Here is a 53304-nt window from a genome sequence, read left to right as displayed (position 1 = left end):
GCTTGCGAGAAGAAGGCGAACGCCGTGACCCCGCCGCTCCGTGCCGGCGAGCGCGAAGCTACATCACCAACTGCATCGCCGATGCGGCGCCGACGCCGGGCAAGACCAAGAAGAAGAGTAAGTACTAGACGCCGTTCAGCGGGCTTCGAGCGTCACAGGGATCGGGGCCGCCGGCATGAGCGTGATCTGCGGCTTGAATCGGAGATCCGCGTCGGCGTCGACGCGGAACCGGAAGCGCTGGCCCGCGGCCGCAAGGATGATTGCCGCTTCCAGGAGTGAGAAGGCGTTGCCGACGCAGATGCGCTGACCGCCGCCGAACGGGTAGTAGGCGAATTTCGGAATGCGCTTGGCGAGGCCGTCCTCCCAGCGCTCGGGATGGAACCGCTCGGGTTCGGGGAAGTAGCGCGGGTCCCGATGGTTGACCCATTGGCTCATGAGGACAGTGTATCCTCGCTTCACGCGGTAGCCCCCGAGTTCGAGATCGGTCGTCGCCTCGCGGCCGATCACGTAGACCGGCGGATAGAGCCGCATGGATTCGGTCAGCACGGCGTGGGTGTAGGGGAGGCGCTCCATGTCCTCCAGCCGCGGGGTGCGGCCGCCCAGCACACGGGCCCACTCGGCGGCGAGCTTGTCTTCCACGTGCGGATGCTGGGAGAGAAGAACCCAGGTCCAGGTGAGCGCGAGCGCCGTGGTTTCGTGGCCGGCGAGGTAGAGGGTCATGGTTTCGTCACGCAATTCGCGGTTGCTCATCCGCGATCCGTCCTCGCGTGTCGCCGCCAGCAGGCGCGAGAGCAGATCATCGCCGGAGCGTTCGCGCGCGCGGCCCGCCGCGATGAAGCCGAGCACGGTGCGGTCGAGCTCCGCGATAGCCCGGTTGAGGCGTAGCGTTTCAGGGGTCGGAAACCAAAGCGGCACCTTCAGCACGCGGCTTAGACGGGCCATCATGATGTCGAAGGCAAGGTTGAGAGTATCGGTGAAGTGCTGCCTGTCGCCCGCATCGTCGAGGTCGAACAGGGTCTTCAGGGCGATCTGGCTCGTCAGATTGCTAAATTCAAAATTGATTTTGAGCTGATCGCCGGGCGACCAGGCGTCCAGCATCTGCTCGGTGATCGCAGCCATGACGGGCGCATAGCGGCGGACGCGCGCGCGCATGAAGGCGGGCTGCACGAGTTTGCGCTGGCCGCGCCAATACGCGCCCTCGCTTGTCACCAGCCCGTTGCCGAGCGCGGGGATGAACGCGCGGACGCCAAAGTGCTTCTTGTAGTGTCTGGCGTCGCGGACGAGGACCTGCTCGATGAGCGCCGGATCAGAGGCCAAGAAGAAGCGATTTGGCCCAACGCGCCCGCTGGCGACCGGGCCGTAGGTTTGGGCGGTCTCGAGAAAGAAATCGAGCAGCCCGTCGCCGAATTTCTCCGCAACGCCCCCGATCAACGTCCCTTTTGGACCCGGCGGGAGTCCTGAACGGAGCGCTTTCGTGGGCTTCAGCATGGCGCGCGGTACGGTTCCGGGCGAAGTGAGCGGTGTCGGGCCCACCTATTGTGGCGGGGGAATATGTCCGTTTGCGGCACGGGCGCGATTCGGGGCCAGCGGCCAAGGGAAACGCCAGGATTGGTTGCAAAAATGTCCCGGTGCGCTGTTGCGCCACGTCCACAAACCCGCCGCTTTCTTGAAATTGACGTCATGTTTTGGAAACCGGGGTTGCGCGATGACGGTCGTTTGGTAGGTTGCGCTGCCGGGAACAAAGGGACTTTGAAATATGAAGACTGTATTTTCTGGACTATTGATCGCGGGCCTGACGGCTGTCTCTTTCGCCGGCGCGGCCCAGGCCGATGCGTATACCAAGGCCATTCGCGCGAGCTGCAAGGCTGACTACAAGCGGCATTGCAGCGACAAGACGATCGGCTCGAAGCAGCTGGAAGTCTGCATGCGGCAGAAGCAAGGCAGCCTTTCCCAGACCTGCAAGTCTGCTTTGAAGGCCGCGGGCTACCGCTAGTCAGCCCTCTTTCAAGAACGTCCAATGGCTAAAGGTTGCCGCGACGCCGTGGAGCGTGCCGCTGGCGTCGCGCAGCTGCCATAGGACGCCGTCCTCAATGCGGAAGCGGCGTCCGGATTTCGAGATCCGCACGCCGCGATATCCAGTCGCGAAACCGTCCCGTGTCACGGCATCGAGGAGGCGCTGCCGTTCCGCCCGGTCGGGCGCCTCGGCGGACAGGCGTGAGGGCAGGCCCACGATCTCATCCCAACCGTATTCGAAAAGGCTCTGTGCCGCCTTGTTGGCATAGATGAAAAGCGGATCGACTGCGGTACTATGGGCGAGGACACAGGATTGCGCGCGGGCATAAAGCCAGTGCGGGCCGTCCCGCCCGGGGGCCCCGAGAAAGGGCGGATCATGGGCAAGCAACCGCTTGTAACTCTCGGCAAGAAGTCGGAAAAAGGCGGGGTCTGTGGCGATTGTCATGGTCAATGGGGTGTAAACGGGCGATAGGGGCATGAGCCACGGTCCGTTCTTCGCGGGTTGCCAGCGATGCTGATTGTCGCCTTCAGTATGATGTTCGCCGCCTTGCTGGCCTTCCTTCTCTGGAACCTTTTTATCAAATGCCGGGCGCTTTGGCGTGCGCGCAAGTCCCGCGGCGGACGTCGCCGTGGCGCGGCATAGGTTCTCGTACCGCGGGAACCCGCCGCCGGTACGTCTTGTTTACCCTTCGCCGCTAATCTTTCCTTATGGTCGGACATCGGGACGCATTGCGCGAGGTTTTGCGCGAATGCCATCCCGCCGGCTCCTGGTGAACCAGATTGGCCCGTGCAACAGGCGTGACGCCATGCTGTCGGGAACGCGCCGCCGCGAAATCGCCCTGGCCGCATAGTCTGATAGACTGGGATTCTCCATGCCGATCGTTGCCCGGCGAAATGTGGGGTGTGTGTTCCGTACCGACAGCGGGGATCGAGTGATGTCAAAGGATACGATGAAGGTGGCACCGGAAGGCCAGCCGCCAGCAAAGCCAAAAGTCTCCAAGCCGGCTACGGCCAAGCCGAAGAGCAAGAGCAAAGCGTCCACCGCAGCCGCCACGGCGCCGGCCAAGGTCGCGATCAAGAGGGCCTCGGCCAGGACCAAGGCAACCTCGAAACGGACCAAGGCGGAGGGCGTGTCGACATCCGTGACGCCGCCGCCGCCATCCAAGCCACGCAAGGCCAAACCGCGCGCATCGGCCAAACCGCGTGCATCGGCCAAGACCGCCGGCCGGGAGCAGACGGCAGCGCCGGCCGTCCCGACATTGGGGCTGTCGCTCCAGGCCGCCGTTCCGGCCGCCGTCGCGATGAACACCAAGCTGGTGGATATTGCCCAAGCCAATGTGAGCGCCGGCCTGGAACTCGCGCGCGACTTGGCGGGGGCCAAGACGCCGATGGAAGCCATGCAACTCGGTGTCGCCTATTGGTTCAATCACATCGGCGCCGTGCAGGCCCAGGCGCGCGAACTGCAGTCCCTGTCTGCCGCGTGGGTCAAGACGGCCGGGGCGCAAACGCGGGCGGGCTAGCAAACCCCCTCGCATGCGGTACCGGCGATTGCGGCTCCAATTTCCGCACGGCTGACATAGACTGACGTCCTCGTATCGTGGACGTTGGGAGGTGTCATGCTGCGTGAGGATTTGACCTTCGTGGGAACCTGCGACATTGCCGGGCTTGTCCGCGGCAAGGGCTTTCCGTCCACCGAATTGCCGGCGCGGCGAAAGATCGGCATCGGTTGGACGCACTCCAATCTCATGCAGACCTGCTTCGGGCCGATCCTCGACACGCCCTTCGGGACCGCCGGAGACCTCATGATCGTGCCCGATCCCTCGGCCGAGGTGCATGTGGACTTTCGTGACGGGTCGGCGCCGGAGCACTTCTTTCTGGGCGATGTGCGCAACACGGACGGAAGCCCTTGGGCGTGCTGCGTGCGGACCTTCCTGCGCCGGGCGGCCGAGGCCCTAAAAGACGCGAGCGGTCTGGAGCTGCTCGCGGCCTTCGAGCAGGAGTTCGTCTATACCGGCGTCGAGGACGTGCCCGGCCATGCCTATAGCTTGAACGCGTTCCGGCGGCAGGGCGTGTTCGGCGAGATGCTGATGGCGGCTATCCGCGCCGCAAGCGTCCACCCGGATTCCTTTCTCGCCGAGTACGGTCCGCGCCAGTTCGAGATGACGGTCGGCCCCGATGTGGCGCTCCGCGCCGCCGATGCCGCCGTGATCGCGCGCGAGATGGCGCGCGGCGCCGCGTTTCGTCTTGAGAACAGAGCCATCTTCTCGCCGATGCCCGTCGCGGACGGGGCCGGCAACGGCGTGCACATCCATTTCAGCCTGCATGACGCGTCGGGCGCGCCGGTGACGCGCGATCCGAACGGTCCGATGGGGCTGAGCGTTGTAGCGATGCACTTCGCCGCCGGTGTGCTGCATCACCTTCCGGCTCTGTGCGCGGTCACCGCGCCGTCGCCCGTCTCGTACTTCCGGCTGACACCGAACCGCTGGGCCCCTACCGTGGCGGACCTCAAGCTTCAGGATCGCAGCGCCTCCTTGCGCATCTGTCCGGTCTTCGACGCCGAAGGCCAGGAGCAGCAGAATGCGCAATTCAATTTGGAGTTTCGCGTGTGCGATGCGGCCGCGAGCCCCTACATGGCGCTCGGCGCGCTGATCTTCGCCGGCGCCGACGGCATCGCGCGAGAACTGACGCTCCCAGACACCGAGGCGGCTCTGCCGACTTCCTTGACCGCAGCTCTCGATGTCATGGAAGAGAGCGCGGCCCTGAAGTCCTGGTTCGGTCCGGTCTTCTTCGAAGCCTATCTGCGGCACAAGCGGTCGGAAGCGGCGTACGTGGCCGATCTGTCGCCTGAGGATCTTTGCGCGCGCTACGCCGAAATCTACTGACGGGTTTGGTGATAACGGCGGATCAACGCTGTCGCCGGTTGCGGCTCTCGGGTAAGGATGACAGTGCTAAAGTCATGGGGGAGGTACGTGGCCATGTGGAAGACGATCCTTGCCGTTTCGTTTCTGTCGTTGGGCGGTCTCGCGCTCGCTGGCTGCGATGAAGGTGGGAAGGACAGTTTTGTCCTTTGCGAGAGCACCTATGCGTTGTGCACGACCGCGGCCTGTACGCCCACCGACGGCAGCACGGAGACCGTGTCCTGCGCTTGCGACGTGAGGACCGGTTATTCGGCCGGTGAAAAGCCGTGTACGGGCAAAGTGGAGACCGACAAGGGCACCGAGATCAGCTCGCGCTACTATCCCATCAAGAGCTACGCGGCTTGCAACAACGACCGTCCGTGGGCTTGGTGCCTCGACAAACCGTGCATCGTCGATGAGGACGACCCGACCAAGGCGTCCTGCGCCTGCACGGTCGACCGGAACCAGGGGCCGTATCTGGTGGTGACCGACACCTATACCGACACGACCTGCACGACGAATCTGTGGTCGTCGGCGACGGTGGACGGTGTCAACGAGATCACCGATTTCCTCAAGACCACCAAGGAACTGAAACCCTACGACATCAAGGTTTTGAACGCGCCGAACTAAAACCGGTCAGTCGGCGGCGAGCAAGCCGATCACCTCTTCGGTGCTCGCCATCCGGCAATAGCCTTGGAAGCAGGCGAGGGCCGCACGATGGCGCTCTTCCGTTTCGGCGGCACAGGCGTCGTGGATACAGGTCATGTAGTAGCCGCGATCCGCGCCGTCCTTCACCGCATGATCGATGCATTGATCGGTCAGGCAGCCGGCGACAAAGACGTCCTCGATGCCGATATTGCGCAAGAGATAGTCGAGCGTGGTGGAGTTGAACACGGACGAAGAGGTCTTGGGCAGCACGAGTTCGTCGCCTTGTGGTGCGATCGCCGGGAGCACTTGGGCCTCGGGCGACCCCTTCGGGAAACCCATGTTCGAGAGCTTGTAGTCGAGGCTGCGGTCGCGTCCGTCCGCGGTTAGGTTCTCGATGACCGTGTAGATCACCTCAAGCTCGGCGCCCCGGAAGGTGCGGAGCAGGCGCGCGATATTCGGGACGACCCGATTCGTCAGCGCGGCCTGCAATTCGGGGCGCCGCGCCGCCGCAGCGGACCCGCAGTTTCCATTCTGCACGTCGACGATCAACAGGGCCGCCTTGCCCGCCAGAATCGGCCGGTCGCGGGTCATGGCGTTCAACATCGGTTTCGCGGCGGGCACTGGCTTGACGGGCGTCATCGGCTCGACGGGCGTTATGGCATCGACGTGCTGTTGTGCTAATGCGCACGACAGGATGAAATAGCGGTCGCCAGTCGATGACGACCTTGATGGGAGCTTAGCATGTTCAGATGTCTCGCCGCCGCGTTGACCTTCGTCTTTCTGTCGCTGCCCGCCGTCGCCGATGAGCGCCTCGCCGATGTCGAAGCCATCGACACCGTCGTCGGCCGGCTGGACGAGGCCTTCGCGAAACAGGACGCCGACACGATCAAGGCGCTGATGACCGAGGATCACATCGGCATCTTGCCCTATCGTCCAGGGCCGGAATCCGTGGAGCAGATGATCGCCGGGCTGCCAAAGACGAAGATCAAGCAAACCGATCTCAGCGAGCCGACCGTCGTCTTCCTGGGGCCGGACAGCGCGATGCGCACGCTGACCGCGAAGCTCGAGGGCTCCTATGAGGGCAAACCCGTCGACAGCAAGGTCTTCGTCACCTCGATCATGGCGAAGACCGAGGGCACGTGGCGGGAGCGCTTCTACCAGGTGACGACTCTTGCACCCTGACGGCGCCGCCAAGGAGGCCTCGGCGATCCGGTCCGGCGCGCTCTGCGCTGGGCTCCCGGCAGGCCCCCAAGCGGCGGAAGTCTTTGACTGCCTGGTCGAGAGGCCAGGTCTGCGCGTCGAGCGGATCGTCTCGACAGGCCAGATCACGCCCGAGGGGGAGTGGTACGATCAGGCGCGCGACGAATTCGTGCTGCTTGCGTCCGGGGCCGCGCGGCTGCGCATCGACGGCGAAGGCCAAGATCGCACCCTCGTGGCGGGGGACTGGCTCGTCCTCCCGGCCCATTGCCGCCACCGGGTGACCTGGACACAGAGCGACCCGCCCACCATATGGTTGGCAGTCCACTACGATGCGGCGCCCGAGGCGCGGCCGATGAGGAGTAAGTCCCATGGAAACGACGTGGATGCCCCATGACGAGCACGGCACCATTCACGACCGTGCCGAGCTTCCCGAAACCGTCTATGCCTTCCCGAAGCAGCGGAAGGAGCCGTTGACCGACGCGGCGCACGTGAAGGACGCCTTGGCGCGCTTCGATCAGGTCGAAGGGGTCAGCGATGCGGATCGGGATCTCGCCTTCGCCAATATCACGAGGCGGCAGCCCATTACGGCATCGATCTGCACGAGACCGACTGGCGGCAGCTCGGGTCCTAGCTAGCGATGGGCCTTGGCGCGCAGGTTCAGCGATGCTGGTTCAGCGATGCAGGATGAGCAGCGCGATGAGAAGCGTGAGCGGCGTCAGAATGTCCCACCAGAAAATGGGACCCGAATTGTTGATCGCGAAGTTCTTGCTCCGAATCATATCGGCAATGTGCACCCCGGCCGCGCTCCAAAGGAAGCCTGCGGCCACGAAGGTTATCGCCCAGGCCGCTTGCGGGCCGAGGACGGACGCGGCGATCGCGCCAAGGCCGATCCCGAGATTTGCACCGGCGATCTCCTTCTGAAACGGGCTCGGCGCCCAGCCGATGGATTTGGCCACGCGTTCGGAAAACACGGCATGAGAGAACGCAGCCCAAAGACTCGGCACGCCGAGCCCCAACGACAGCATCCATTGCAGGACCGGTTCGAGGCCGCTGGCGCCGAACGGTTGCTTGATTTCGAGAAAGCCGAAGGTCAGGGCGAAGGCGTAGCAAAGGGCCGGAAGCGCAGAGATGAGTTGCTGCATGATTCTGCCTAGCTGGAATCGTGACGGCGACGTGAACCGCGTTGGAGACGGAACCGATGGTTGAAAGCTACCAGACTCGGCACAGCTTGGCAGCACCGCTGCGTGTGGACTTTCAGAGTCTTGCGGGCAAACGAGATCCGTTCGCCTTCTTCGCGGACCTCCGCGATGCCGGGCTGGTCGTGCCCTTGAAGGCGCCCATTGTCGGGAGGATATGGGCGGCCACGACGTATGCCGCCACGTCGGCGATGTTGAAGGACAATGCCTTGTTCGTGCAGGAAAGCCGGCACGCTGGCCGGTCGGGCGTCGTGGGCCTGTCCTGGTGGATGCCGCGCGCCATCAAGATTCTCAGCAACAATATGCTGCTCAAGGACGAGCCGGACCACCGGCGCTTGCGCAAACTGGTCGATCAGGCCTTTCAGCGGCGCCTCGTCCGTGGCATGCGCGGGGAGATCGAGGCTCTCGCCGACCGGATCCTGGACGATATGGAGGGCCTCGAGGAGGTGGACCTCGTGGCGGACTACGCCCGGCGCTTTCCCCTGGAGGTCATTTGCTGGCTCCTGGGCCTGCCAGAGAAGAACCGGGATGCGTTCGCCGCCTGGGCGGGCCGCATGACATCGGCGCTTCGCGGCTTTGCCGCGATTCGAATCGTCTTCTCGATGCCGGGCGTTGTGCGCTACGTCCGGTCTCAGATCGAGGAGTGCCGCAAGACTCCCCGCGAGGGGCTTATCAGCGAGTTGGTTCGCGCGGAACAGAACGGCGACAAGCTGAGCGAAGATGAGCTTTTGTCCATGGTGTTCCTGTTACTCTTTGCCGGATTCGAGACCACGACGCATCTCATCACAGACAGCGTGATCGCACTCGAGCAACACCCGACGCAAAAGGCCTTCCTTTTCGCGGATCTCGACGCGCGCATGGACCGCGCAACCGAAGAACTCTGCCGCTACACGACGCCGGTGCAGAGCACCAAGCCCCGCTACGTGGCGCGGGACTGCGAGTTCTTCGGTCAAAAGCTTCAGCGTGGAGACAATATCGTCGGACTTCTCGCGGGCGCCAATTACGATCCGGCCGCCTTCGACGAGCCGGACGAGTTGAAGCTCGACAGACTGCCGAACCCGCATCTCGCCTTTGGAACGGGGATCCACTTCTGTCTCGGCATGCAGCTTGCGCGGGTGGAGGTGCAGTCAGCCCTGACGCGGCTCTATGCGCGCTATCCGAACCTGGAACTTGCGGCGCGGACGACCTGCAATGGATCAAGCGCTTCGGCCTGCGCGGCGTGTACGAACTGCCGATCCGGCTGAACGGGGGCGGCCTGCATCAGGCGGCATGATGGCTGTGGCTCACGCCAGGGAAGTCCAGACCACGGCGATGCTCGCGACGAGATAGACGCCGAGGGTCACAGCGGCCCAGCGCCGGTCCTGCCGCTTGATCTGCAATTCGTTTTCCTTGCCCTGCCAAGAGGTTGCGACCACGCGCGCCAGGGCGACAATGATGAAGAGGTACGCGAGCAGAAAGATTTTATCGAGCATCATGAGATAGTCGACATCGGGCAGCGAGGAGGTGGCGGTCAGCTGGATCGCCACCAAGGTCAGCAATGCGGTGATGCCAAGGCCGATGCGGCCTTCCACATAGGCCGGGCGCACGAAATAGACCAGCAGGGCGCAGGCCACGATCAAGATGACCGGTACGAAGGTCTTGATCGACATGGCGACCACCGGGCGCGTGACCGGAACGGAGAGGGTGATACGCGAATAGGGTTCGGCTTTGGGCACGGTGGGATCGCCGAAATTCGTCGGATAGGTATTCGTCCCGATCGTCATGGTCGGGGTCCCGACCGTGAAGCCCGGTAGGGTGATCACCGGATCGACGATGACCGGGGTCTTGCCGTCGGGCACGTAGATCTGCTCCGCGGCGCCGGCCAGCGTGTCCTCCATCACCACGGTCAGCACTTGCGTGTCGAAGGGAAACGTCGCCAGCTGAAACTTGGTGGAGAACAGCCCCTGATAGCGGAGGATCGAGTAGTAACCCCCGCCGGGAATCTCGTCCGGTTCTTCGGTGAGTGCCTCGCGCAGATTGTTGTCCGACGCGAACCGGTTCATGAACTCCATGGTCTTGGACGGGTCGATGCCTGGCGATTTCCAACGGAACCAGACATACAAATCGATGACATAGTTGTTGGTCTTGAAGTCGATCTGCTGGATGTCGTTGATATACGCCCCGACGATGACTTGCTCGGGCCCCGGGGCCGGCGCGTTCTCGATCGCCTGACGAACGGCTTTGGGTACGTCCTCGGCGGGTGCCTGGGCTCCGGCCGGGACGGCAGTGAGCGCACAGAGACCGGCGATCATCGCGACCGCGAACGTGGCGACGGCGCGCGGGGCTTTCAATGCAAGGGCGCGCGGGGTCGTCCACGCCAAGGCGCGCGAGAAGCGTGCGACGCGCCGGTGCGCCCTCGCCGGTCTAGGCGCCCGGCGCATCGAGTTGTTCCTTCAACCAGGTGCTCATGCGCTGGCGCATGCTCTGATAGGCCGCGCGCAACATCCGTCCCATATTCATGAACCCGTGCACGGTGCCTTCATAGCACACATATTCAACCGGCACGCCGGCCGCCGCCAGCCGCCCGGCATACTCGACTCCTTCGTCGCGGAAGGGGTCGAAGCCCGCCGTCACGATCAGCGTGGGCGGCAGGCCCGAATCGTCCTCGTACAAGGCCGGGATCGCGCGCGGATCCGCAATCGGCCAGGCCAGCCCGAAATAGTGGTTGAAGAACCAGTAGAGCATGTCCTCGGGGATCGGGAACTGGTCGACGAGATCTCTGCGCGAGGGTTGCTTGGCGCGCAGGTCGAGCGCCGGATAGATCAGAAGCTGGGCCGCGGCGGGGGCCACCAGCCGGCCCTTGGTCTCGTGCAGCGCCACGGCTGCGAGCGAACCGCCGGCACTGTCGCCGGCCACGGCAATCCGCGTGGGGTCGATGCCGAGATCGCGCGCCGCCGCGGTCAGCCATTCCAGGGCCGCGACGCCATCGTGGACCGCGGCCGGGAAGGGGTGCTCGGGCGCGAGCCGGTAATCGACCGAGAAGACATGCGCGCCCGTATCGAGGCACAAAGCCCGGCAAAGCGTGTCATGAGTGCCGATGTCGCCCAGGACCCCGCCGCCGCCGTGAAAGAACAGAATACCGGCGCCGCTCGGCCGAGGGGCGACGTATTCACGGATGGGAATCGGCCCGGCGGGCCCCGAAATCGCGAAATCGCGCACCGCACCGATATGGATCGGGCCCACATCGGTCTTGGAGATCGAGCGGCGATATTCCGCCCGGGCACTCTCATGGTCCATCTGCCACAGCGGCTTCGTCGTCGATGACGAAACCCAAAAGAGCAGCGCCTCGGTCTCGCGGTCTAGTTTCACCGGTGCCCGTCCTGAATTCCCGATACGATTTTCTTGCCGTGCGCAGCAAAGGAGAAAAGCAACCCCGTACCTAGCCGAACTCGGCGCCGGGGGAAAGCTTTTCAGAGCCCGAAAGCGGCTTCCGCCGGCTCGAACCCAGTCTCTACATAGGGAGCCTTGACGAAGATTGTAGACCACGCACCCGCAGCGCTCCCCACGCCTTGTCCCCGGGCCTCAGGTTAGCGCCGATAATCGCAGCCGAAAGACTCTGGCTCTCGAACAAGGACGGCGAGAATGGTGTCCCACGTGCCCGGCGGCCGTGCCGTGCATCCATCGCGTGTCGATCGCGCGAGCCCCGAATACCGGAAGGCCTTCGAGGCCTATCTCCGCCATGGCACGCCCATCGACCTGCGCGGGCGCGTGGCGCTCGAAGGAAAGGCCGAGTCAGCCGCACGAGACCATCCGACGACGCACTATATCTGGCGCACGCGCGGCGACGGCAGAGTGCGTCCCTCGCGCGCTGCCAATGACGGCAAGATCTTCGCCTGGGACGATCCCCCGCCCACGGGCCATCCGGGCGAGGACTATGGCTGCCGCTGCTGGGCGGAAGCCTACGTTCCCGACGCCCATGAGTTCTTCGGCATCACGATGCAGAACGTCTCCGACGAAGGGCCGCCTTGGGATGAGCGTTGGGGCTTTGTTACGCACTATCTTCTCGGTGGCGGCCAGACCGTCACCGTGCGGGAAACGGGCAACCTGAAGACTGTGGTGGCCGAATATGTTCGGCTAGCAATCCAGGATCCCACACAACTTTCCGGCAAGATCGCCGATGTTGCACGGCAGAACATTGGCCGGCAATTCGACGGCAAGCTGCCCTCCTCGCTCGATTTGCGGGATGCTGTCTTCAGTATTGGCCGTACAGCGATCACTGCGAGGTTCACCGGGCGGTCCCACAGGGACCATGCCATGTTAGACGTGAGCGGGACGATCCGCTTCGCACTGAAAGATGCGTTTCGTGATCCATTGGACATAGAGGAGGGGGCCCAGCCATGAGTCAACGAGATCGATGGCTATATCAAGGAAGGGCTGGCACTCGGCAGCATCGGCGTGGAGGCACTTGCCGCCCATGTTCTTCAGAAGCTAGGGGCCAGGAGTGACGCCGTGAACAGCTTCGTCGAAAGACGCATAGAACAATACCTGCTCAGCCAAGACAGCCCGCTGGTGAGACTCCCCACGGAGGTTGTCGGCGCGCCCTACGACATCGTTGACAGTTGGAGCGGGACCTTCTCTGGGAAGGTTCTTGTCGACCGCAGACTGAGCGGCTACGTCCATGTTGACAAGTAGAGCCAAGCGGTTCCTATGCGGACTTCTCAAGGCGTCGGTCTATTCTATCGGAGGGTGCCTCTTCCTGGCTGCTTGCTATGTCGCGTTCATGGTCTACGTTGATCGGAGCAAGTGTGTTGTCCTGCCGAACGGTTACATGATTGGTCAGGTCTCGTTCTTTCACGAGAACATGTATCGCTCCCCAAGCATGACATTGAGAAGGCCCGATGGAACGGTTCTCGTGCGCGAGTTAAGGGCTGTCGAGTTCTTTGTTGACCCACAAACGCCGCTAGGTGTCATCATGGTCTTCGACGGTGGAAGCATGAAGATGCCTGGCCAGGAAATCATGTTTGCGCTCCTGGGAGACGAGGCGCTCACGGGAGGCTGGTACCGGCACAGAACACAGGACCGGGCGGACAAGCATATCATCCACACCGATCTGTCCTATCTGATGGTAAGCCTTCGCCGCAGCCGGCCTCGCAGTACGGTCAGTTGTGGCACGCCCTGGTTCGATTGGGGCGAGTGAGTCCATAAGGGCGGCCTCTTGACAATCTCAAGCCGGACTACACTCCCCACACCTTGTCCCCGGGCCTCAGGTTAGCGCCGATAATCGCAGCCGAAAGACCTTGGCTCTCGAACAAGGATGGCGAGAATGGTGTCCCTCGTGCCCGGCGGCCGTGCCGTGCATCCATCGCGTGTCGATCGCGCGGGCCCCGAATACCGGAAGGCCTTCGAGGCCTATCTGCGCTTCGGCACGCCCATCGCTCTCGATGGCGAGCTAGAAGGCAAATCCAAGCGGGTCGCAAACAATCGTCCGAGCACGCACTATATCTGGCGCACGCGCGGCGACGGCAGAGTACGCCCCTCGCACGCGGCCAATGACGGGAAGATCTTCGCCTGGGACGATCCGCCGCCCACGGGCCATCCGGGCGAGGACTATGGCTGCCGCTGCCGGGCGGAAGCCTACGTTCCCGACACGGCCGAGTTCTTCGACATTGAGATGCAGAACGTCTCCGACGAAGGCCCTCCTTAGTGGTGGTGGGATTACGTGGACCATTACTGGAACGGAGAAGGGCGAGGCGTCTCTCTACGCGAGACGGGAAACTTGGAGACGGTCGTTAGAGACTACGAGCGACGTGTCATCCATGATCCCGGGAAACTCCCTGGCCAAATTGCGGACTTCGCACGTAGTCAACCAGACGGCAAATTCACGAACGGCTTCACCAATGGCTATCGGATGGAGCACCGTGTCTATATTTTGGGAAAGACGAACATTGGTGGTGTTTACCAAGGAACGCGTACGCAGGTGCACACGATGCTGGAGCTTGCAGGTACGATCGACTTCGCGCTGAACGACTGGTTCCGGGATCCGGGTGATATAGAGGAGTACGTCTTGCAGAAGATTGGAGCGGTCGGGGCCGTTCCGACGGAGCTCCCTCGCGCTACGCCGTACCGTATTGTCGACCGTTGGAGCGCACGCTTCGACGCGCGGGTTCTTCTGACCAGTTCTCTCAGCGGATTTCGATCTGAAAAGAACATTAGATGACCCGGCGCTGGTCAAAGCGCGTCCTAATTGGATGCGCCGTGTTTGCCGGGCTTTGTGCGGCCTGGCCGGCATATTTGTTTGTTACAAATAGCCGGCTCTGCGTGGTCCTCCCTGGAGGCTACATGCTCGGCTATGCCTCCATCCTGAATCCCAATCCCCTTGCCATGCCAGACCTCGTTTTGCGAGATTCTTCGGGAAAGGTTCTTATCAAAACAGATGATTTTGTTCGTTTGGACAGAGACCCGGACGACCCGACACGCTTCTATTTACGGTACTCGGATGTGTCGGTGAATTTCCCAGGCGAGAAGTTGATGCCTCTCATTTGGTATTGGAATGGATGGTACTGGGATGACGAGGGGCTGGGAGCGGCCAAGAGAAGAAAATGGAACGAACCGAAACCCGGCTTGCCCCGTGATTTGAGCATCATGGCGATAGGATTGTCTTTGATATACGACCCGCTCATTCGGAGCGGAGAATTCGATGTCGAATCTTGCAACACGCCCTGGTTCGATTGGGGCGAATGAGGCCGTAAGGGCGGCCTCTCGATAATCTCAGGCCGGACCACGCTCCCCACACCTTGTCCCCGGGCCTCAGGATCGCGCCGATAATCGCGGCCGAAAGACTTTGGCGTTCGAACGAGGATGGCGAGAATGGTGTCCATCGTGCAAGGCGGCCGCGCCGTGCATCCATCGCGTGTCGACCGCGCGAACCCCGAATACCGGAAGGCCTTCGAGGCCTATCTCCGCCATGGCACGCCCATTGCGCTCGGGGCCGAGCTGGAAGGCAAAGCCGAGCGGGTCGCGGACAATCATCCGACGACGCACTATATTTGGCGCATGCGCGGCGACGGCAAAGTACGCCCGTCGCACGCCGCCAATGACGGGAAGATCTTCGCCTGGGACGATCCGCCGCCCACGGGCCATCCGGGCGAGGACTATGGCTGCCGCTGCTGGGCGGAAGCCTACGTCCCCGACACGGCCGAGTTCTTCGACATCGAGATGCAGAACGTCTCCGACGAGGCCCGCCTTGGGGGCATCGGGATTTCATCCGCCACTACTTCTTCGGTGAGGGGCAAGCCGTCACGGTGCGGCAGACGGGACATCTCAGGGCCGTGGTCGCTGAGTTCAGGCGCCAGGCGGGCGACGCACCCACGCGCCTTCCCGGCCAAATTGCCGACGAAGCCCGCCGGAACATCGGCGGTCAATTCGATGGCAAATTCGGCAGGCCCTACCCGATGCAGGACATTGTCTTCAGCTTAGGCGAAACGACGATCACGGGCGCATTTTACGGAACGTGCCAGCGCAAACACGCCTTGTTAGAATTACGTGGTGAGATCAACTATGAACTGAGCGACGAATTCCGCGACCCCATGGGCATTGAAGACCGAGTTCTGGAACAAATTGGGGCTGTCGGCATGTTCCCTACGGAATTGCCGGCCGCAGAGCCCTATCGAATCGTCGACCGTTGGACGGGGACATTCAGCGCGATGGTGCATATGGATCGCGCACGAAGCGCCTACCGCTATGAGAAGTCCCGATGATGCGGCGGCTTCTGAAATGGATCTTGATCTCATTTGCCGCCCTTGTGGCTCTTGGGACGGTATTGGAGATATTTGTCATTTTCCTGAGCAGGGGAGCCTGCGTGGTGCTCCCCAATGGCTACATGGTCGCGCACCGCGCCATATTTGCACGGGATATGTTCACCGTCAGTCCGATGACGTTGCGCCGCCCAAATGGCGATGTGTTGGTCGGGAGGCGCAGCGACGTCCATCTGTTGCGGGATCCCGAGAAGCCCCGTGGCATCGTCATGGACTATTACGGGGGGGAGCTGAAAATGCCGGGAGAGGTGATGATGCCCCTGATTTGGAATACAGAGTTTTTTGGACACGAGTGGTACGAGCCGAGAAAGATCAACCCGGACGACATGAGTATCATTCACTCCGATCTTTACCTGATCTACAAGGAACTCATGGGGAAGCCCGGCATCGAAATTGCCCGCTGTCGCCCGCCCTGGTTCGATTGGGGTGAATAGAGCGGTACGCAGCGGCTGTTCACCCAGCCGGTGGTGCCGTCTTTCCGTCGCGGCGGTGAGGCGTGTCCAGTACAGTCGCGGCAGTCCGGCGATTGGATGGACCGGCGCCGGAGACCGCGTATGAGCAAGACGCTCCCTTATTCGCCTGCGGAGGCGGTCGAGATTACTTCCCCTGAACTCCGGGCGGCGCTCGAGACCGCGCTCAAACTCGCCAAGACGTTCGGCTTCTGGGATGTCCCCTACAAGGACGCCGCGACGACTTTCGAGGAGATGGACGAACTCGACATCTTCTACTGGGTCCACAAGGCGGCCAATCCTATTCTACGGATGGAAGACGGCGTCGCCGAATGGCTCGCGACCGACGCCAGCATTGTCGCGCTCCCGGAGGGGTTCGACAAGGAGCGCGTCATCACCCTGGGCGCCGCCGGCGACATCTTGCAGGTGCAGGCCGACGGGCTGTCTTATTCGAGCGAGGACCTCTACGGGAACGTCGCGGACCTGCTGTTCGAACAGTCGATTTCGTTCGCCAATCTGGAATCGCCCATCACCACGCAACCGCTGCAAAAGGAAGTCGTCAGCGACAGAGGCGCACCGGTGCAATGTTGCTCGGAAGGACAATTCGAGGTCCTCAAAGGCTATGGGGGCAAGACCTTCACGGCCCTGAATGTCGCGAACAATCACATGTTCGATTTTGGGGTCGAAGGGATCGAGACGACCCAATCCGTCTTTGCGAAGAACGGCATCGTCGATATCGGCACGAACCGATCGCGGGACGACTACGGTCGCGCCAAGATCATCACGAAAGACGGCATCAGAATCGGGTTTGCGTCGGCAACCTTTGGTCTCAACGGCCGTGAGATGCCGGACGACGAGAAATACCGGATCCACGTATCGCGGCTCAGCTCGAAATTCGTGGCGCCCGAACTCGATCTCGTGAAGTGTCAAATCGACGACTGCAAGACGCAAGGCTGCGACTTCATCGTCGCGTCGCTACACTGGGGCTGGGAGTTCGAGTTCTTTCCGCGCAAGACCCAGGTCGCGGCCGCGCATGAGCTCGTCGAGTACGGGGCGGATGCGATCCTCGGCGGGCATCCCCACGTCATTCAGCCGGTGGAATATTACCGGACCAAGAGAGATCCGAACCGGATCGCTGTGATCGCCTATTCGCTGGGGACGCTCACCTGGGGGTTCGACGCGCCCTACATCGCCTTGAGCATTCTGCTCAATCTGTCCCTCGCGAAAGGAACGCTCGCAGGCGCGGACAAGACCTATATCGAGACGGCGACGGTCACGCCGGTTTTCCGCAGCAACGTCGTCAGGTCGGGCGCGCTGGAAACGCGGATCGAGAAACTGTCCGACCATCTGGACGGCGCAAGCGACCGCCATGCGCCCAAGTACGTCGCCGAACTGAAGCGCTATGCGGATCTCGTCCTGGGCGGCGGGGCCGGGCAGGGGAGAGCGCCCGCCGCGTGATCGTGGGCGGCGCGTTGCGAAAACATCATTCAGGAGAATGGTGCCCCAGGCCGGACTCGAACCAGCACGCCCTTGCGGACAACAGATTTTGAGTCTGTCGCGTCTACCATTCCGCCACTGGGGCCAAGGGGCGCGAACATGCGTCAAGCGCCGCGTCCGGTCAACACTGTCCGGTCAACACTTGGCGCCCCGGCTGTCGCGCCAGTCTCGATGGCTCCGCCAGATGCCGAGTAGGAGCGTGGCGGCGCCGGCCGCGGGCATCAGCAGGGCTTCCGGCGATCCCATAGTCCACAGGGTCGCGCCGGTGACGGCGCACCACAGGAGCGGGATCGGCAGAAGCTCCCAGCGCACCCTGTCGGCGGCCAACACGACGCCGAGCGTGGCCAGGACCGTCGGGTCGGGCGCGAGCCCCGCGAGCTCCACGCCGGTCCAGGGACGGCCCGCGGGCAAGCCGATCAGGGGCTGGAGAAGCAGCGCGAAAACCAGCAGCGCCACGCCCACGTTTTGCGGCCAGGTGCGGTCTGCCGTGAAGGCGAGCCGGCCAAGCGCCACACCGCTGAGGGCCAGCAAGATGGCTTGCGCCGTGAAGGCCCAGCCATACCAGGGTGCGGCAAGGTTGATCGAGGCGTAGCGGGCGTGGAAATACGCAACCGCGACGACCGCCCACCCCACGGCCAGCACCCCCGCCGCAACCCGCCCGGCCCAAGATGCGCGCCGCGCGATCAGCACGAGACCGACGAGACCCCCGGCAAGGGCGAGGATCTGGGCGGGCCAGACGGCCGCGTTGTGGAGTTCGAAGAGCCGGTAATAGACGTCCGGCGAGAACATCAGAAGATCGCGGGGCTCGTAGGTCCACCACTCCGTCATCAGACGGTCTTGATGTAGTCGGCCATACGGCCCCGCATCTTCGCGTCCGGAAGCGGCGCGCTCCCAGAGGCCAGGTTCTCGCGCACATGGTCCACCCGTGTGGTGGCCGGGATGGTGCAGGTGATGGCCGGGTGGGAAACGACGAATTTGAGCAGGAACTGCGCCCAGCTCTTGGCGCCGATCTCGTCCGCCCAGGGCGGCAGGTCCTTGCCCTCGAAGCGGTCGATCAGCTCCTTGCGGCGGAACGGCCTGTTGGCGATCACCGCGATGCCCTTCTCCTGTGCCAGCGGCAGGATGCGGTCCTCGGCGGCACGGTCGGCCATGTTGTAGGTCACTTGCGCGAAGTCGAGGTCGTGCTCCCGCATGATCCGCTCGAACTCGTCATGGCGGCGCCCATGGGAGGTGGTGATCCCCACATAGCGCAGCCTGCCAGCCTTCTTCATGGCAAACAGCGTGTCCAGATGCTCTTCCCAGGAGACGAGATTATGCACCTGCAACAGGTCGAAACGGTCGACGCCCCAATGGACGCGCGAGTCCTCGATCTGCGCCGGTCCCCCTTCGCCGTCGGAAGTCCACACCTTGTCGGCGGAGAAAAGGTGCTTCGGGTGGCCGATCTTGTCGAGCGCATAGCCGATCACGGGCTGCGCCGATCCGTACATCGGCGAGGAATCGATGAGACGCCCGCCGTCCTCGAAGAAGACGCGCATGATCTCGGTGCGGGCGTCGCGGGCGGCCGCGTCCTCGCCGACATTGAAGGTGATCCAGCTGCCGAGCCCGACGATGGGGATGGCCTCGCCGGATGAGGGAATCGGCTTCGTGAGCGGTGTCGTTTGAGCCCGTCCCAACCCCGGAATCAGCGTGGCCGCCCCGGTCACGGCCAGCGTTCCCAACATGTCGCGCCGCGTCAAAATCATGATCGATCCTCGAGCTGAAGTCCGTCCGCGGCTGTTGCCGGCCCGGCTTGCCTGGCCTTCACGGGCGTGGAGCCGCCAAACGGATAGAATAGACAAGCAGGCGGCACGCCGTTAAAGGAAGCGCGATGTTCAGGCGAGCTTACGACAAGATGATGGACCTTGCCACGCACCGCCGGGCGCCCTGGGCGCTCGCGGGCGTGTCGTTCATCGAGAGCTCGGTCTTTCCACTGCCCCCCGACCTCATGCTGATTCCCATGATCCTGGCGGACCGGCATAAGGCCTGGTTGTACGCCGCGATCTGCACCATCGCCTCGGTGCTGGGCGGCATTTTCGGCTACATCATCGGCTATTTCCTGTTCGACACGATCGGCGAGCCGATCCTGAACTTCTACGGCTATGGCGAGAAGTTCGAGGAGTTCGCCGCCCGCTACAACGACTATGGCGCGTGGATCGTGTTCATCGCCGGCGTGACGCCGTTTCCGTACAAGGTCATCACCATCGCCAGCGGCGTGACCCAACTGAACTTCTTCGTGTTCATGCTTGCCAGCGTTGCGGCACGAGGCATCCGGTTCTTCGTGATCGCCGGGCTGCTCTATTGGTTCGGTCCGCCGATCAAGACCTTCATCGACAAATATTTCGGCATTCTCTCGGTGGTGTTCGTGGTGCTGCTGATCGGCGGCTTCGTCCTCATCAAATATGTGATGTGACCATGAGCACCGATCGCGACACGCTGGCCGGGCAGTTGATGGCGGTGAGTGCCGTTCTCTTTGGCGGTGCCCTGCTGATCATCCTGACGGCCCACGCGTTCGAGCAGTTCGGGGGCTATGCGCCATGCCCGCTCTGTCTCCAAGAGCGCTACGCCTATTATTTCGGAGTGCCCGCAGCCGTGGTCGCGTTCTTCGCCGCGCGCGGGGAGAGCTTCGGCTTTGCCCGTCTGGTGCTCCTGCTGATCGCGATCGGTTTTCTCATCAACATGGGCCTCGGCATCTATCACGCCGGCGCCGAGTGGAAGTTCTGGCCGGGTCCGGACACCTGCGCCGGCGGGTTCAACCTCGAATGGGGCGCGGAGGGCATTGTCGACACGCCCGTGATCCGCTGCGACGAGGCGCCTGGCGGTTCTTGGGCCTTTCATTCGCGGGCTGGAACGCGGCGGTTTCGGCCGTTCTCGCCGGGATTGCGATCTTCGGCCTGTCGCGCCGCGCCGGATAGGGCAGACCTTGCCGAATTCACGGCTTTGAGCGCGTGAGGCGCCCGTGTGCACGGCGCCGATGATCTGGAATGTGACCGGGTCGTGCGCTATGGTCGATGCCGACGGTGGTTGCATCAAAGGCGAGCCATGAGTCCCGTCCCGTGCCAGGTGCTGATCGTTGCGTGGCTTCTCAGCCTGTCCGTGCTCTCGGCCAACGCCGACCCGGAGGATGGACCGGATCGCCTGGAGGCGGCGAACAAAGTCATCAAGAAGAAGTCCGAAGAGCTGCGCACGCGGTGTCTCGAGAACCCGGACATATACCTGCCTTCTGACGCGCCGGACTATCTCCAGGGCGAGCTCTACGAAAGGTTCTGCTGGTGCTACGGGGTCAACTCGGCACGGATGGGGATGGCCGAGTTGATCCGGAAGGGTGCGGATGGCGTCAAGAGCGTGCGGACCGCGGATCGGTATGCCCACGCCAAATGCTACCAGCAGGCCGTCGAGCTGGGTAAGCAACAATAGCCCGATCGCCGGGGTGGCGCCGGCCACGGCCCATATCCCGTTCGCTCACGACAAGTTCAAGCGCCTTGATTGGCGGCTTTCACCTGCGCGCTGGTACCAAAATGGGGAGTGAAACCCCGTTGGAGGTTGCGATGACCCAGATTCGCGCATTGTTTGCCGGCCTTGTGGCCGTCTTGCTTGTGGCGTCCGTGCCCGCGTCGGCCGCGGAAGTCCAACCCTACAGCCCCGAAGCGCTGGCCGAGGCGCAAAGCGCCGGCAAGCCCATCCTCGTGGACGTCTATGCCGCATGGTGCTCGACGTGCCGGGCCCAGAAGCCGATCCTGGCGGCGCTCACGGCGGAGCCGAAATACAAGAATCTGCTGGTGCTGCGCGCCGACTTCGACAAGGACAAAGAAGACTTGAAGGCGCTCGGCGTACGCTCCCAGAGCACCCTCATCGTGTTCAAGGGTGATCAGGAGCTTGTCCGCTCGGTGGGGTCCACGAATGCCGTGGCCATCGAGGGGCTGCTCGACTTGACGCTCTAAGCAAGCCGCTGGAACCGCGCCATGACGGCCACGCTCGGGCTCGCGCTGATCGCCGGCGTCTTGTCGGTGCTCTCGCCATGCGTCCTGCCGCTCCTGCCGATCGTATTCGGCACGGCGCAGAGTGAGCACCGGCTGGGGCCGGCGGCGCTCGCCTTGGGCGTCGCCCTGTCCTTCACCGCGATCGGTCTGTTCGTGGCCACGATCGGCTTTGCGATCGGTCTCGATACGGACGTCTTCCGTCTGGCGGCGGCTGTGCTCTTGATCGCGGTGGGTACGGTGCTGCTCGTCCCGCGTCTGCAGGCGCAGGTCGCCGTGGCGGCCGGTCCGGTCGGGAACTGGGTCGACGATCGCTTCGGCGGGTTTGGCGGCCACAGCCTTTGGGGGCAGTTCGGCGTCGGCGTACTGCTTGGCGCGGTCTGGGCGCCGTGCGTCGGCCCGACGCTCGGCGCCGCATCCGTTCTGGCGGCCAAGGGCGAGGATCTCGCTCAGGTTTCTCTGACCATGCTGGCCTTCGGCATCGGCGCGGCGCTCCCGCTCATGCTCCTGGGCTTCGCCTCGCGCGAAGCGATGCTGCGGTGGCGCGGCCGGCTGGCCGAGGCGGGCAAAGGCGGCAAGATGGTGCTCGGCATCGTGCTCGTAAGCGTCGGGCTGCTGGTGGCGACCGGCGCGGACAAGGCGCTCGAGACCTATCTCGTGAACGCGTCCCCGGACTGGCTGAACAGCCTGACCACCCGCTACTAGCGGCGGCAGATTTCGACTGGCCGTGGCTCTTAAGGCTCCAGCTCGGTATCCCAGTAGAGATAGTCGAGCCAGCTCTCATGCAGATAATTCGGCGGGAAGAGCCGGCCGTTGCGGTGCAGCTCGAACACAGTCGGCCGGTAGGGCGCTTGGGCGGGCCACATCTTGGCGCGGCTCGGCATGTCGCCGCCCTTGGCCAGGTTACAGGGCGCGCAGGCCGTGACCACGTTGTCCCAGCGTGTCAGCCCGCCTTTGTTGCGGGGGATCAGATGGTCGAAGGTCAGGTCCTGACCCGTGCCGCAATATTGGCAGGTGAAGCGGTCGCGCAGGAAGACGTTGAACCGGGTGAAGGCCGGATAGAGCGCCGGGCGCACATAGTTCTTCAGCGAGACGACGCTCGGCAGCTTCATCTCGAACGAAGGCGAATGCACCGCATGATCGTACTCGGAGACGATGTTCACGCGGTCAAGAAACACGGCCTTGACCGTGTCCTGCCAGTTCCAAAGCGAGAGGGGGTAGTAGGAGAGGGGCCGGTAGTCAGCATTCAGCACGAGGGCCGGGTATGTCCCCGGTGCGGCCGATGCGGATGCGACGTTCAAGGCCCTCAAGTCCTCTTCGTTGCCCGTCGCACTCGGGCTCTACCTCAGTTGTCGCGGGAGATACTATAAGCACGTGTCACGAATGTGAAGGACCCTAGATGATGTGATTGTGGCGGGCTCAGTCCGCCGTGCCGGCTGCCGCGAAAGCCTGTTTCAGGAACTCACCGCCAAGGCGCAGACCGTCGCCGTCAATGCCGTGGCCAATGCCCCGGCTGACATGCCACTGCACGCTCAGTCCCGCCTGGCCGAGCGCCTCGCGCGCCAGGATCATCGCATCGACCGGAATCACCTCATCCATGTCGCCATGGACGAGGAGGATCGCGGGTCCCTGGCCGGGCGCCGGCAGCCCCTCCATCGTGGCCAGCGCGCCGGAGTAGCCGACGATCGCGGTCGGTTTGGCCTGCCGGGTCAGCCCCACGGCGAGAGCCATCATCGTACCCTGGCTGAATCCGACCAGCGCGAGCGACTGGGACGTCAGCCCCTGGCGCTCCAGTTCGGCATCCAGAAACGAATCGAGGGCCGGTGCGGCGCGCTTCACCCCCTCGGCGATGATGGACATGTCCCCCATCGACAGGTCGAACCATTGCCGTCCCATCGGCGCCATGGCGCAAGGTTCGGGGGCATGGGGCGACACGAAGGCCGCATGCGGCAGGAGCGGCGCCCACTCTTTTCCGAGCGCAATGAGATCGTTTCCGTCCGCGCCGTAGCCATGGAGGAAGACGACAAGTTGCTTTGGGGCCCCGCCGGCGGCAGGCGCCAAGCGGGGGCCGTCGAGCTCGGATGATGTCATGCGTGAGCGAACCTATCTGGGCGAGCCGAACCGATCGTGCTGGACCTAGTCTTCGCCGCCGTCGACGTCATCGGCGGACTTGGCATTGAGCTGGCCGTAATTCTGAGCCCCGATGTCGCTCAGGAGGCCGAGCTGGGTCTCGATATAGTCGATATGCCCTTCTTCGTCCTTCAGAAGGTCTTCGAACAGCATCATGCTGACATAGTCCTCGTCCTCGCGGCAGGCGGCGCGGGCTTCCATGTAAAGGGCGCGGGCGCTGTACTCGGCCTTGAGGTCGCATTCGAGGATTTCCTTGACGTTCTGCCCGATCATGAGGGGATCGAGCTTCTGCATGTTGGGAAAGCCTTCGAGGAAGATGATCCGCGTGACCAGCCTGTCCGCGTGCTGCATCTCCTCGATCGACTCCTCGCGCTCCTTCTTGGCCAGCTTCTGGTAGCCCCAGTCGTCCAGCAGCCGGTAGTGCAGCCAGTATTGGTTCACGGCCGTGAGCTCGTGCGTCAGCGCCTTGTTCAGATAGTCGATTACCCTTGGGTTGCCCTTCATCGGATCCTCATCTCGCAGATTAGTTTAGAATGGTTATAAGGTAGATTTTTCGACGTGGCTAGTCTGCAGTTGGCGTGTCGTCGAACGGCGATCGATGGGGCAGCGAGGCCGCCGAACTCGGCCCCTCTTCGTCGTAGCCAACGATGAGTTTCACGACGAGTGGCATGCAGTCCCCGCATTTGGGTCTCTTGCCGAGCGTTCGGTAAATGAGCCCGGGCGTCAAGACGACAAATGGATCCTTCGTCCGTAACGTCGAGACCGCTTCGTGAATGTCCTCCGAGCTGAGGATGGTGCAAGAGCAGATGATCATCGTGTGCTTCTAGGCAAAGCCCGCGCTCGTGTCTTCCGTCTTGCCGGTCGGCGCGGGCATCTCCTGAGAGGGACCGGAAGTGTTACCGGAGTCTAAAGGGACGACTTAGGGAATCGTCAACCAACCCATTTAGCGGCGTTTTAAATCATCTCCGCGATGCTTCGCCAGCGGAAGAAACAATAGACCATTCGGTGGGGCATAGATGCAAGGCAACGTATTTCGCGCTGACGATCTGTTTGGGCAGATCGAAGGTTTGGTAGCGCAACTCGAGACGGAACGGCAGGCGCGCCTTGCTGCGGAAGCGGCGAGTGCCGGCACGCTCGGGCTGATCGACATCGTCAGCAAGAAACTGCGTCCGCCGATGGAATCGGTCTCGGCACTGACCGACCGGATTCTCGACGGCCCGCTCAGCCTGGCCCAGCGGCGGGACGCGGAAACCTTGTCCCACTCGATGCACCGTATTCTCAGCGCGCTGACGGAGGTTCTCGACTTCAGCACGCTTCAGTCCGGCGAGGCCGACTTCTCGGTCGAGTCCTTCGATTTTCACGCCCTTGTCCGGGAGGTGGCGTCCGCCTTGCAGGCTTGCGCGGCGGCCAGAGGTTTGACCAGCAGCGTGGACATGGCGGCCAATTGTCCCCGCTACATCGTCGGGGACGCCATGCGTGTCCGCCAGGTTCTCATGGCGTTGATGGAGACCTCCATCCAGGCAACGGCGGAAGGGTCGATCCGCCTCTACGTCAGCGTGAACGACGCCGTTTCGCCCGTGACCATCCGTTTCGACATCACCGACACCAGCACCGGCTTCACCCCGGAGCAATTGGCGGCGTTGTTTCAACCCTCGACGGACACCACGCGGTCCGACGGCGGCCTCGGCCTGCCGATCGCACAGCGGATCGCCGAGGCCATGGGCGGCGGCGTGGCTTGCGATAGTGCGTTGGGGCAGGGCGCGCTCTATTGGTTCACGTTCAAGGCGCTGATCGCGGAGAAAGAGACCGGAATGCCTACGGGCCAGAACGGAAACGTGTCCGCTGCCCCGGTCGTCTCCGAGCCGGCCGCGCACGATGCGCTCGATCTCGATGCCGCCGACGCCGTGGCATCCGAAGGTGCGGCGCCCGGCAGCCTCGAAGCGGAGCGGGCCGTTGCGGAGATGCTGGATGCGCCGATGCCTCCGAGCCCTCCTGAGAGCGCCCCGAAGGCTGCCCACGCGGACGCCCTGTCGGGTCATGTGCTCCTGATCGAGGACAACACGGTCAACAGGCTCTTGATCGGCGCTTATCTGGACGAGTTCGGGCTGACATTCGACGTCGCCGAGACGGGCGCGGCCGCTCTGTTGTGTCTGGACCAGCGCGCCTACGATCTCGTGCTCATGGACACGGTGCTTCCCGACTATCGCGGACTTCAGCTGGCGCAGCGGATCCGCTCGATGGAGTCGCCGAGCGCACATATTCCGATCGTTGCGCTCGCCACGCTGAAGGACAATGAAGACGAACAGGCCTATGTCGAAGCGGGCGTGAACGCCTCGGTGGACAAGCCGATCCAAGGGCGCGAGCTCTATGCCGCGCTCGTGCCGCTCGTGCCGGCTGGGAGCGCGGTCATCGCCTGACTAGAGCGGCGCCTTCTCCTTGCTCTCCAGGGGCGGCACGGGAATACCGGCCTCCGCGAGCGCCCCGATGTTCTGATCCACGAGACCGACGATGCCGGTCATGATCTCGTTCAGCTGGAAGTCCTTCGGGGTATAGACCGCCGACGCGCCGCACTGCTTGAGGATGTTGACGTCCTCCTGCGGGATGATGCCGCCGACGACGACGGGGACGTCGCTCATCCCGGCCTCGCGCAGCTTCTGCACCACGTCGCGCACGAGCGAAACGTGCGATCCCGACAGGATCGAGAGCCCGACCACGTGGGCCTTGGACTCCTTGGCCTGCGCCACGATCTCGGCGGGCGTCAGCCGAATGCCGTCATAGACGACCTTCATGCCCACATCGTCGGCCCGCACGGCGATTTGCTCCGCGCCGTTCGAGTGGCCGTCAAGGCCGGGCTTGCCGACGACAAAGGTTAGTGTGCGCCCGAGCTTGCCGGAGACCTGGCTGACGAGTTCGCGGATCTCCGTCATGCGGGCATCGTCGACCTCGTGCGCCGCCCCGATCCCGGTGGGTGCCCGGTATTCGCCGAACACCTCACGCAGCACCGCGCCCCATTCGCCCGTGGTGACGCCGGCCTTCGCGGCGGCGATGGAGGGCGGCATGATATTGCGGCCCTCGCTTGCGGCCTCCTTCAAGTCCTTTAGCGCCTGGTTCGCCGCGGCGGTGTCGCGGTTCTGGCGCCAGGCCTGGAGCGCGGCGATCTGCTCCAATTCGACCGATTCCGGGACCGTCAAGATACCTTCGACGCCGGAGTCCAGGGGCGAAGGTTCGGTTTCGGTGTAGGCGTTCACGCCCACGAGGATCTGGTCGCCACGCTCGATATCGGCGACGCGAGCCGCGTTGGAGGCGATCAAGGCCTCCTTCATATAATCGATGCTCGCCACGGCCCCGCCCATGGCGTCGAGCTTGGCGAGTTCCTCGCGGGCCTGTTCCTTCAGGTCCTCGACCTTCCGGTCGATCACCGCGGACCCGTCGAAAATATCCTGATATTCCAGGAGGTCGGTCTCGTAAGCCACGATCTGCTGCAGCCGGAGCGACCATTGCTGGTCCCAGGGGCGCGGCAGGCCGAGCGCTTCGTTCCAGGCAGGCAGCTGCACCGCGCGGGCGCGTGCCTTTTTCGACAGGGTCACCGCGAGCATCGACAACAGAATGCGGTACACGTTGTTTTCAGGCTGCGGCTCGGTGAGGCCGAGGGAGTTCACCTGGACGCCATAGCGGAAGCGGCGGAATTTCGGGTCCTCGACGCCATAACGATCGCGGGCGATCTCGTCCCACAGGTCCACGAAGGCCCGCATCTTCGAAATCTCGGTGATGAAGCGGACGCCCGCATTCACGAAGAAGCTGATGGCCGCGACAACTTTGGGAAATCTGTCCTCGGGGACTTCGCCCGACTCCTTGACGCGGTCCAGCACCGCCTGCGCCGTGGCGAGGGCGAAGGCGAGTTCCTGCGCCGGCGTCGCGCCTGCCTCCTGCAGATGGTAGGAGCACACATTGGTCGGGTTCCATTTCGGCACTTCCTGGTTCGTGAACACGATCACGTCCTTGATGAGCCGCAAGGAGGGGTCCGGCGGGAAGACATACGTGCCGCGCGAGAGATATTCCTTGATGATGTCGTTCTGTGTCGTGCCGGTCAGCTTGGTCCTGTCCGTGCCCTGTTCGTCCGCGAGCGAGACGTAGAGCGACAGCAGCCATGCCGCCGGCGCGTTGATCGTCATCGAGGTGTTCATCTCGCCAAGCGGGATGCCGTCGAGCAGGGTGCGCATGTCGCCGAGATGGGACACCGGCACGCCGACCTTCCCCACTTCGCCGCGGGCCAGCGGTGAATCGGAGTCGTAGCCCGTCTGTGTCGGCAGATCGAAGGCGATGGACAGGCCCGTCTGCCCCTTGGCCAGGTTCTTCCGATAGAGTTCGTTCGAGGCCTTTGCCGTCGAATGGCCGGCATAGGTGCGGAACATCCAAGGTTTGTCGCGCACGGGCTTGTCGCTGTCTGTCTTGCCGCTGTCTATCTTGCCGCTCATCGCTCTTGCCGAAATCGTCCCCTGTTCGTGTGCAGTGCATCGAAGCATGCCCGGCGCGTGCGGGCAATATGCCGTTGGACGGGGTTGTAAATCGCCCTGGAGGCCCTTTGAAAGCGCCAAAAACGCCGCCGGGCGCAAGGTCGCGGCCGCTGCATTGCCCGATTCTTCCTCTGGCAAGACGCGATTCTTTTTGCTAACCCTCCTGACCGATTAAGGCAGCCCTGCCAAAATTTGGGCATTTCCAAGAGAGCCCCGGCGCTTTCAACGCGGGCAGGCAGCGTGGTCTGCGGCCCGTAAACATGTTGCAGTCGCGAGATGGATCGAAGACAATTCTCGCGAATGCGAAAAGGCGCCCCCAAAAATAGAGGACTGGAGGGGACAACCGGATGAATGAGATGTCGATAGGTGAAGTTTCCGCGGATGCAGCCGCGCCGCGCGGCGAAATCAAAGACCTCTACGAGGTCGGCGAGATTCCGCCTTTGGGTCACGTGCCGAAGAACATGTATGCCTGGGCGATCCGCCAGGACCGCCACGGTCCGCCGGATCAGGCCATGCAGGTCGAAGTGGTGCCGACCTGGGAGCTGGACTCCCACGACGTGCTCGTTCTCGTGATGGCTGCCGGCGTGAACTACAACGGTGTTTGGGCCTCTCTCGGCGAGCCAATGTCCGTGTTCGACGTCCACAAGCAGCCGTTCCACATCGCCGGTTCCGATGCATCGGGTATCGTCTGGGCCGTCGGTTCCAAGGTGAAGCGCTGGAAGGTCGGCGACGAAGTCGTCATCCACTGCAACCAGGACGATGGTGACGACGAAGAGTGTAACGGCGGCGACCCGATGTTCTCCACCTCCCAGCGCATCTGGGGCTACGAGACGCCGGACGGATCGTTTGCGCAGTTCGCCCGTGTGCAGGACCGTCAGCTCCTGCCGCGACCGCAGCACCTGACCTGGGAAGAAGCGGCCTGCTATACGCTGACGCTCGCCACCTCTTACCGCATGCTGTTCGGCCACCGTCCGCATACGCTGAAACCCGGTCACAACGTGCTGGTCTGGGGCGCCTCGGGCGGCCTCGGATCCATGGCCATTCAGCTCTGTGCCACCGCGGGCGCCAACGCCATCGGCGTCGTTTCCGAGGACGACAAGCGGGACTTCGTGATGTCGCTGGGCGCCAAGGGCGTGATCAACCGCAAGGATTTCAACTGCTGGGGTCAGCTGCCGAAGGTGGGCACGCCGGAATACGATGCCTGGGCCAAGGAATGCCGCAAGTTCGGCAAGGCCATTTGGGACATTACCGGCAAGGGCGTGAACGTGGATTGCGTGTTCGAACACCCCGGCGAGGCGACCTTCCCGGTGTCCACCTTTGTCGTGAAGCGTGGCGGCATGGTCGTGTTCTGCGCGGGTACCACCGGCTACAACCTGACCATGGACGCGCGCTATGTCTGGATGCATCAGAAGCGCGTCCAGGGCTCGCACTTTGCGCATCTGCAGCAGGCGAGCATGGCCAACAAGCTCGTCATCGAGCGTCATGTCGATCCGTGCATGTCCGAAGTGTTCCCCTGGGACCAGATCCCGAAGGCGCATATGCGTATGTGGAACAACGAGCATCGCCCCGGCAACATGTCGGTGCTGGTGAGCGCCCCGGTCACGGGCCTTCGCACGTTCGAGGACGTGATCGAGGCGAGCGAGGAGATGCACGGCAAGTCGTAGACCTTGGCCCGAGCTTCGCCATCTTCCGAGTTCGGCTGTTTCGACAGCCTTCGGCGCGCCCCGGACAGCCCTGTCCGGGGCGTTTGCGCGTTTGGCGCCACAACTGTGCCGCGCGCGGCGGCCCAGGGCCATGTTTGCGGGCGCTGCGTGTGCTTGAGACCCCAGTTGGGATTTGACTCCCGCCGCTGGTCGGGCTTCGTTGTGGCAAATTCGATTTCGTTCGTTTTTTAAGGAACCAGACGTTGACCGCCACCGAAACCACGCCCGCCCGCCTACTCCCGCTTTTGGATGCCGCTGCCGAGGCGCGGGAACCCTGAACAGTGCCGCCACCGAGGCAGTCAAGGCCAAGCTCGCGCCCGACGGCAAGATCGACAATGCCGCGCTGGAGCGCGAAGAGCATATCGCCCACGGCCTTGCCTGGATCACCACCTATGCCGAGGGCATTCGCCAGATGGCCGAATATGCCAAGCGCACCACCGAGGAGGGGCGTTTCGGCGAGTTCGAAGGACTGCTGACCCAGATCGTCGTGGGCGAATATCTGGCCCAGCTCGCCGGCGGCGTCGTCATGAGCCAGGGCGAGGTCGTGCGCCTGCACGAGCTCGGCGTGCCCGACTCGGCGAAAGAGGCGTTCCTGACCGACAATGTGGTCGCGCTGATCCAGGGTGTGACGCCGGAAATGCGCGCCCGTGTGGCGACGCTGATCCAAGACGCGGACAGCGCCGCGGCGGCCAATTTCGGCGATCCCGGTCTCGACGAGACCTACGAGGAAATCCGCAACGAAATGCGCCGCTTCTCCTTGGCGGAGGTGGTGCCGTATGCGCAGGAATGGCACCTCAAGGACGAGTACATTCCGCTCGAACTGGTCAATCAGATGTCGGAGCTTGGCGTTTTCTCGCTGACCCTGCCGGAAGAATATGGCGGCCTCGGCCTCGGCAAGGAGGCCATGTGTGTCGTCTCCGAGGAACTCTCCCGCGGTTATATCGGCGTGGGGTCGCTCGGCACGCGCTCCGAGATCGCCGAGGAACTGATCCACAATGGCGGCACGGACGCCCAGAAAGAGGAATGGCTGCCGAAGATCGCGAGCGGCGAAGTCCTGCCGACGGCCGTCTTCACCGAGCCGAACACGGGCTCCGACCTGGCCTCGCTGACGACGCGCGCGGTGAGGGACGGGGACGTCTACAAGATCACCGGCCAGAAGACCTGGATCACCCACGCCGCCCGCGCCGACCTGATGACGGTGCTCGCGCGCACCGATCCCAACGAGAAGGGCTATCGCGGCCTGTCCATGTTCCTCGCGCCGAAGCCGCGCGGCACGGACGACAATCCGTTCCCGGCGTCCGGCATGTCCGGCGGCGAGATCGAAGTGCTCGGCTATCGCGGCATGAAGGAATTCGACATTTCCTTCGACGGCTTCGAGGTGCCGGCCGCGAATCTTCTCGGTGGCGTCGAGGGCCAAGGCTTCAAGCAGCTCATGCAGACCTTCGAGGCGGCGCGCATCCAGACGGCCGCCCGCGCCATCGGCGTGGCCCAATCCGCGCTCGATATCGGCCTGCGCTACGGCATGGAGCGGGTTCAGTTCGGCAAGCCGATCATCACTTTCCCGCGCGTGTCCGACAAGCTCGCCATGATGGCGGCCGAGATTCTGTTCGCCCGTCAGCTCACCTACTACTCGGCGCGCAAGAAGGACCATGGCGAGCGCTGCGATCTGGAAGCGGGCATGGCCAAGCTCCTCGCCGCGCGCGTGGCCTGGGCCGCCGCCGACAACGCGCTGCAGATCCACGGCGGCAATGGTTTCGCGCTCGAATACACGATCAGCAGGGTGCTGTGCGATGCGCGCATCCTGTCGATCTTCGAGGGCGCGGCCGAGATCCAGGCCCATGTGATCGCAAGGCGTCTGCTCGAGCAATGAGAGCACGCAGTTGAGCTCGTCACGTATCAGCAGCCTTGGATCAGCCTTGGTGTCGTCCTGCGAATAGTGCGCTGAGCCATGACAGCCGACAATCACAACCCAAAATACGCGGCTTCCCGAGCCGATCGACAGTGTAGATGCGCGCACAACACCAGAGGTCAGCAACGGTGTTTGCCATAAACAGCACAAGGCCTAGGGTCATCACCGAGGTGTAACTCATGTGCGAAGGAGCAAAAATAATAACGATGATGGACAACGCCGCTGTTACCGCGTTGCTTATCATCCAAAAAAACTCTGCGAACGTTTCGTTGCCCTCAGTGCGTAATGTGAAGAGCCATATCGCATTCACGATCAGAAGCACGGAGAAGATGAACAAAAATATTTGAATATGAAACATTGTTTCGGTAGCAGGGCATTGCTGCACGGTCTCAACAAGTTTAGCTGGGTCTCCTAAGATACATTCGGCTATTTTGTATAGATACTCGCACAAAACGTAAAATATGAATGAGTGAGCCAGCAAACACGGAACGTCAAACAGCATTATAAATCTGATTCTTTTTTTAAATCCGTCGTCTTCTCTTATGTCGCTGCTCTTGTCTATTCGTTCAACGATGCAGGCCTCTATGACCCCAACTGACCAAAAGAACCGTATAGACGTTAGAAATAATACTAAGGCTGCCCCAATGAGCAACAGTCCATCTGTTGTAAAAAGTCTATGATCATGAGGAAAAATTTTGACAAGCGCCGAGTATCCGAGCGTATACGAAACGACATATATTATGCTGAGAACGTCTAGATTTTTTCCTAGGTTTTCCTTGGCGCTTTTTTTCGCCGCACAAGTGCTTTGACTCATTTGCGTTCCCTTCGAGCCACACGGAAAAGTTGAGCTTTGCTGTCACTATTTCTAGCGAAAGTTGTTATTAGCCGCAATGTGTAGTTGATGGACGCGTCCACTGGGAGAGGTTGAACGATGGCGCAGGCCACCAAATCGTTGATCGGGCTGGGCGTCGCGCTGGCCGTCTGTTTCGCCGCCTCGCTTCTTGGCAGCCTACTCACCACGCCCAATCTCGGCTGGTACGCAACGCTCGAGAAACCGGGCTTCACACCGCCCAACAGCGTCTTCCCCATCGTATGGACGATCCTGTTCGCGCTGATGGCGGTGTCGGCATGGCTCGTATGGCGCGCGCGGGCCGAGGAGGGCGACAAGAAGACCGCGCTGACCTGGTTTGCCATCCAGCTCGTGCTCAACGTGGCCTGGTCGTTCGCCTTCTTCTCCATGCACAGTCCGATCGCGGGTCTCGCCGTGATCTTGTGGCTGCTCGTGGCCATCGTGTTGACGATGGTGTTCTTCGACCGGGTCAGCCGCGTGGCCGCGCTCCTGCTCGTGCCCTACCTTCTGTGGGTCGGTTTCGCGGCCGGGCTGAATTTCGCTTTGTGGGCGCTGAATGCCGGTGCCGGCTAGAGGAGAGACCATGCCCCAGCGTTCCGTCCTCATCACCGGCTGCTCGTCCGGGATCGGGCTTGCCGCCGCGCAGACGATGCGGGACCGCGACTGGCGCGTTTTCGCCACGGCGCGCGCACCCGGGGACCTGGCGCGGCTCAAGCACGAGGTCGGCGTCGAGAGCCTCTATCTCGACTACACCGAACCGGACTCCATCGCCGCGGCGGCGGACCATGTGCTGACGGCGACGGGCGGGACGCTGACCGCGCTGTTCAACAACGGTGCCTATGGGCAGGCCGGGGCGATCGAGGATCTGCCGACCGAGGCGCTGCGTGCCCAGTTCGAGACCAATGTGTTCGGCTGGCACGATCTGACGCGCCGGTTGATCGCGCCGATGCGGGCGCAAGGCCACGGACGCATCGTTCAGTGCTCCTCGGTTCTCGGCCTCGTCGCGGCGCCCTATCGCGGCGCCTATTGCGCCTCGAAATTCGCCATCGAGGCGCTGACCGACACGCTTCGGATGGAACTCAAGGGCACCGGCATCCACGTGACGCTCATCGAGCCGGGCCCCATCGCCACGCGTTTCGTCGAGACGGCGATCAAATACTACAAGCGCCATATCGACATGGAGAACTCGCCCCATCGCGATGTCTACCGGGTCCGCCTCGCCAAGATGGAGGACGGCGGACAGATGGCGTTCAAGCTGGAGCCGGAGGCCGTCTGCGGGAAGCTGGTTCATGCGCTTGAGTCAAGGTGGCCGAAAACGCGGTATTACGTGACCGTTCCGACCTACACCGGCGCCTTTTTGCGGCGCGTTTTGCCCGCGCGCGCGCTCGATTTTATCGCGGCGAAGAACTAGAGTTGTCGGCTTGGCGCCCACATGCGCCCACACGCTGCCCGTGACTTAAGGGCACGCCGGGAGGCTTTCTTTGGAATACGTACTTCGCTGGATCTTGCCGTTTGCCGTGGCGCTCGTCGTCATCGTTCTGGTCGTCGGTCTGTTCAACATGCTTCGGGGCGGAAATCCTAATCTCAGCCAGAAGTTAATGCGGGCCCGCGTTATTTTGCAGCTCGCCGCCCTTCTGGTTGCCATGGCGATTGCCTATCTAGCGGGAACGCGTCCCCACTAGGCAAGGGTTGACCCCTTGTTGGACGGGGCTACGCTGGTTCTTCAAGACGAGGGCTTTGCGTTCGGCAAGCCCCCCGACCCGGGGCACAATGGTCAAGCTCAACAAGATCTACACGCGAACCGGCGACGACGGTACGACGGCGCTCGGCACGGGCGACCGTGTCGCGAAATACGATTTGCGCGTGGAGGCCTACGGCACCGTCGATGAGACCAACGCGACCATCGGGCTCGCGCGGCTCGATACCGGTGCGTTCGCCCCGGACCTCGACGCGATGCTGTCGCGGATTCAGAACGACCTCTTCGACCTCGGCGCCGACCTCTGTTTCCCTGAGGACATGAAGAAAGGCGAGGCGGCGCTCCGCGTGAGCGGGGCGCAGATCGAACGCCTCGAAGCCGAGATCGACGAGATGAATGGCGCGCTCGAGCCGCTCCGTTCGTTCGTCTTGCCTGGCGGGACGCCCGCCGCGGCGTATTTGCATTTGGCCCGTACCGTTTGCCGCCGCGCCGAGCGCCTGGTCGTCGCGCTCGCGGCGCGGCCCGACGAGCCGGTGAGCGCGCAGGCTGTCGGTTATGTCAACCGGCTGTCGGACTTCCTGTTTGTCGCGGCGCGCTACGCAAACGACAAGGGCGCCTCCGATGTGTTGTGGGTGCCCGGTCAAAACCGCTGAAGCCGGGGGTCGCACGCATGTTCGTCCCCCTTCACGACACCAACCCTCTCAAGAAGATCAACTATCCCTATGTGACGGTGGCGCTGATCGTGATCAACGTCGCGGTCTATGCGATCCTGCAGACGGGCTGGTTCATTCCGCTGGACGATGAAAATCTCACCGCCTTTGCGGTCGTGCCCGCACAATTGCTCGCGAATGCCGGGGGAGACACCGCCTTCCTTGCGTCCGGGGCCGTGCTGGTGCCGGAGCGGCTGACGCTTGTCACCTATATGTTTCTGCATGGCGGGTGGATTCACCTGATCGGCAACATGCTGTTTCTGTGGGTGTTCGGCGACAATATCGAGGACGCGATGGGGCATATCCGCTTCGTCATGTTCTACCTGATGTGCGGGATCTTCGCCGCGGCTTCCCACATTTACATGCTTCCCCATTCAGACCTTCCGCTGATCGGGGCCTCGGGCGCCGTGGCGGGGGTCATCTCGGCCTATCTGATCCTGCATCCCAAGGTGAAAGTCTGGGTTCTGGCGCTTTGGCGCATTCCCATCCGCATCACCGCGGCCTGGGCGCTGGGCATCTGGATCCTGGCGCAGGTGGCCAATCTCTTCTTTGCCAGCGAAGAGGCCGTCGCGTGGTGGGCGCATCTCGGCGGACTGGTCTCCGGGGCCCTCTTGATCCTCTTCATGCGACGCCGCGGCGTGGTTCTTTTCGACCGCACGAGGGGCGGCGCGTAAGCACTCCCAAGGTGCTATTCGGGTGCCCCGTGGCACCATTGACTTGAGTGATTTCGGGCTTTACGGTCGCCGCCATTTCGCACGTGCGAGATACTGGCTTTGGGGCAAGTCAAACCCGCTCGGGGACCAAAAAGACCATATGAAAATCTTAGTACCCATCAAACGTGTCATCGATTCCAACGTGAAGGTCCGGGTGAAGTCCGACGGGACCGGCGTCGACCTGGCCAACGTGAAAATGTCGATGAATCCGTTCTGCGAGATCGCGGTCGAGGAAGCCGTCCGCATGAAAGAGCGCGGCGATGCGAGCGAAATCGTGGCCGTGACGATCGGCGGCGCGAAGGCGCAGGACACCCTGCGGACGGCGCTCGCCATGGGTGCGGATCGCGCCATTCTGGTCAAGACCGACGAGACCGTCGAGCCGCTGGCGGTGGCCAAGGTTCTGAAGGCCGTGGTCGAGAACGAGAAGCCCGATCTGGTCATTCTCGGCAAACAGGCGATTGACGACGATTGCAATCAGACGGGGCAGATGCTCGCGGGGCTCTTGGGGGTGCCGCAGGGCACGTTCGCCTCGAAGGTCGAACTCGACGGCGATCGCGTGAAGGTGCGCCGCGAGGTCGATGGGGGCCTCGAGACCGTCTCGCTCACGAAGCCCGCCGTGATCACCACGGATTTGCGGTTGAACGAACCGCGCTACGCCTCGCTGCCTAATATCATGAAGGCGAAGAAGAAGCCGATCGACGAGACCACGCCCGGGGATCTGGGCGTCGACGTGGCGCCGCGGCTCAAGGTGCTTGGCGTTGCGGAGCCCAAGGCCCGCGAAGCCGGCATCAAGGTCGACGACGTCGCGACCCTTGTCGACAAGCTGAAGAACGAAGCGGGGGTTCTGTAATGGCGGTTCTGCTGCTTGCCGAGCACGACAACAAGACCCTCGCACCGGCGACCGCCAAGGCGTTGACCACCGCGCGGGCGTTCGGAGGCGACGTGGATATTCTGGTGGCTGGCGAGGGCTGTCAGGCGGTGGCCGACGAGGCCGCCAAGCTCGAAGGTGTCGGCAAGGTCTTGCTGGCCGACGCGCCGCACCTGGCGCACCGGCTTGCCGAGGACACGGCGGCGGCAATCGTGCCGCTCATGGCAAACTATTCGGTGCTGCTCGCACCGGCGACGACCATGGGCAAGAACGTGCTGCCGCGCGTTGCCGCGTTGCTCGACGTCGGGCAGATTTCCGATATCGTCGAAGTCAAGTCGCCCGATACGTTCGTGCGGCCCATCTATGCGGGCAACGCACTCGAGACCGTCCAGACCTCGGACAAGACCGTGGTTGCAACGGTGCGCACCACGGCTTTTGCCGCCACGGGCGAGGGCGGTTCGGCGAGCGTCGAAACCGTGAGCGCCGGCGAGGAGGTGCCGTCGTCCAGTTTTGTCGGCGCGGAGATCACCGAGAGCGAGCGGCCGGAACTCACGTCCGCCCGCGTGGTCATTTCCGGCGGCCGCGGCATGGAGTCCGGCGAGAATTTCGAGAAGCTCATCGCGCCGGTGGCCGACCGGCTCGGCGCCGCCATCGGCGCGTCCCGCGCGGCGGTCGATTCCGGTTTCATGCCCAACGACTATCAGGTCGGACAGACGGGCAAGGTGGTCGCGCCCGAACTCTACGTGGCTGTCGGCATTTCGGGCGCCATTCAGCATCTCGCGGGCATGAAGGACTCCAAAGTGATCGTTGCGATCAACAAGGATGCCGAAGCCCCGATTTTTCAGGTCGCGGACTATGGTCTCGTCGGCGATCTGTTCGAAGTCCTTCCCGAACTCAATGACGAGTTGAAGAAGGCAGGCTACGGAGACTAGGCGCGCGATGAGCGCGTGTCGCACTGGGCAAAGAACGATGCACGGATCGCTTTGCCGGTCCGGTTTCGAAGCAGGAGCGTAGAGTGGAGCCTATTCGCAAAGTGGGTGTCGTTGGCGCGGGCCAGATGGGTCGTGGCATCGCACATGTGGTGGCGCTCAGCGGTTACGATGTAGCCATCAACGATCTGTCCAAGGACGCGTACGACGCGGCCATCGCGGCCATCGACAAGAATTTGACGCGCCAGGTTTCCAAGGGAAAGATCAGCGAAGACGACAGGGCCACGGCTCTTGGCAGGATTTCGTTCGCGGAAACCTACGAGGGCCTGTCGGACTCGGACCTCGTGATCGAGGCGGCGACCGAGGACGAAACGGTCAAGCGCAAGATCTTCGTCGCGCTCTGCCCGTTTCTGAAGCCCGACGCGATCCTGGCCACGAACACGTCTTCCATTTCCATCACCCGCCTCGCCGCCACCACGGACCGGCCCGAACGCTTCATCGGCATGCATTTCATGAACCCGGTTCCGGTCATGGAACTGGTCGAGATGATCCGCGGCATCGCGACCGACGATGCAACGTTCGTGCGCGCCAAGGAGCTCGTGGGCAGCCTCGGCAAGACCATGGCGGTGTCGGAGGATTTTCCGGCCTTCATGGTCAACCGCATTCTGCTGCCGATGATCAACGAGGCGGTCTATACGCTCTACGAGGGCGTGGGCTCCGTGGATGCGATCGACACGGCCATGCGGCTTGGCGCGAACCACCCGATGGGCCCGTTGCAGCTTGCCGATTTCATCGGACTCGACACCTGCTTGTCGATCATGCAGGTCCTGTATGAGGGGCTCGCGGATTCCAAATACCGTCCGTGCCCGCTGCTTGTGAAATATGTCGAAGCCGGCTGGCTCGGACGCAAGACCAATCGCGGCTTCTACGATTATCGTGGCGACGAGCCGATGCCGACGCGCTAGGGTGCGCTGACGTCCTGTATGTTTAGGGAGTGAAGCGATGAGGTCTTCTTCTTCGCGTCTCGCCGGCCTCGTGGTGGCGCTGGGGTTGCTCGTGGCAAACCATGGTGCGCAGGCCGCGTGCGATCCCGAAAACGCTCTGTATGAAGACGACTTCGCGTTTCTCGATGCCTCCTGGGGAGATGCCGACGAGGCCGTTCTCGTCGACGATGGTGCGCTCGTCATCAAGGGGGCCGGCGGGGTCGTCAATCTCGAGACGAAGACGAAGGGCGCGGCGATCTGTGTCGACATGAGCGTCGCCGAAGCGCCGAACGTCGCCGGCAGCCCCGCGGGCCTCGTATTCTGGTGGGAGGACTGGAAGAACTACTACGCCGTTTTCGTCTGGGCCGACGGCTGGCTCGAGGTGCGGCGCATGTCGGACGGCACGTCGAAGACGCTATTCACCCAGGAGACGAGCGCGCTCAAGACAGGCGCCGGCGCCGTGAACAGCATCGAACTGACACTCCAGCCGAAGGACGCGACCCTCTTCGTCAATGCGAAGGAGGTCCGGCGCTTCAAGGCGAAGCGGCCCAAAGACGGCGGCGCGGTGGGGCTTTACGGCATCTCGCCGGACGATGCGTCTGCAACATTCACCTTCGACAATTTCGTCGTCAACGAGCGCTAGCCGCGCCGGCAGCTAACGTCCGAAAAGCCAATCTTCGAAACTGGCGCGCCCGGTCCTGGTGTCGGTCGCGATCTCCATGCGCGGCGCCTGGGCCGGTTCGGTTCTGTGGGACACGACCGTCGCGCTCCCGCTATCCGCATCGGACGGCGACAGGGGCGCGTGCAAGCGCAACGGCGCCGACCGCGACAGGGCCTGCCGCGGGGCGTTGGGGTCCGTCGCGTGCGGGCTTGCCGTCACGGGCGAGCGCGTGCCGTCCGGCCGCTCCATCTGCGGCATACGCGTCGGCATATCGGCGTCGCCCGTCGCGCGCGCCGTCCGAAACTTAGGTGTGAACCGGCGAACTTCAGGGGCCTCCGTGGCCCGTGTCGGGCGCTCTCGACCCGGTTGAGCGCGGGGCGCCCGCTCGGGTTGCCTGGTCCAGCCCTGGCCGCCGTCTTGATCCTGCGCCATCGCGAGGTGCGGCGCGCCAAGCTCAACGCCATCGCGACAGCCGGCGCTATGAGGATGAACTTCCGCATTCCTGCTTCTTACGGGCGCCGGGCCGGTCCGGCAAGCGTGTCCGTTTCGTGAATGGCGGATGAACGGCCCGATCAGCTTCGGTTCAGCGCTCCTTTGCGAGACTGATCATCAGATGAGCGGGGGGACCCTTCCGCTCGGTGAAACGAAGCCCCGCGCCAAACAAGGAACGGCGCGGCCTCGTGGAAGTGTTTCAGAGTCGGAGGATGATCCCATGTTGAAGATGTCTTTCAAGATTGCTGCCGTCGTGGCGATGTGTTCGGCAGGCGCCGGTGCCGCCGGTGCGGCGAGCACGGCCTTGTCGGGCGATGCCCTGCGCAGCGCTGTCTCGGACAAGACCGTCGTACTCAAGATTTCCGGTTTCGAACTGCCGATCCGGTATTCGGCGCGCGGGACCATGACGGGCCGCATGAGCACGGTCGCCGCCGCCTTCTCGGGCAGCAAAGGCGTGTCGGACCATGGCAAATGGTGGGTCGACGGCCGCATGCTTTGCCAGAAGTGGTCCAGCTGGATGGACGGCGAGACCTATTGCTACGCACTCAGCCAGCAGGGAAAGCACAATGTGCGCTGGGTTCGCAATGACGGCCGGTCGGGCACGGCCCGGATCGCCGGATAAGCCACACGACACTTCTCTCCGCCAACCTCGCCGGTGCGTTGCTAAGAGCGCGCCGGCCCTTTTTTGTCGAGCGCCGCGATCCCCAGGGCAGCTTAGGTGGCGCTGCGCCTTGGCACGGTCGTGAGCGCGTCGGTCAGATTTTCCAGCCGCGCCTCGATCCGCGCGAGACGCGCATCGATCGACGGCGCCGTGATGGGGTTCTCGCTCGCGATCATTTCGGGCGCGTGCGTGGTCTCGCCGGCTTCGATCTTCTCATGCTCGCTTTGCAGGGTCTGGATCACGATGCCGATCATCATGTTCAAGAAGATGAAGGCCACCAGGAAGATGAAGCTGAGATAGAACATCCAGCTCAAGGGATAGACCTGCATGGTCTCGTACATCACGTCCGTCCAATCCTCGAACGTCGCCACGCGGAACAGCGTCAGCATGGCGATGGAGATATTGCCCCAGAGCGTGGGATTGACCTCGGCGAAGAAGATGCTCCCGGCCGCGCCGTAGATATAGAAGATGATGAACATCAGAAGCGACACGTAGCCCATGCGCGGGATCGCCTGGAGCAGGGCGTTCAGCAGGACCTGCAGCTCGGGAATCATCGACACGAGCCGCAGGACGCGGAAGATGCGCAGAAGGCGTCCCAACAGCGCCATCTCGCTTTCGTCGATCGGAATGAGGCTCGCCGTCACGATCACGAAGTCGAAGATGTTCCACCCTTTCGAGAAGAACCGCTTGAGATTGTGCTCGGCGGCCATCCGGATCAGGATCTCGGCCAGGAAGAAGATCGTGACCGCGTAGTCGAGAACCTTGAGCCCGGCGGTGAGCTTCGGCCCGAGCGGGTAAGTGCCGATCCCCACCTTGAGCGCCGAGATCACGATGACGGTGATCACGAACAGTTCGAAGATTTTGTTGCTGCGGATGTCGATGAGGCGTTTCTTCAGACCGGAGGCCTGGTCCATCGTCGTCTTGTCGCTCATGCGTCTCTCAGTCTCGGCCCCTTCATGGCGGTGCGGTGATTGGCGATCCTAGCGAGGATTGTGGTTGAAAACCGTATGACGGTGCGCGAGACGGTGCTGGTTCTGAGGCGCGCCAAGACAGCCCGGGCAAGCGGTCTGCGCCGCCGGCCAGGTGGGCCTCGCGTGGGTGCGGGCGCCCGAGCCCCTAGGACGACAGCCCGCGCTTGAGGTCGTCCAGCGTCAGGATCGGCACGATGTCGATCGCGGCGTCGAGCGCGGCGAACATGGCCTCATTCAGTTTCGGCAGGACGGCCGGGTCGTCCGTCTCGAAAAAGATGTAACCGGTCCGCTCCCCGCCCTCGACCGTGAAATAGGCGGCCTCGGCCTTCGTTTCCGAGACGATCGCCTCGATCGCGGGCCCCATGCTGCCATCCTTGTGGGCCTCGTTGCCCCGTTCGACGGGAATGGAGAATCTCATCATCAGACGCATCGTCGGCACCTCCCTGGGCCGGAGCCATCCTAGCGGATGGGCGACGCATTGAAATGACGTGTTGAAACAACGCGGGCGGCCCGTCTCATCGTGCCGGCTGTTGTAAATCTGTCATGGAGCCCGTCTAAAGTCGGGACTTCCCTGACTATTGTCTAGTCCACAGGAAGCCCCGGTCGCCCAAAAGGCGATCGGGGCTTTCTCTTTTTGAGCGCCCTGGCGTCCGGATGTTTAGACCGCGCGCCGGGTTCTTTCTTCCGCCAGGAGCGGTGCGACCGCGATGATGCCGTCGGTGACATAGTGGTTCACGGTCCCGGCGGAAATCTCCTCGCCGGCTTCATACAAATCGACGACGCCGATCGCGCGGTGCCGGACGAGTTCGCCCATGATGAAGTCGCGCTCGGCGTTGGTGTCGGCGTCCGTGGCATGGGTGATCTGAAAGGTGAGGCGTGTCAGCGAGAAGCCCGTATCTTTGGTGCCGGCCCCGACCCAAAGGACCCGTTCGCGGGTGTCCGGCCGGTGTGTCCCGTGCCAGAACACGTCGTCCACGGTCTCCGCTTCGGTGAGGCATTTGGCCCAGAATCGCACGTGGTGGCGCTTGCGCGGGCTGTCGCCGATGGCCTTCTGGAAGCCGATATCCTGGCCGCGCCCGAACAGGTAAAGGGTCGAAAACGGGGCCTTGGGGTAGGACTTGTTCAGAACGAACGCTTTGACCATGCCCCAGGAGCTCGACAAGGTGAGCGCGTCGGCCTCGTGCCAGCCCACTTTGGCGAACGCCTCGCGCAGTTCGTCGAACGTACCGATCAGCCCCAGATTGACCGGATCGCCCGGCAGACCGTCGCCGGTGATGGTGAAGCGCGGGACGTGCTGGTGCCGCAAGACCATGAGGCCCATGCGCACGAAATAGGGAAGGATGACGTAGGCGGCGAGACCATAGGTGGCAGCGAGCGCGAGGACCGACGGCAATTCGCCGTCAACCCATTGAAATACGTTGACAATCAGCCAAATACCAACGGCGCCAAGGCTGAAGATCGCCAAGCGCTGCAGGATCAGAATTACGAGTCTCACGGGCCCTAATAGAGCATAGATTCGGGTCCAGGTGCCGCAGAGAAAGTGCTGTCGCGCAAGTACGCCGGGCTCATGCACGCCCGAGGCTGTCTCGCCGCGTTGCAAGGGAACGGCCATCCGGGAAGGGGGTCCCGGGGTCAGTGCGCCGTCCAGCCGCCGTCAGCCGAGATCGTCGTGCCGGTGATGGACGTGGCCGCGTCGGAGGTCAGGAACAGCGCGATGCCGCCCAATTCCTCCACGGTCGCGAAGCGCTTGTTGGGCTGGCCTGCCAGGAGCACGTCGCGAATAACCTGCTCGCGGGGGATGCCATGGGCCTCGGCCTGTTCGCCGATCTGCTTCTCCACCAGCGGCGTATAGACATAGCCCGGGCAGATGGCGTTGCAGGTAATCCCCTTCTCCGCCACTTCCAGCGCCGTGACCTTGGTCAGCCCGACCATCCCGTGCTTGGCGGCCACATAGGCGGATTTGAAGGGCGAGGCGATGAGACCATGGGCCGAGGCGACATTGATGATGCGGCCCCAGCCTTTCTCGACCATCCGGGGGAGCGCGAGCCGCGTGGTATGGAATGCCGAACTCAGATTGATCGCGAGGATGGCGTCCCACTTCGCGACCGGAAACGTCTCGATGGGCTCCACGTGCTGAATGCCGGCATTGTTGACGAGGACGTCGATCGCGCCGAATTCACCGAGGATCAGCTTGAACATCTCCTCGATATCTGCGGGCTTGGACATGTCCGCGCCCGAATAGGTGACGGGAACGCCGAATTCCTCGGCGATCGCGTTCTGCGCCGCATCGATCTCGTCGGGGTCGCCAAATCCGTTGAGGACCACCGCGGAACCGGCAGCCGCGAGCGCCCGGGCGATGCCAAGCCCGATGCCGCTGGTCGAGCCGGTGACAAGGGAGACCTTGTCTTGCAGGCTTTGGGTTGGGGGTGCCTTGCTCGGTGGTCATGAGGTCCATCGTCCTTGCGTTCTTCGCTGTCCAGTACCGTCCGCGGCCGGGTCGGGCCGGTGCGAGGCACAGGTTAACGTGTCCATGACATTGGAACGATGACGCAAGCCGTCACACGTGGACGGCGCCGTGCCGTGGCGCCGTAGGCTGCCGCCGGCGCCTGTCGGAGCTCTTCGGGCCGGATGGCCTAGGCGTCGTCGCGCGCGCCGCCGCCCTGCTGTTCGACGAGTATCCGGTCGCGCTGCATCTCCAGCCACATGGCGTTCACGACAGCGAACATCGCGGCCAGCGGGAGCCCGAGTAGCCAGGCGAAGTACCACATGTGTCTGGCTCCTTTCCTAGTAGACGGAGTCGGAAGAACCGGTGACCTCGGCCGCGGTCACCTTGCCCCAGAGGACCTTGTAGACCCAGGCGGTGTAGGCCAGGACGATCGGCAGGAAAATGACCGTGGCCACCAGCATGATGAAGAGCGTGGTGTGCGAGGACGAGGAATCCCACGCGGTCAGCGACGACTTGGGGTCGATCGACGAGGGCAGGATGAACGGAAACATCGTCAGACCAACGGATGAGATAGTGCCGAAGATACCGAGCTGGGACCACAGAAGCGTCGCGACCTCGTGGTCCGCGCGCAGATCTCTCACGGTCATGATCATGCCGAGGAACGCCAGGATCGGCGCGATCACGATCCATGGCCGGTCCGCATAGGCGATCAGCCACGTGCTTGTGCGCGTCACCTCCGAAAAGAGCGGGTTGGAGGGCCCGTCGGTCACGACCTCGCCCACGATGGCATAGCCCTGCATGCCGAAGGCGAGCCAAAGGCCGGCCAGCGCGTAGCCCACGATGGCCACGATGCCGGTTACCGATCCGATGGATCGCGCCCGCGCCGCGACGGGGTCCTCGGCCTTGAGGGCCAGCCAGGCCGCGCCATGGGTCATGAGCATTGCGAGGGATACGACGCCCGTCAGGAGCGCGAACGGGTTTAGGAGGCCAAGAAACTTCCACAGGAAGGAGCTGCCCTCGTAGTAGGAGACGAGTTCCGGCGACAGCCTGAAGGGTACGCCCTGGAGAACATCGCCAACCGCGACCCCGAAGATGAGAGCCGGGACCGCCCCGCCAACGAACAGCGCCCAGTCCCAGCCCGAGCGCCAAAGCTTGCCTTCGCGCTTGGAGCGGTATTTGAACGCGACCGGTCTCAGGATGAGCGCCGCGAGCACCGCGAACATCGCAAGATAGAAACCCGAGAAGCTGACGGCGTAGACGAGCGGCCAGGCGGCGAAGATCGCGCCGCCGCCGAGAATGAACCAAACCTGGTTGCCCTCCCAGACTGGCCCGACCGTGTTGATGGCGATGCGGCGTTCGATATCCGTCTTCGCGGCGAAGGGTAGAAGCGCGCCGACGCCCATATCGAAGCCGTCCGTCATGGCGAACCCGATCAGGAGTACGCCCAGAAGCAGCCACCAAATGACGCGCAGGACGTCATATGAGATCAAATCGGCAAGGATCATGGCTCTTACTCCGCAGGGCTCGGGGCGGCGAGGCCGCTATCATCCATCGCGCCGAGACGGCGCTCGTGCTGCGCTTCCCAGGCTTCAGTCTCCTCGACGTCTTGATAAGGGCCTTTCCGGATGAATTTGATCATCAAGGCCATCTCGATGATGAAGAGGATCGAATAGAAGGTGACGAACCCGCCCAAGGTGATGAAGAGCTCCTGCACCGAGAGCTGGCTCGCGGATAGGGCAGTGGGCAGCACTCCGTCGACGGTCCAGGGCTGACGGCCGTACTCGGCGACAAACCAGCCCATCTCGGCTGCGATCCAGGGCGCCGGGATGAGACAGACGGCGAAGATCAGGGCCCAGCGCGGATAGCGCTCCCCGCCGAAGCTCGATTTCCAGAAGAAATAGGCCATGAAGGCGATGAACAGGAACCCGAAGCCGACCATGATCCGGAACGTCCAGAAGAGCGGGGCAACCCCGGGAATCGTGTCGTTCGCGGCTTTCTCGATTTGCTCCGGCGTCGCTTGGGTCGGATCGTCCACGTAGCGCTTCAGGAGGAGTGCGAAGCCGAGATTGTCGGAATTGTCTTCGAAGGCCTTGCGCAGCTCCGGGGAGTCGGTGTGGCTGGAAACGTCCGCGGTCGGCCGCGTCCCGCTCGCCCGTGCCGCTTCGCGCTCCGTCCGTATTTTCATCAGTGCGTCGTAGGCAACGATGCCGCTCTCGATGCGCTTCTTTGCTTCCTCGACGAGTTCTTCAATACCGGGGATGGTTTGGTCCAAGGACCGGGTCGCGAGAAGGCCCATGGCCCAGGGAATGTGGATGGCGTAGTGCGTCTCGCGGGCCTCCTGGTCCGGGAAGCCGACCAGCGTGAAGGAGGCGGGGGCGGGCTCTGTTTTCCACATCGCCTCAATCGCGGCGAGCTTCATCCTCTGGGTGTGGCTCGCCGTATATCCGGATTCATCGCCAAGGACGACCACGGACAAAGCGGAGGCCAAACCGAACGCAGCCGCGACGGAAATGGACCGGCGTGCCAGCTCCACATGCCGGTCCTTGAGCAGGTACCAGGCCGAGACGCCAAGAACGAAGACCGAGGCAGTGACATAGCCCGCCGAAACGGTGTGCACGAACTTGGCCTGTGCCACAGGATTGAACAGCACGTCGTAGAACGACATCATCTCCATCCGCATCGTGTCGGGATTGAACACGGACCCGACAGGATTCTGCATCCAGCCGTTGGCGATCAGGATCCAGAGCGCGGAAAGGTTCGAACCAAGGGCCACCATCCACGTCACGGTGAGATGGCCGACTTTCGAGAGCTTGTCCCAGCCGAAGAAGAACAGGCCCACAAAGGTCGCCTCCAGGAAGAAGGCCATCAGGCCCTCGACGGCGAGCGGCGCACCGAAAATGTCGCCGACATAGTGGCTGTAGTAGCTCCAGTTCATACCGAACTGGAATTCCATGGTGATGCCCGTCGCGACGCCCAGAACGAAGTTGATGCCGAACAGGGTGCCCCAGAACTTGGTCATCTGCCGCCAGATCGGCCGCCCCGTCATCACATAGACGGTCTCCATGATGGCGATGATGACCGACAATCCGAGCGTCAGCGGCACGAAGAGGAAGTGATACATCGCTGTCATCGCGAATTGCAGGCGCGAAAGTTCGACGACACCCAGTTCCATGACAGACGGTCTCCCAGTTTCCGGAACGTACTGCTTGCGCGGCGCGACGTTACGGCCGCAGCGTGCGGAACGCTCCTATCACGGTGTCGCAGGGACACTGTGACATATCTCAAATTCTGGGCGGAATCCTCAAGGCGTAGCGTTGCCCGAACACGGGGTGCCCAGAACCCCGATGAAGCGCGGCCACAATAGCAGTATCCGGCAGTGCCCTGCGAATACCAAAAAGTACAAGGTGTGAGGTCTCATCGTCGAGCCCTTCGGTTGGCTCGTCGAGCAAGAGGAGGCGGGGACGTTTCAGGACCGCGCGTGCAAGGCATAGCCGTCTTGCCTGTCCACCGGAGAGGCCGGCGCCGCTTTCGCCGAGCCGCGCGTCCAGCCCGCCGCGTTCGTCGATCGTTTGGTGGAGGTCCGCCGCAGCCAGAGCGGCCCACATCTCAGCGTCGGTCGCGTCCGCGGCCAGCGCCAGGTTCTCGCGGATGGTGCCGCGCAGGAGCGCGCTGCGCTGCGGCACCATGGTGACCAGCCCCCGGAAGGCCATCTCGTCCCAGTCAGAAGGCGGCCGTCCGAAGACTGCGATTTCTGGCGCATCCTCATGCGGCTGGCCATCCCCAGCCCCGGCGATTTGCACGAGTCCGGCAATCTGCAGCAAGAGCGTTGTCTTGCCGGCGCCGCTCGGGCCCGTGATCGCGACCGCGTCGCTGGGCTTCAGGGCGAAGCCGAAATCGGGTGTACGGACCGTCAGGACGGGGGCGCCAGGCGGGCCGGCGTCCGGCATGGCGCTGGAGGGCGCGTCCCTGGGCGTTCCGGCCGTGACGGCAAACCCGCCGATGCGCCGGGCCGCACCGGCCATGCGGCCAAGCTCGGCAAAGCCGCGCCGCAAGGGGAGGACGGTTTCGGCGAGCGCAAGTGCGACGAAGACACCGATCGCGGCGATGGCCGCGCTCTCCCCCGTGCCCGTGACCAGCCAGCCGCCGGCCGCGAGCGCCATGCCGGTGATGAGGGTGACGAGCACAACCAGGAGGAAGCCCGCATCCCGTTCGTGCGCGTCGAGTTGCCGTGCCGCGTGCCGCAGCTCGCGGTCGGTCTCGCACAAGGCCTCTTCGCGTGCGCCGATGCGGCCCCGCAGGATCAGCGATTCCCGGTCGCGGATCATGTCGATCAACCCGCGGCGCAGCGTCTGTGCCGTCGTTTCCGCGGCTTCCGAGGGGGCCAGGCCCCGGCGCCCGAGCCGCCAGAGGACCAGGGCCGCAATCGGCACGTAGCCGATGAAGATGGCCCAGGCCACGGGCCAGCCGACGAGCCAGCCGAGCACGACGAAGACGGCCACATGGGTGAGCAGGCCCGCGATGACCGGGAGCAGAAGGCGCAAGGCGAGCCCGTCCAACGCGTCCACATCCGCGACGATGCGCGTCAGCACCGCCTCGCTGCGGAGCCGCATGAGCGCGCGGCCATCGCGCCTGGCCTCCCGCTCGAGCAGGCGCACCCCAGCTTCGCCAGCGCCCGCAGCGTTGCGTCATGGGTGAGGAGCCGTTCGCCATAACGGGCGGCGGCCCGGCCGAGCGCCAGGAAGCGGACGCCGGCCGAGGGGCGGAAGAAGTCGAAGGCAACGCCGATGCCGGCGATACCGGCAAGTCCGGATGCGGTGATGAACCAGCCGGAAAGCCCGAGCAGGGCGGCGCCCATGAGCAGCACGGCAATCGAAAGCAATGCGCCCCGGGCCATCGCCCACGGCGCGGCACTCAGCAGGAACCACAAAATGCGGACAATCGCCGTCATGGGCGTGTCCGTGGACGCGAAGAGAGGTTCGCCTGCCGATCCAGGGCCGACGCCAATGCCGGATCGTGGGTAGAGACAATCAGGATGCGTCCCTGCCGTTGGAGCTGCAAAAGCGCGTCGATGACGAGCTTCGCCGTCTCCGCGTCGAGATCGGCCGTCGCTCGTCGGCGAGAACGACGTCGCTCTCCTCCAGCGCCGCGCGTGCAATCATCAACCGCCGCGCCTCGCCACCCGAAACGCCGCCGCCGCTTTCGCCCAGCCGCGTTTGAAGGCCGTGCGGAAGGCGCTCGACAACGCCGCGTGCGGCGGCGATCTCCAGCCCCGGGCCTGGGTCGCGGCCGCTCCCGTCCGGATCGAGCCAAGCCGCAAGGGTCTCGTCGGGAAAATGCGGTTGTTGCGGGATGAGCGAGACCCGCGCGCGCCAAGCATCCGCTGTCGTGGCATTGAGCTCGTGCCCGCAGACCGCGATGCCGCCCGAGGCGAGCGGAACGAGGCCGGCAATGCTCGAGAGCGCCGCGGTCTTGCCGGCACCGCTGGGCCCGGTCAGTGCGATCGATTCCCCGGCGCCGAGATGCAGGTCGGGCAGGGCGATGGTGCGCCCCGGCAACGCGGCGACCGCGTCCGACAGACCGACGGACGCAGCGCCTTCGAGCGGGGTGGCGCGCGTGCCCGCACCGACAAAGGCGACGCGTTCGGCGCCATCGAGCGCGTCGAGTTCGGCGACGACGGCATAGCCGGCCGCCCTATCGTGCCAGGCGGTGGCGAGGTCGCGCATGGGCTGGAAGAATTCCGGCGCGATCAACAGAAGGAAGAGCCCTTCCCGCAATGTGAGCGGCGTGCCCCAGGTGCCGAAGTTCAGTTCGCCGAGCAGCGAGAAGCCGACAAAGACCGCCACCATGGCAACGCCGATGGCCGAGAACAGCTCCAGCACCGTCGACGACAGGAAGGCCACCCGCAAGACCGCCATGCTCTTCTCGCGCAAGCTTTCCGCGCGGGTTTCGAAGTCGCGTGCGGCCCGCGCCGTCGCGCCCAGGAGGCGGATGTCGAGCATGGCGGAGAGCCGCTCCATCAGCATGTCGTTCATGGACGTGATTTCACGCATCTGCTGGCGCGAGGCGTCCTCCGCAGCCATGCCGACCAGGGCCATGAAGAGCGGGATGAGCGGTCCGGAAATCAGCAGGATGAGGCCGCCGGCCCAGGAGACGTAGAAGGAGAGCGCGGCGAGCACGAGCGGCAGGATCGCGGCGCGCGTCATGGCCACGTGGTAGCGCGTGATCCAGGGCTGCAGCAGGGGCAGTTTCTGAACGGCCAAGGCGGCGATGGCCGCCGAGCCCACGTCGGACGGGTTGCGGCCTTCGCGCCGGATCAGGATTTCCCGCTCGCGGGCAATCGTCCGGTCGGCGGCGCGAAGAGGAGACGTCCGGCTTGGTGGTCCAGTCCCGCCCGGACGAGCCCAAGCACGACAAAGCCGGCGATCGCGGGCAGCGTGTCGGCAAGCGCCCCCGGTGCCCGCGACCCAAGCCGAAACGATCCACGCAATCAGCCCCGCCTGAAGAGGCCAGACGAGCCCGGCCGCGACGGAGAGCCATGAGGCTTTGCGCAACGTCCCGCGGACGGGAGTGATGATCCGGTCCTGCGCCCGCCGCCGCTGCGCGGCCCCGTCATGCTCCGTGCTGTCGTCCATCGCGCCTTTGGTATAGCGCCAACGCGCGCGATTGGCAGGCCAATGATGCCCCCGGCGGGATTCGAACCTGCGTCACTCGGACCAAGTCATCGGGTGGACTGTCCCGGTGATGCTTGTTAGGCCGTATCGGCACTCTTTCGGCATGCGACGAACCGGCCTTTGCGCCCAAGGGGTTTGCCGCGGCTTTGCTTCTTCCGATCCGCGACGACGCGCTTGCGAGATCAGAGATGTCCGATCGGTGCCGGCGCACACGCAGGACATCGAACATAGAGGGAAGTCTAGGTTGGTTAGAAGAGTCTGGCATTGGGTTGCCCTTTTCAGCGCATTGTCCCTTCTCGTAAGCGGAGCTTGGGCGGATACCGCCAAACCACTCCTTGCGATCGACACGTCGAGCCCGCAGGCGACAATGCGGACATTTCTCGACGTCACCCAGGCGCTTGAGTCCGCTGCGATCAGGCTGCGTTCCGAATCCGGTCCAGTGGCGCAGGCCGAGGCGGAATCTTTGATGCGCAAGGCCCTGAGAACGCTCGACCTAAGTCAAGTGCGACCCAGTGCAAGGCGCGAAATAGGGGGCGATGCGGTCGTCTTCCTCGTCGATACCTTGCGCCGCATCGACGTCCCTCCGCTCGATACGATCCCCGATGCCGCCGACTTTCCCGATGTGGACGCACCGGCCAGTTGGACCATCCCCGGCACCGAAATCACCCTTAGCCGCGTGATGGAGGGACCGGCGAAGGGACAATTCCTCTTCAACCCGGACACGGTCGCGAGGGCCGGAGAGTTCTACGACCTGACGAAGCACCTCCCGTTGAAGACGCCCTCCGAAGTGCCCAACTGGCGCGAGGCGCAGCTTCAGTTCCACGGCTGGATGATTCCTCCCGATCTTACACGCGCCTTGCCGCGCACGTTGAAGCAGCCCGTGCTCGACACACCGATCTGGAAGATCATAGCCGCGATCGGCGTCTTCGTGGTTCTGGCGGCAGCTTTGCTGCTGCTCAGACAGATCATTAGGCCAAGGGCAGAGGCACGCGCTCTCGGGAGCTATCTGCGCCGCCTCTTGCTGCCGGTCGCCATGTTGATCGGGATCTTCGGCGCCGAGTTGCTGATCACCGAGCAGATCATGGTCCTCGGCACCTTCGCCGACATGGTCGATGTCTTTGTGGAGATCGCCTTCTACGTGGCCGCTGCGTGGGTCGCGTGGCTCTTCATCTCGATTGTTGTGGAATGGTTGATCACGTCTCCTCAGATTCCGGACCAGAGCCTGGACGCCAATCTTCTCAGGCTTCTTGGCCGTGTCCTTGGGATATTGGCGGTGGCGAGCATCGCGGCCTATGGCGCCCAACAGCTGGGGCTGCCGGTCCTAGGCGTCTTGGCTGGTCTGGGCGTGGGTGGTCTCGCCGTTGCGCTGGCCGCTCAGAACAGCTTGGAGAATCTGATCGGCGGCCTCAATCTCTACGCGGACCGCCCTATTCGCGTGGGCGACTTCTGTGACTATGCGGGTATCAAGGGTACGGTCGAGTACATTGGGCTCAGGTCGACGCGGATCCGCGGACGCGATCGCACGGTAACGTCGGTCCCCAATTCAATGCTCGCCAAGACGCAGGTGACGAACTATGCGTTGCGCGATCAAATGCTGTTCTTGCACGACTTGGACCTGCGGTACGAGACAACGACTGAACAACTGCGCACTGTGTGCAACAGCATACGGGAGTTCCTGTCCTCTCATCCGAATGTAAGTCAGAGCCTTGCGCCTCCGCGGGTGCATGTGGTCGGCTTCGGCGATTGGTCAGTCAAGGTCGAGGTCTTTGCCTATCTCGACGTGGCGCCTGGGAAGTTTCTTGCCATTCAGGAGGAACTGCTCCTCGCGATTGCCGAGATCGTCAGCGAGGCCGGGACTGCGTTCGCCTTCCCATCGCAAACCACCTATCTCGCCCGAGATACGGCCAGCAAGGCTTTGGCGGGCGCGCGCAGCTGACGAGCACGAGCCGACGGTTCGGTCCGAGCACACCTCCGCCTTCCAAAGCCCATGGCGTGCCGGATCCGCCGAATGACGCGAACGCGAAACCATCGGCGAGATGCAAGTCCGCGTCCCGGGGCAAGCCGGGGCCCGGCGTGGCGATTGGGATTGTCAGGCGCTCCGCGCGAGTGTCAGCCTGCTGGTCGTGGTGAGATGGGCCTCGACGAGATGCGCCTTGACGACGTCGCCAATCGTCACGATGCCGACCAGTTCTCCTTCGTCCTGCACGGGCAGGTGCCGAATCCGGCGATGAGTCATCATGTCCATCACCTCCTCGATACTGTCCTGCGGCGAGCACACCTCAACGCGCTTTGTCATGAGCTGCGAGACTTTCATATTGGGCAGACGATCGCCATGCTCGGCGAGCCCGAGCGCGATATCTCGTTCCGAGATGATCCCGTCCAGCGCTTTTCCGTCCGTCGTGACGATCATGGCGCCGATCCGTTCGTCTTTCAGGTGCTTCGCGAACTCGCGGATCGTCTCTGTCGGCTTCACCGATTTATAGATGCGCCCCTTGACCTTGAGAATATTCGCAACAGTCATAACCATGCTGATGTCTCCTAACGTTGTACACGGACGTAATCGAGCAACACATCGGCTTCCAGCTTCATCTCGCTGAGACGAAGCTTGAGAACGTCGCCGATACTGATGAGGCCCACGAGATCGTCGCCGTCCTTGACCGGCAAATGGCGGATTCGTTTCTGGGTCATGAC

General features: G+C 63.4%; 63 protein-coding genes and 1 tRNA gene (1 of these 64 only partly in view). 36 read left to right on the top strand and 28 right to left on the bottom strand.

What is annotated here, in order from left to right; genetic code table 11:
* Positions 1 to 135 precede the first annotated feature (135 nt).
* The gene (locus tag AUC68_RS09535; RefSeq protein ID WP_069437400.1) at positions 136 to 1488 is read right to left on the bottom strand and encodes a cytochrome P450; all 1353 of its coding nucleotides are present in this window, start codon (positions 1486 to 1488) and stop codon (positions 136 to 138) included.
* Positions 1489 to 1756: 268 nt separating this feature from the next.
* Here AUC68_RS09535 and AUC68_RS09530 point away from each other — a divergent pair, with 268 nt between their 5' ends.
* Positions 1757 to 1993 (top strand): hypothetical protein, encoded by a 237-nt coding sequence (locus tag AUC68_RS09530; protein WP_069437399.1) that lies wholly within the window; start codon positions 1757 to 1759, stop codon positions 1991 to 1993.
* Here AUC68_RS09530 and AUC68_RS09525 read toward each other — a convergent pair whose 3' ends face one another.
* Positions 1994 to 2458: an MEKHLA domain-containing protein gene (locus AUC68_RS09525; protein ID WP_069437398.1), complete on the bottom strand. Its 465-nt coding sequence runs from the start codon at positions 2456 to 2458 to the stop codon at positions 1994 to 1996.
* A 490-nt stretch (positions 2459 to 2948) separates the two neighbouring features.
* Between AUC68_RS09525 and AUC68_RS09520 the strand changes: the two genes are divergently transcribed.
* The 3 genes from AUC68_RS09520 (at position 2949) to AUC68_RS09510 (ending at position 5540) form a co-directional block, all read left to right on the top strand.
* Positions 2949 to 3533: a phasin family protein gene (locus tag AUC68_RS09520; protein ID WP_069437397.1), complete on the top strand. Its 585-nt coding sequence runs from the start codon at positions 2949 to 2951 to the stop codon at positions 3531 to 3533.
* Positions 3534 to 3629: 96 nt separating this feature from the next.
* Complete coding sequence (locus AUC68_RS09515) at positions 3630 to 4895, top strand: type I glutamate--ammonia ligase (protein ID WP_069437396.1); 1266 nt, start codon at positions 3630 to 3632, stop codon at positions 4893 to 4895.
* A 93-nt stretch (positions 4896 to 4988) separates the two neighbouring features.
* The gene (locus tag AUC68_RS09510; RefSeq protein ID WP_069437395.1) at positions 4989 to 5540 is read left to right on the top strand and encodes a hypothetical protein; all 552 of its coding nucleotides are present in this window, start codon (positions 4989 to 4991) and stop codon (positions 5538 to 5540) included.
* A 6-nt stretch (positions 5541 to 5546) separates the two neighbouring features.
* On the opposite strand, the gene AUC68_RS09505 is transcribed toward AUC68_RS09510, so the two are convergent.
* On the bottom strand, positions 5547 to 6197 hold the full coding sequence (locus AUC68_RS09505) for a cysteine hydrolase family protein (RefSeq protein ID WP_244500466.1): 651 nt from the start codon (positions 6195 to 6197) through the stop codon (positions 5547 to 5549).
* Between the two features lie 102 nt (positions 6198 to 6299).
* Between AUC68_RS09505 and AUC68_RS09500 the strand changes: the two genes are divergently transcribed.
* Genes AUC68_RS09500 through AUC68_RS09490 form a run of 3 tightly spaced genes read left to right on the top strand, consistent with a single transcriptional unit; the run spans position 6300 to position 7393 of the window.
* On the top strand, positions 6300 to 6740 hold the full coding sequence (locus tag AUC68_RS09500) for a DUF4440 domain-containing protein (RefSeq protein WP_069437394.1): 441 nt from the start codon (positions 6300 to 6302) through the stop codon (positions 6738 to 6740).
* Positions 6730 to 7152, top strand: coding sequence for a cupin domain-containing protein (locus tag AUC68_RS09495; RefSeq protein WP_244500465.1), 423 nt, complete (start codon positions 6730 to 6732; stop codon positions 7150 to 7152). The genes AUC68_RS09500 and AUC68_RS09495 overlap by 11 nt, the downstream gene beginning before the upstream one ends.
* Positions 7127 to 7393, top strand: coding sequence for a DUF6582 domain-containing protein (locus AUC68_RS09490; protein WP_204377005.1), 267 nt, complete (start codon positions 7127 to 7129; stop codon positions 7391 to 7393). The genes AUC68_RS09495 and AUC68_RS09490 overlap by 26 nt, the downstream gene beginning before the upstream one ends.
* Before the next feature lie 36 nt (positions 7394 to 7429).
* On the opposite strand, the gene AUC68_RS09485 is transcribed toward AUC68_RS09490, so the two are convergent.
* Positions 7430 to 7900 carry a DUF6790 family protein gene (locus AUC68_RS09485; protein WP_069437393.1) on the bottom strand — a complete coding sequence of 157 codons (471 nt, stop codon included), beginning with the start codon at positions 7898 to 7900 and terminating at the stop codon, positions 7430 to 7432.
* Positions 7901 to 7956: 56 nt separating this feature from the next.
* Between AUC68_RS09485 and AUC68_RS09480 the strand changes: the two genes are divergently transcribed.
* Positions 7957 to 9198: a cytochrome P450 gene (locus AUC68_RS09480; RefSeq protein WP_141701191.1), complete on the top strand. Its 1242-nt coding sequence runs from the start codon at positions 7957 to 7959 to the stop codon at positions 9196 to 9198.
* 39 nt (positions 9199 to 9237) lie between these two features.
* Here AUC68_RS09480 and AUC68_RS09475 read toward each other — a convergent pair whose 3' ends face one another.
* A complete protein-coding gene (locus AUC68_RS09475) occupies positions 9238 to 10374 on the bottom strand; it encodes a ligand-gated ion channel (RefSeq protein ID WP_141701190.1) in 1137 nt (378 codons plus the stop codon).
* Entirely contained in the window at positions 10358 to 11302 is a 945-nt protein-coding gene (locus AUC68_RS09470; protein WP_083240585.1) for an alpha/beta hydrolase, read from the bottom strand. The genes AUC68_RS09475 and AUC68_RS09470 overlap by 17 nt, the downstream gene beginning before the upstream one ends.
* 273 nt (positions 11303 to 11575) lie before the next feature.
* Between AUC68_RS09470 and AUC68_RS09465 the strand changes: the two genes are divergently transcribed.
* The 9 genes from AUC68_RS09465 (at position 11576) to AUC68_RS09420 (ending at position 17654) form a co-directional block, all read left to right on the top strand.
* Entirely contained in the window at positions 11576 to 12334 is a 759-nt protein-coding gene (locus tag AUC68_RS09465) for a phage minor head protein (RefSeq protein WP_069437391.1), read from the top strand.
* 379 nt (positions 12335 to 12713) lie between these two features.
* Positions 12714 to 13130 carry a hypothetical protein gene (locus AUC68_RS09455; RefSeq protein WP_069437389.1) on the top strand — a complete coding sequence of 139 codons (417 nt, stop codon included), beginning with the start codon at positions 12714 to 12716 and terminating at the stop codon, positions 13128 to 13130.
* Between the two features lie 126 nt (positions 13131 to 13256).
* Positions 13257 to 13637: a phage minor head protein gene (locus AUC68_RS09450; RefSeq protein ID WP_069437388.1), complete on the top strand. Its 381-nt coding sequence runs from the start codon at positions 13257 to 13259 to the stop codon at positions 13635 to 13637.
* Positions 13638 to 13709: 72 nt separating this feature from the next.
* Positions 13710 to 14150 carry a hypothetical protein gene (locus AUC68_RS09445; protein ID WP_141701189.1) on the top strand — a complete coding sequence of 147 codons (441 nt, stop codon included), beginning with the start codon at positions 13710 to 13712 and terminating at the stop codon, positions 14148 to 14150.
* Positions 14147 to 14674 carry a hypothetical protein gene (locus AUC68_RS09440; protein ID WP_141701188.1) on the top strand — a complete coding sequence of 176 codons (528 nt, stop codon included), beginning with the start codon at positions 14147 to 14149 and terminating at the stop codon, positions 14672 to 14674. Before AUC68_RS09445 ends, AUC68_RS09440 begins: the two co-directional genes overlap by 4 nt.
* Before the next feature lie 126 nt (positions 14675 to 14800).
* Positions 14801 to 15409: a phage minor head protein gene (locus tag AUC68_RS09435; protein WP_069437385.1), complete on the top strand. Its 609-nt coding sequence runs from the start codon at positions 14801 to 14803 to the stop codon at positions 15407 to 15409.
* Positions 15385 to 15690 carry a hypothetical protein gene (locus AUC68_RS09430; RefSeq protein WP_069437384.1) on the top strand — a complete coding sequence of 102 codons (306 nt, stop codon included), beginning with the start codon at positions 15385 to 15387 and terminating at the stop codon, positions 15688 to 15690. Before AUC68_RS09435 ends, AUC68_RS09430 begins: the two co-directional genes overlap by 25 nt.
* Entirely contained in the window at positions 15687 to 16181 is a 495-nt protein-coding gene (locus AUC68_RS09425; RefSeq protein ID WP_069437383.1) for a hypothetical protein, read from the top strand. The genes AUC68_RS09430 and AUC68_RS09425 overlap by 4 nt, the downstream gene beginning before the upstream one ends.
* Positions 16182 to 16301: 120 nt before the next feature.
* Positions 16302 to 17654, top strand: coding sequence for a CapA family protein (locus tag AUC68_RS09420; RefSeq protein WP_069437382.1), 1353 nt, complete (start codon positions 16302 to 16304; stop codon positions 17652 to 17654).
* A 38-nt stretch (positions 17655 to 17692) separates the two neighbouring features.
* On the opposite strand, the gene AUC68_RS09415 is transcribed toward AUC68_RS09420, so the two are convergent.
* From AUC68_RS09415 to AUC68_RS09405, 3 genes are all read right to left on the bottom strand, one after another.
* Positions 17693 to 17778 (bottom strand) — tRNA-Leu (locus AUC68_RS09415).
* Between the two features lie 50 nt (positions 17779 to 17828).
* Positions 17829 to 18521: a DUF6064 family protein gene (locus AUC68_RS09410; RefSeq protein ID WP_069437381.1), complete on the bottom strand. Its 693-nt coding sequence runs from the start codon at positions 18519 to 18521 to the stop codon at positions 17829 to 17831.
* Positions 18521 to 19435, bottom strand: coding sequence for an aldo/keto reductase (locus tag AUC68_RS09405; protein WP_069437380.1), 915 nt, complete (start codon positions 19433 to 19435; stop codon positions 18521 to 18523). Before AUC68_RS09405 ends, AUC68_RS09410 begins: the two co-directional genes overlap by 1 nt.
* Positions 19436 to 19560: 125 nt before the next feature.
* Between AUC68_RS09405 and AUC68_RS09400 the strand changes: the two genes are divergently transcribed.
* The 5 genes from AUC68_RS09400 (at position 19561) to AUC68_RS09380 (ending at position 22411) form a co-directional block, all read left to right on the top strand.
* Complete coding sequence (locus AUC68_RS09400) at positions 19561 to 20142, top strand: YqaA family protein (RefSeq protein WP_069437379.1); 582 nt, start codon at positions 19561 to 19563, stop codon at positions 20140 to 20142.
* 2 nt (positions 20143 to 20144) lie between these two features.
* Positions 20145 to 20681, top strand: coding sequence for a disulfide bond formation protein B (locus AUC68_RS09395; RefSeq protein ID WP_244500464.1), 537 nt, complete (start codon positions 20145 to 20147; stop codon positions 20679 to 20681).
* Between the two features lie 90 nt (positions 20682 to 20771).
* Positions 20772 to 21146 (top strand): hypothetical protein, encoded by a 375-nt coding sequence (locus tag AUC68_RS09390; RefSeq protein WP_141701186.1) that lies wholly within the window; start codon positions 20772 to 20774, stop codon positions 21144 to 21146.
* A gap of 131 nt (positions 21147 to 21277) precedes the next feature.
* Positions 21278 to 21670, top strand: a complete 393-nt coding sequence (locus AUC68_RS09385; protein WP_069437470.1) for a thioredoxin family protein — start codon at positions 21278 to 21280, stop codon at positions 21668 to 21670.
* 21 nt (positions 21671 to 21691) lie between these two features.
* A complete protein-coding gene (locus AUC68_RS09380; protein ID WP_069437377.1) occupies positions 21692 to 22411 on the top strand; it encodes a cytochrome c biogenesis CcdA family protein in 720 nt (239 codons plus the stop codon).
* A 29-nt stretch (positions 22412 to 22440) separates the two neighbouring features.
* Here the strand turns inward: AUC68_RS09380 and AUC68_RS09375 are convergent, their stop codons facing one another.
* The 4 genes from AUC68_RS09375 to AUC68_RS09360 all read right to left on the bottom strand — a co-directional run bounded on the left by AUC68_RS09375 (position 22441) and on the right by AUC68_RS09360 (position 24650).
* Positions 22441 to 23007 carry an HNH endonuclease gene (locus AUC68_RS09375; RefSeq protein ID WP_069437376.1) on the bottom strand — a complete coding sequence of 189 codons (567 nt, stop codon included), beginning with the start codon at positions 23005 to 23007 and terminating at the stop codon, positions 22441 to 22443.
* Between the two features lie 118 nt (positions 23008 to 23125).
* Positions 23126 to 23797, bottom strand: a complete 672-nt coding sequence (locus AUC68_RS09370) for an alpha/beta hydrolase (RefSeq protein ID WP_069437375.1) — start codon at positions 23795 to 23797, stop codon at positions 23126 to 23128.
* 45 nt (positions 23798 to 23842) lie between these two features.
* Positions 23843 to 24340 carry a bacterioferritin gene (gene bfr, locus AUC68_RS09365; protein WP_069437374.1) on the bottom strand — a complete coding sequence of 166 codons (498 nt, stop codon included), beginning with the start codon at positions 24338 to 24340 and terminating at the stop codon, positions 23843 to 23845.
* Positions 24341 to 24398: 58 nt separating this feature from the next.
* The gene (locus AUC68_RS09360; protein ID WP_069437373.1) at positions 24399 to 24650 is read right to left on the bottom strand and encodes a (2Fe-2S)-binding protein; all 252 of its coding nucleotides are present in this window, start codon (positions 24648 to 24650) and stop codon (positions 24399 to 24401) included.
* Between the two features lie 202 nt (positions 24651 to 24852).
* Between AUC68_RS09360 and AUC68_RS09355 the strand changes: the two genes are divergently transcribed.
* Complete coding sequence (locus tag AUC68_RS09355) at positions 24853 to 26253, top strand: response regulator (RefSeq protein ID WP_069437372.1); 1401 nt, start codon at positions 24853 to 24855, stop codon at positions 26251 to 26253.
* Here AUC68_RS09355 and AUC68_RS09350 read toward each other — a convergent pair whose 3' ends face one another.
* The gene (locus tag AUC68_RS09350) at positions 26254 to 28311 is read right to left on the bottom strand and encodes a protein meaA (RefSeq protein WP_069437371.1); all 2058 of its coding nucleotides are present in this window, start codon (positions 28309 to 28311) and stop codon (positions 26254 to 26256) included.
* A gap of 386 nt (positions 28312 to 28697) precedes the next feature.
* Here AUC68_RS09350 and ccrA point away from each other — a divergent pair, with 386 nt between their 5' ends.
* Complete coding sequence (ccrA, locus tag AUC68_RS09345; RefSeq protein ID WP_069437370.1) at positions 28698 to 30014, top strand: crotonyl-CoA carboxylase/reductase; 1317 nt, start codon at positions 28698 to 28700, stop codon at positions 30012 to 30014.
* A gap of 199 nt (positions 30015 to 30213) precedes the next feature.
* Positions 30214 to 31923 (top strand): acyl-CoA dehydrogenase family protein, encoded by a 1710-nt coding sequence (locus tag AUC68_RS09340; RefSeq protein ID WP_244500463.1) that lies wholly within the window; start codon positions 30214 to 30216, stop codon positions 31921 to 31923.
* A 40-nt stretch (positions 31924 to 31963) separates the two neighbouring features.
* On the opposite strand, the gene AUC68_RS09335 is transcribed toward AUC68_RS09340, so the two are convergent.
* On the bottom strand, positions 31964 to 32776 hold the full coding sequence (locus AUC68_RS09335; RefSeq protein WP_141701185.1) for a hypothetical protein: 813 nt from the start codon (positions 32774 to 32776) through the stop codon (positions 31964 to 31966).
* A gap of 117 nt (positions 32777 to 32893) precedes the next feature.
* Between AUC68_RS09335 and AUC68_RS09330 the strand changes: the two genes are divergently transcribed.
* The 9 genes from AUC68_RS09330 (at position 32894) to AUC68_RS09290 (ending at position 39354) form a co-directional block, all read left to right on the top strand.
* Complete coding sequence (locus AUC68_RS09330; RefSeq protein ID WP_069437368.1) at positions 32894 to 33385, top strand: TspO/MBR family protein; 492 nt, start codon at positions 32894 to 32896, stop codon at positions 33383 to 33385.
* Between the two features lie 10 nt (positions 33386 to 33395).
* Complete coding sequence (locus AUC68_RS09325; RefSeq protein ID WP_069437367.1) at positions 33396 to 34223, top strand: SDR family oxidoreductase; 828 nt, start codon at positions 33396 to 33398, stop codon at positions 34221 to 34223.
* A gap of 70 nt (positions 34224 to 34293) precedes the next feature.
* Positions 34294 to 34494 (top strand): twin transmembrane helix small protein, encoded by a 201-nt coding sequence (locus AUC68_RS09320; protein ID WP_069437366.1) that lies wholly within the window; start codon positions 34294 to 34296, stop codon positions 34492 to 34494.
* A gap of 88 nt (positions 34495 to 34582) precedes the next feature.
* Positions 34583 to 35161, top strand: coding sequence for a cob(I)yrinic acid a,c-diamide adenosyltransferase (locus AUC68_RS09315; RefSeq protein ID WP_069437365.1), 579 nt, complete (start codon positions 34583 to 34585; stop codon positions 35159 to 35161).
* Positions 35162 to 35178: 17 nt separating this feature from the next.
* Positions 35179 to 35892 carry a rhomboid family intramembrane serine protease gene (locus AUC68_RS09310; protein WP_069437364.1) on the top strand — a complete coding sequence of 238 codons (714 nt, stop codon included), beginning with the start codon at positions 35179 to 35181 and terminating at the stop codon, positions 35890 to 35892.
* A 139-nt stretch (positions 35893 to 36031) separates the two neighbouring features.
* Complete coding sequence (locus AUC68_RS09305) at positions 36032 to 36781, top strand: electron transfer flavoprotein subunit beta/FixA family protein (RefSeq protein WP_069437363.1); 750 nt, start codon at positions 36032 to 36034, stop codon at positions 36779 to 36781.
* Positions 36781 to 37731 (top strand): electron transfer flavoprotein subunit alpha/FixB family protein, encoded by a 951-nt coding sequence (locus AUC68_RS09300; protein WP_069437362.1) that lies wholly within the window; start codon positions 36781 to 36783, stop codon positions 37729 to 37731. Before AUC68_RS09305 ends, AUC68_RS09300 begins: the two co-directional genes overlap by 1 nt.
* An 83-nt stretch (positions 37732 to 37814) precedes the next feature.
* Positions 37815 to 38693, top strand: a complete 879-nt coding sequence (locus AUC68_RS09295) for a 3-hydroxybutyryl-CoA dehydrogenase (protein WP_141701184.1) — start codon at positions 37815 to 37817, stop codon at positions 38691 to 38693.
* A gap of 37 nt (positions 38694 to 38730) precedes the next feature.
* Positions 38731 to 39354: a hypothetical protein gene (locus AUC68_RS09290; protein ID WP_141701183.1), complete on the top strand. Its 624-nt coding sequence runs from the start codon at positions 38731 to 38733 to the stop codon at positions 39352 to 39354.
* A 12-nt stretch (positions 39355 to 39366) separates the two neighbouring features.
* Here AUC68_RS09290 and AUC68_RS09285 read toward each other — a convergent pair whose 3' ends face one another.
* Positions 39367 to 39642: a hypothetical protein gene (locus AUC68_RS09285; RefSeq protein ID WP_069437359.1), complete on the bottom strand. Its 276-nt coding sequence runs from the start codon at positions 39640 to 39642 to the stop codon at positions 39367 to 39369.
* A gap of 442 nt (positions 39643 to 40084) precedes the next feature.
* Here AUC68_RS09285 and AUC68_RS09280 point away from each other — a divergent pair, with 442 nt between their 5' ends.
* Entirely contained in the window at positions 40085 to 40486 is a 402-nt protein-coding gene (locus tag AUC68_RS09280; RefSeq protein ID WP_083240581.1) for a hypothetical protein, read from the top strand.
* A gap of 92 nt (positions 40487 to 40578) precedes the next feature.
* On the opposite strand, the gene AUC68_RS09275 is transcribed toward AUC68_RS09280, so the two are convergent.
* The 10 genes from AUC68_RS09275 to AUC68_RS09235 all read right to left on the bottom strand — a co-directional run bounded on the left by AUC68_RS09275 (position 40579) and on the right by AUC68_RS09235 (position 50574).
* Positions 40579 to 41457, bottom strand: coding sequence for an ion transporter (locus tag AUC68_RS09275; RefSeq protein WP_204377004.1), 879 nt, complete (start codon positions 41455 to 41457; stop codon positions 40579 to 40581).
* A 184-nt stretch (positions 41458 to 41641) separates the two neighbouring features.
* Entirely contained in the window at positions 41642 to 41917 is a 276-nt protein-coding gene (locus AUC68_RS09270; RefSeq protein ID WP_141701182.1) for a DUF3303 family protein, read from the bottom strand.
* A gap of 237 nt (positions 41918 to 42154) precedes the next feature.
* On the bottom strand, positions 42155 to 42991 hold the full coding sequence (locus tag AUC68_RS09265; RefSeq protein ID WP_069437357.1) for an LssY C-terminal domain-containing protein: 837 nt from the start codon (positions 42989 to 42991) through the stop codon (positions 42155 to 42157).
* A 137-nt stretch (positions 42992 to 43128) separates the two neighbouring features.
* On the bottom strand, positions 43129 to 43908 hold the full coding sequence (locus AUC68_RS09260; RefSeq protein ID WP_069437356.1) for a 3-hydroxybutyrate dehydrogenase: 780 nt from the start codon (positions 43906 to 43908) through the stop codon (positions 43129 to 43131).
* Positions 43909 to 44129: 221 nt separating this feature from the next.
* A complete protein-coding gene (gene cydX, locus AUC68_RS09255; protein ID WP_069437355.1) occupies positions 44130 to 44264 on the bottom strand; it encodes a cytochrome bd-I oxidase subunit CydX in 135 nt (44 codons plus the stop codon).
* Positions 44265 to 44280: 16 nt separating this feature from the next.
* Positions 44281 to 45447: a cytochrome d ubiquinol oxidase subunit II gene (gene cydB, locus AUC68_RS09250; protein ID WP_069437354.1), complete on the bottom strand. Its 1167-nt coding sequence runs from the start codon at positions 45445 to 45447 to the stop codon at positions 44281 to 44283.
* Between the two features lie 5 nt (positions 45448 to 45452).
* Positions 45453 to 47114, bottom strand: coding sequence for a cytochrome ubiquinol oxidase subunit I (locus AUC68_RS09245; RefSeq protein ID WP_069437353.1), 1662 nt, complete (start codon positions 47112 to 47114; stop codon positions 45453 to 45455).
* A gap of 109 nt (positions 47115 to 47223) precedes the next feature.
* A complete protein-coding gene (locus AUC68_RS09240) occupies positions 47224 to 48552 on the bottom strand; it encodes an ATP-binding cassette domain-containing protein (RefSeq protein WP_083240580.1) in 1329 nt (442 codons plus the stop codon).
* The gene (locus AUC68_RS15925; protein WP_083240579.1) at positions 48525 to 48890 is read right to left on the bottom strand and encodes a hypothetical protein; all 366 of its coding nucleotides are present in this window, start codon (positions 48888 to 48890) and stop codon (positions 48525 to 48527) included. The genes AUC68_RS09240 and AUC68_RS15925 overlap by 28 nt, the downstream gene beginning before the upstream one ends.
* Positions 48891 to 48969: 79 nt before the next feature.
* The gene (locus AUC68_RS09235; protein WP_204377003.1) at positions 48970 to 50574 is read right to left on the bottom strand and encodes an ABC transporter ATP-binding protein/permease; all 1605 of its coding nucleotides are present in this window, start codon (positions 50572 to 50574) and stop codon (positions 48970 to 48972) included.
* A 406-nt stretch (positions 50575 to 50980) separates the two neighbouring features.
* Here AUC68_RS09235 and AUC68_RS09230 point away from each other — a divergent pair, with 406 nt between their 5' ends.
* Positions 50981 to 52549, top strand: coding sequence for a mechanosensitive ion channel family protein (locus AUC68_RS09230; protein WP_069437352.1), 1569 nt, complete (start codon positions 50981 to 50983; stop codon positions 52547 to 52549).
* Positions 52550 to 52702: 153 nt separating this feature from the next.
* Here the strand turns inward: AUC68_RS09230 and AUC68_RS09225 are convergent, their stop codons facing one another.
* Both AUC68_RS09225 and AUC68_RS09220 read right to left on the bottom strand, forming a co-directional pair.
* Entirely contained in the window at positions 52703 to 53140 is a 438-nt protein-coding gene (locus AUC68_RS09225; protein WP_204377001.1) for a CBS domain-containing protein, read from the bottom strand.
* An 11-nt stretch (positions 53141 to 53151) separates the two neighbouring features.
* On the bottom strand, positions 53152 to 53304 hold the 3' end of the coding sequence (locus AUC68_RS09220) for a CBS domain-containing protein (RefSeq protein WP_069437350.1). It continues 282 nt past the right edge of the window; only the last 153 of its 435 coding nucleotides appear in the window; its start codon lies beyond the right edge, outside the window; its stop codon occupies positions 53152 to 53154.

The organism is Methyloceanibacter methanicus (genome assembly GCF_001723285.1).
GTDB classification, from domain to species: Bacteria; Pseudomonadota; Alphaproteobacteria; order Rhizobiales; family Methyloligellaceae; genus Methyloceanibacter; species Methyloceanibacter methanicus.
This window is presented reverse-complemented; position numbering and strand designations above follow the sequence as displayed.

What these genes read in the sequence shown, in the direction of transcription:
- AUC68_RS09350 (WP_069437371.1), bottom strand. Translation starts at nt 28,311, where the DNA reads ATGAGCGGCAAGATAGACAGCGGCAAGACAGACAGCGACAAGCCCGTG.
- AUC68_RS09280 (WP_083240581.1), top strand. Translation starts at nt 40,085, where the DNA reads ATGTTGAAGATGTCTTTCAAGATTGCTGCCGTCGTGGCGATGTGTTCG.
- AUC68_RS09435 (WP_069437385.1), top strand. Translation starts at nt 14,801, where the DNA reads ATGGTGTCCATCGTGCAAGGCGGCCGCGCCGTGCATCCATCGCGTGTC.
- AUC68_RS09315 (WP_069437365.1), top strand. Translation starts at nt 34,583, where the DNA reads ATGGTCAAGCTCAACAAGATCTACACGCGAACCGGCGACGACGGTACG.
- AUC68_RS09505 (WP_244500466.1), bottom strand. Translation starts at nt 6,197, where the DNA reads ATGACGCCCGTCAAGCCAGTGCCCGCCGCGAAACCGATGTTGAACGCC.
- AUC68_RS09535 (WP_069437400.1), bottom strand. Translation starts at nt 1,488, where the DNA reads ATGCTGAAGCCCACGAAAGCGCTCCGTTCAGGACTCCCGCCGGGTCCA.
- AUC68_RS09425 (WP_069437383.1), top strand. Translation starts at nt 15,687, where the DNA reads ATGATGCGGCGGCTTCTGAAATGGATCTTGATCTCATTTGCCGCCCTT.
- AUC68_RS09385 (WP_069437470.1), top strand. Translation starts at nt 21,278, where the DNA reads ATGACCCAGATTCGCGCATTGTTTGCCGGCCTTGTGGCCGTCTTGCTT.
- AUC68_RS09335 (WP_141701185.1), bottom strand. Translation starts at nt 32,776, where the DNA reads ATGAGTCAAAGCACTTGTGCGGCGAAAAAAAGCGCCAAGGAAAACCTA.
- AUC68_RS09475 (WP_141701190.1), bottom strand. Translation starts at nt 10,374, where the DNA reads ATGCGCCGGGCGCCTAGACCGGCGAGGGCGCACCGGCGCGTCGCACGC.
- AUC68_RS09480 (WP_141701191.1), top strand. Translation starts at nt 7,957, where the DNA reads ATGGTTGAAAGCTACCAGACTCGGCACAGCTTGGCAGCACCGCTGCGT.
- bfr (WP_069437374.1), bottom strand. Translation starts at nt 24,340, where the DNA reads ATGAAGGGCAACCCAAGGGTAATCGACTATCTGAACAAGGCGCTGACG.
- AUC68_RS09440 (WP_141701188.1), top strand. Translation starts at nt 14,147, where the DNA reads ATGACCCGGCGCTGGTCAAAGCGCGTCCTAATTGGATGCGCCGTGTTT.
- AUC68_RS09240 (WP_083240580.1), bottom strand. Translation starts at nt 48,552, where the DNA reads ATGCGGCTCCGCAGCGAGGCGGTGCTGACGCGCATCGTCGCGGATGTG.
- AUC68_RS09360 (WP_069437373.1), bottom strand. Translation starts at nt 24,650, where the DNA reads ATGATCATCTGCTCTTGCACCATCCTCAGCTCGGAGGACATTCACGAA.
- AUC68_RS09300 (WP_069437362.1), top strand. Translation starts at nt 36,781, where the DNA reads ATGGCGGTTCTGCTGCTTGCCGAGCACGACAACAAGACCCTCGCACCG.
- AUC68_RS09270 (WP_141701182.1), bottom strand. Translation starts at nt 41,917, where the DNA reads ATGATGAGATTCTCCATTCCCGTCGAACGGGGCAACGAGGCCCACAAG.
- ccrA (WP_069437370.1), top strand. Translation starts at nt 28,698, where the DNA reads ATGAATGAGATGTCGATAGGTGAAGTTTCCGCGGATGCAGCCGCGCCG.
- AUC68_RS09395 (WP_244500464.1), top strand. Translation starts at nt 20,145, where the DNA reads ATGAGCACCGATCGCGACACGCTGGCCGGGCAGTTGATGGCGGTGAGT.
- AUC68_RS09390 (WP_141701186.1), top strand. Translation starts at nt 20,772, where the DNA reads ATGAGTCCCGTCCCGTGCCAGGTGCTGATCGTTGCGTGGCTTCTCAGC.
- AUC68_RS09370 (WP_069437375.1), bottom strand. Translation starts at nt 23,797, where the DNA reads ATGACATCATCCGAGCTCGACGGCCCCCGCTTGGCGCCTGCCGCCGGC.
- AUC68_RS09420 (WP_069437382.1), top strand. Translation starts at nt 16,302, where the DNA reads ATGAGCAAGACGCTCCCTTATTCGCCTGCGGAGGCGGTCGAGATTACT.
- AUC68_RS09510 (WP_069437395.1), top strand. Translation starts at nt 4,989, where the DNA reads ATGTGGAAGACGATCCTTGCCGTTTCGTTTCTGTCGTTGGGCGGTCTC.
- AUC68_RS09235 (WP_204377003.1), bottom strand. Translation starts at nt 50,574, where the DNA reads ATGGACGACAGCACGGAGCATGACGGGGCCGCGCAGCGGCGGCGGGCG.
- AUC68_RS09500 (WP_069437394.1), top strand. Translation starts at nt 6,300, where the DNA reads ATGTTCAGATGTCTCGCCGCCGCGTTGACCTTCGTCTTTCTGTCGCTG.
- AUC68_RS09305 (WP_069437363.1), top strand. Translation starts at nt 36,032, where the DNA reads ATGAAAATCTTAGTACCCATCAAACGTGTCATCGATTCCAACGTGAAG.
- AUC68_RS09410 (WP_069437381.1), bottom strand. Translation starts at nt 18,521, where the DNA reads ATGACGGAGTGGTGGACCTACGAGCCCCGCGATCTTCTGATGTTCTCG.
- AUC68_RS09400 (WP_069437379.1), top strand. Translation starts at nt 19,561, where the DNA reads ATGTTCAGGCGAGCTTACGACAAGATGATGGACCTTGCCACGCACCGC.
- AUC68_RS09380 (WP_069437377.1), top strand. Translation starts at nt 21,692, where the DNA reads ATGACGGCCACGCTCGGGCTCGCGCTGATCGCCGGCGTCTTGTCGGTG.
- AUC68_RS09310 (WP_069437364.1), top strand. Translation starts at nt 35,179, where the DNA reads ATGTTCGTCCCCCTTCACGACACCAACCCTCTCAAGAAGATCAACTAT.
- AUC68_RS09515 (WP_069437396.1), top strand. Translation starts at nt 3,630, where the DNA reads ATGCTGCGTGAGGATTTGACCTTCGTGGGAACCTGCGACATTGCCGGG.
- AUC68_RS09225 (WP_204377001.1), bottom strand. Translation starts at nt 53,140, where the DNA reads ATGGTTATGACTGTTGCGAATATTCTCAAGGTCAAGGGGCGCATCTAT.
- cydX (WP_069437355.1), bottom strand. Translation starts at nt 44,264, where the DNA reads ATGTGGTACTTCGCCTGGCTACTCGGGCTCCCGCTGGCCGCGATGTTC.
- AUC68_RS09245 (WP_069437353.1), bottom strand. Translation starts at nt 47,114, where the DNA reads ATGGAACTGGGTGTCGTCGAACTTTCGCGCCTGCAATTCGCGATGACA.
- AUC68_RS09530 (WP_069437399.1), top strand. Translation starts at nt 1,757, where the DNA reads ATGAAGACTGTATTTTCTGGACTATTGATCGCGGGCCTGACGGCTGTC.
- AUC68_RS09485 (WP_069437393.1), bottom strand. Translation starts at nt 7,900, where the DNA reads ATGCAGCAACTCATCTCTGCGCTTCCGGCCCTTTGCTACGCCTTCGCC.
- AUC68_RS09275 (WP_204377004.1), bottom strand. Translation starts at nt 41,457, where the DNA reads ATGAGCGACAAGACGACGATGGACCAGGCCTCCGGTCTGAAGAAACGC.
- AUC68_RS09325 (WP_069437367.1), top strand. Translation starts at nt 33,396, where the DNA reads ATGCCCCAGCGTTCCGTCCTCATCACCGGCTGCTCGTCCGGGATCGGG.
- AUC68_RS09330 (WP_069437368.1), top strand. Translation starts at nt 32,894, where the DNA reads ATGGCGCAGGCCACCAAATCGTTGATCGGGCTGGGCGTCGCGCTGGCC.
- AUC68_RS09525 (WP_069437398.1), bottom strand. Translation starts at nt 2,458, where the DNA reads ATGACAATCGCCACAGACCCCGCCTTTTTCCGACTTCTTGCCGAGAGT.
- AUC68_RS09405 (WP_069437380.1), bottom strand. Translation starts at nt 19,435, where the DNA reads ATGATTTTGACGCGGCGCGACATGTTGGGAACGCTGGCCGTGACCGGG.
- AUC68_RS09455 (WP_069437389.1), top strand. Translation starts at nt 12,714, where the DNA reads ATGGTCTACGTTGATCGGAGCAAGTGTGTTGTCCTGCCGAACGGTTAC.
- AUC68_RS09430 (WP_069437384.1), top strand. Translation starts at nt 15,385, where the DNA reads ATGCAGGACATTGTCTTCAGCTTAGGCGAAACGACGATCACGGGCGCA.
- AUC68_RS09450 (WP_069437388.1), top strand. Translation starts at nt 13,257, where the DNA reads ATGGTGTCCCTCGTGCCCGGCGGCCGTGCCGTGCATCCATCGCGTGTC.
- AUC68_RS09490 (WP_204377005.1), top strand. Translation starts at nt 7,127, where the DNA reads ATGGAAACGACGTGGATGCCCCATGACGAGCACGGCACCATTCACGAC.
- AUC68_RS09520 (WP_069437397.1), top strand. Translation starts at nt 2,949, where the DNA reads ATGTCAAAGGATACGATGAAGGTGGCACCGGAAGGCCAGCCGCCAGCA.
- AUC68_RS09355 (WP_069437372.1), top strand. Translation starts at nt 24,853, where the DNA reads ATGCAAGGCAACGTATTTCGCGCTGACGATCTGTTTGGGCAGATCGAA.
- AUC68_RS09290 (WP_141701183.1), top strand. Translation starts at nt 38,731, where the DNA reads ATGAGGTCTTCTTCTTCGCGTCTCGCCGGCCTCGTGGTGGCGCTGGGG.
- AUC68_RS09230 (WP_069437352.1), top strand. Translation starts at nt 50,981, where the DNA reads ATGCGGACATTTCTCGACGTCACCCAGGCGCTTGAGTCCGCTGCGATC.
- AUC68_RS15925 (WP_083240579.1), bottom strand. Translation starts at nt 48,890, where the DNA reads ATGACGGCGATTGTCCGCATTTTGTGGTTCCTGCTGAGTGCCGCGCCG.
- AUC68_RS09285 (WP_069437359.1), bottom strand. Translation starts at nt 39,642, where the DNA reads ATGCCGACGCGTATGCCGCAGATGGAGCGGCCGGACGGCACGCGCTCG.
- cydB (WP_069437354.1), bottom strand. Translation starts at nt 45,447, where the DNA reads ATGATCCTTGCCGATTTGATCTCATATGACGTCCTGCGCGTCATTTGG.
- AUC68_RS09465 (WP_069437391.1), top strand. Translation starts at nt 11,576, where the DNA reads ATGGTGTCCCACGTGCCCGGCGGCCGTGCCGTGCATCCATCGCGTGTC.